The following is a 57,671-nucleotide window of genomic DNA, read 5'->3' as shown; positions in this document are numbered from 1 at the left end:
GGTGTGGTACAAAGGCGATGAAATTTATTGCGGAATTACCCCTCCAACCGGTGGTGACTGGCTTCAAGATGAAGATGTTTTAGATACTTGGTTTTCATCGGCTTTATGGACGTTTTCGACTTTAGGTTGGCCAAACCAAACTCCCGACTTAAAGACCTTTCACCCTACTTCTTTTATGTCACCAGCTTACGAGATTCTTAATCTATGGGTCTCACGAATGATCTTGATGAGTGGTTTTCATTTAGGCCAAGTACCGTTCAAGAAGGTCCTTATTCACGGCTTACTCCGTGACAGTAAAGGTCAGAAATTTAGTAAATCGCTTAATAATGGGATTGATCCTTTGGATATTATCGCCAAATATGGAGCTGACGCTTTACGTATGGGTCTAATCACCGGTTCTAGTATTGGTCTAGACGTCCGCTTTGATGAAAATAAGATTAAAGCTTATAAACACTTTGCCAATAAAATCTGGAATGCTAGTCGCTTTGTGTTAGAAAATACCAATCCGATTGATTTAAATAATAAACCAACCTTAACTGACACCGACTTAGCTTATTTGACTCAACTAGAAACTACTATCACCGAGATAACCGACGATCTTAATAACTATCGTCTTCATTTAGCTTCCGAAAAATTGTATCACTATTTCTGGCACACTTTTGCTGACGAAATTATTGAAGATTGTAAAAATAAATTAAAAACTGGAACTGAAGTAGAAAAAATGTCCGCTCAATATACTTTACGCTATATTTTAATCACCAACCTTAAGCTTTTACACCCATTTATGCCATTTATAACCGAAGAAATTTGGGGTATGATAGAAGAAGCTCAGGGTCAACTACTAATCATAGAACCTTGGCCAAGTTCTAATGCTTAATATTCTCGATCCTAAATTTATTCTCTTTGCCATTGTTGGTGGTTTTTTTCCAGCTCTGGTCTGGTTATTTTTTTGGTTACGAGAAGACAATCGCCGCCCCGAACCCATTGGTTTAATATTGAGAACCTTTTTACTCGGTGGTTTATTTGTTTTTTTAGCTTTCATTTTACAACGTTCAACCGTACCGCTGATGGAAAATGCCTATAACCTCTCTTTTGACCTATCTAATCCAGGTTGGTCTTGGGGTTTCTTTTTTGCATCTGTCCCCTTCTTACTGGTTTGGGCTTTTATCGAAGAAATAGTTAAATTTTTAGCGACCGTAATCGCCGCTTTCAGTAGCAAATCCTTTGACGAACCTATCGACGCTATGGTTTACATTATTACCGCCGCCATTGGTTTTGCGGCTATTGAAAATACTTTCTTTTTAATCAACACTCTAACCTCTGGAGAAAACAACCTCTATTTTATTCTCACTGGTAATCTTCGGTTTCTAGGTGCCACCGTAGTTCATATTGTTTCTTCAGCGGTCGTTGGCGGAGCTATCGCTTTAACTTTTTGTTCCAGTGTTAAAAAAAGAATTTTAACTTTTGTTTTTGGACTTATCATTGCTACGCTCTTGCATACGATCTTTAACTTTTTTATAATTGTATCAAGCACTGCACAGATGTTTAAAATTTTTCTCGTCCTCTGGGTGGCCGCCATTTTAGTAATTTATTTTTTCGAACGAGTAAAAAGAATTGTGTGCATGCCAAACTTTAAAGTAACTAAGTCTATTCTTAACAACTAACCTATTACCTATGCCTAAAGACAAAAGATCATTTTTCGAACGTATCACTGGAACTATTTCTGTTGCGGACGATCGAGACATAGAAACTGAATACCAAGAAGAACCAACACCAAAAACTCGTCCCCAAACCCCTACCTGGCAGGAAGAAGAGGAAGAGGAGGAAGGTGAGTTAGCTGTCGATGTATACCAAACCGGAAGTGAAATAATTATTCAGAGCATGGTGGCTGGAGTTAAGCCAGAAGATTTACAAATATCCATTACTAGAGAAATGGTAACTATCAAAGGCCGCCGAGAGCGATCAGGCAACGTGTCCCCTGAAGACTATTTCCAAAAGGAATTATACTGGGGTAGTTTTACTAGAACCATCCTTCTACCAGCTGAAATAGAAACGGAAGAATCAGAGGCAATTGAAAAACATGGTCTTCTTACTCTAAGACTACCTAAAATAGATAAAGAAAAAAGCGCCAAATTGAAAGTAAGGTCTGTTCAATAATAAAACCAAAAATCCGCCAAATGGCGGATTTTTGGTTAATGTGTTTTACATTGAGCTTGTCGAAGTGTGCTTGGGGCCGGTCTCGAACCGGCGACCCTTCCCTCTTCAGGGGAATGCTCTACCAACTGAGCTACCCAAGCTTATCTTTATTTATTAACCTCCTCACCGAGTCCAAACATCACTCTAAAGGGTTCAACATTAATACCTAAATCTTGATAAGTCTTTAAAGCTCCCTCTAAGTATGGCTGAATAGCATAATAGGTCCCTAAAGCGGTTCCAATGATCAAGGCCCATTTTAAAACACTAATTATCGTAGAATATCTCTGGTGGGCCAGAAGCTTGTGTAGGATACGGTTATTATCTCGAGCCAATTGCTCTACTTCTTGTAAATCAGCCATACCAGAATACTATACCAAAACAACCCCCTAAAATCAAAGACTTTTTGTGCCCTCGGTAGGAATCGAACCTACAACTATCCCTTAGGACGGGACTGTTATATCCATTTAACTACGAGGGCAAAATAGGCGGTCTAACCCGCCTATTGTGACATAATCAACCCTAAAATTAAACTATAGACCAAGTAATTCAGATAGCTTCTCTTGATCAAAACCAACTACCAACTCATCATCAACAGTAATCACCGGCACACCCATTTGACCACTTTTGGTCACCATTTCTTCTCGTTTGGCCATATCAGCCAAAACATCATATTCCTTATATTCAATCCCTTTCTCCTGGAAGAAGGCTTTGGCCATCTTACAATAATGGCAAGTTGGAGTCGTATAAATTGCTACGTTTTGCATAAATATAGATAATTTTCTTGGTAAAACGACGTCTCCTTATTATATCAAATCTGTCAAAAATGCTCCAATATCATCCTCTGGGCGAGCCTTGGTTTTCCTAATCTCCTTACAATCTAAACATTTATGAATAATGTCATATTTACCACCAGCCACCTCAACCCCAATCGGCTCCATAAGGCCCTGACAGGCCTCAGCGCGGTCACCAGGGTTAATATCGACATGTTTACTCCACAAGCAAGCTGAACAGTGGTTAGTATACCCATCACCGATAATAACTCGCCCACAATGCCCGCAGGTAAAGTCTTCTTTATGGCGAATAAAATTGAGTGACATGTTTTTTATAATTAAGCTTGTCGAAGTGTGCGGGTAGGGGTAATCGAAACCCCGTCTCAACCTTGGGAAGGTCGCATCATACCACTAGACCATACCCGCAATTATTTAAAAATATTAATAAACCAAGACCAAGCAGAATTATTATCATCACCGGTCGTAGTAGCTGCTGTCTGATTATTATCAACAATAGTAATCACCCTTTCCCCTTCTTTTGCTACCGAAAAATTTTTTCTTATTTCTGTTTCAATCCCCCGCTCGGTCTTCAAGATGGCCACATTAGCCATTAACTGTTTCTTCTCTTTTTCCAATTCCACCAACCTATTTTCAGCTTCGTTATAATTATCTCGGGCCATCTGATTTTTTTGAACCAACCCCCAAACTCCCTTACCCATAGCCACCAACAAAATAAATAGAAAAACCATACCTAGCCAATAAGGCCACCGATTGGTTTTTCTTTTCACTTGAAAATCTCTCATATTGTTTTATACTAACGCATAATGCTTATAGAACGCAAACACCGAAAAGCTCTAGATATAGCCTCCAAAATATTTGCTATTGTAATCATAGCCGGTATGTTGTTGCTTTACGGCTTCTCATTCCTACTCTGATGATTTCATCATTTTTAAGAAAACATCTTGGGGAATATTAACTTTCCCTAATTTTTGCATCTTCTTTTTACCTTTTTTCTGTTTTTCCCGTAGTTTCATTTTACGAGTAATATCACCCCCATAGAGATAGTCAGTCACATCTTTACGCATAGCAGAGATAGTTCGAGAGGCCAATATTCGGCCCATGGCCTTACCTTGAATTTTTACAATAATCAACTGACTAGGTAGAAGTTTTTTTAATTTTTCAACTGCCTCATCAGCTTCTTTTTGCACCCGTCTAGTCGAGACCACTCGAGAAAAAGCCGCCATTGGTTCTTCAGCCACCAAAATATCAAGGCGAACAACATCAGCTTTTCTTTTATCTAACATCTGATATGAAAAACTAGCAAAACCAGAGGAAGCGCTTTTAACCTCATCAAAAAAATTACGCATCAACTCTCTCAAGGGCATCTCAATTTCTAAAACCGTCCGATTGTCACCAAAATTTTCCATATGCACCACTTCCGCTTCATGATCATATAGTAACTGCATCAAAGTGTTTAAGTAAATTATCGGCGTAATGATTTTAACCTTAATCCAAGTTTCATTGACCTCAATCTCTTTTAAATCTTCTGGGAATAGATGAGGTGAATAAATATTTTCAATTACTCCTGTTCTCTTATTTGTAACCTCATAACTAATAGTTGGGGTAGCTATTACCAAAGACAAATCAAATTCCCGTTTCAGACGTTCAGTTATAATTTCCAAGTGAAGCATACCTAAGAAACCACAACGAAAACCACGGCCTAAGGCACCGGAAGATTCTTCTTCAAAAGAAAGGGATGAATCAGACAAACGCAGGCGCTCTAAAGCCTGACGTAAACTAGTAAAGTCATCCTGGCTTTCTGGATAAACTGAAGCCCACACCACCGGCCGGGCAGTTTGATAACCAGCCACCGCCGGTAATGGGTGACTAGCTGATGTTAAGGTATCGCCCACTTTAGCATTACCAGATTCTTTTATCCCTGTGACCACATACCCAATCTCTCCTGACTCGAGACAATCCACCGGTGTTTTACTTGGTGCCAAAGCCCCTACCTCCAAAACTGTAAATTTTTCACCTGAAGCCACGAATTTTAATTCATCACCCTTTTTGATTGAACCATCTAATACTCTAATGTAAACAATCACTCCACGGTGGGTCGAGTATTCAAAATCAAATACCAACCCCCTAGAACCAACAGCTGTCGAACCACTTACACCTGCTGGTGGAATACGATCAATGATTTCTTTAAGCAACACATCAACCCCTTGACCAGTCTTACCAGAGACAGCAATCACATCCTCCGCTCGACAATCCAACAACTTCATCATTTCTTCAGTAATTTCAACCGTCCGAGCACTTGGTAAATCAATCTTATTTAAAACCGGAATAATAACCAAATTCAGGGCCCGGGCCATATCAAGTACTGATAAAGTCTGCGCTTGAACACCCTGAGTGGCATCTACGAGAAGTAACACCCCTTCTACCGCTTGAAGGGCCCGTGACACTTCATAGGAAAAGTCGATATGGCCAGGTGTATCGATCAGGTTAAGCTCATAATCCACCCCCTGGTAACCATAGCTCATTCTCACTGGTTGCATTTTAATCGTGATCCCTCTCTCACGCTCCAGCTCCATCGAATCAAGCACCTGAGCCATCATTTTTCGCTTCTCAATCGTCCCTGTCACCTCCAAGAGCCGGTCAGCTAGAGTCGACTTACCGTGGTCAATGTGGGCAATAATACTAAAATTTCTAATCTTCTTTGACATATATGTTTAACTAAGTAGCATTAGACTACCATCAAAACAAACCTCTGGCTAGATATTTTAGAGCTCTTCTTGTTCAGTAACTATAGCTGGTTTAGGCATAAACTTAACCCTAACTGCAGTTAAACTATCTAAAAATTCCTCATTTTTAAGAACTATTAGAACAACAACCCATATCACTATCCCCGCCAGCCCTGTTATTAAAGCTTGTAGAAAAACCCCTACTAAAGTTTTGAGCTCAAAAATGGGTGAGCCAAAAAATAATAATCCATAAGTCACCAGCCCTCCAAGAACCGAGGCTGTCGTAGCTTCTAAAATAGTTCTGGTTAGGGGTTTAATTAAGCCACCAAAATCTTTTTCAAACACCATAATAAACAATAAAGCATTAATGATTGTTCCGATTGAAAAAGCTAATGGTAAAGCCAAGACAATTGAACCAGGCACATCAGCCACTCGGAAAACTTGCTCAATAAATAACAAGGTGACTGGCCACAATTTAAAAACCGCCACTAAACCCCAAGCTCCAGCCACAATTAAAATCGAACAGAAGATATTGATGACTAGCGGTTTAAGAGTGTTACTAGTTGCGTAATAACCTCGAACAAATAGTTGCACCAACCCTTGAGCCGCCGCTGATAAAACAAAGATCGCCAACGCTGCTGCTGTCAGACGAGTGTCAGTCCAATCAAAGGCCCCACCACCAAGCACCACCCGGACAATATGAGCCCTGAGAACTATAATAAAAACAATCGCCGGCATAGACCAAAAAGCAATGTGACGAGCAGTGATAATCATTTTATTTCTAAAGGCCTCTGTCTCACCCGCCGAAAAATGTCTAGTTAAAGTAGGAAAAGCTGCCACCGCATAACTTAGACCGATAATCATCATTGGTACCGTCTGTAGGTTTTGAGCTAAATTGAATATAGAAATAGCCCCCGAAATGAGTAATGAACCTAGAGCTACCAAGGCAGCCATTGATAGTTGGTAAGTCGCCAAGGTAATAGTCCTAGGCAAAGAGGTCATCACCATCAACCTGATTTCTCGCCACGGGATAATTACTGTGGGCCTAGGTAATAACCCCACCCCAATAATTGTTGGTATTTGGATTATTAAATGGAAAATGGCTCCCAATACAACCCCCCAAGCAATCCCCGACAAACCTAGGTATGGTTGAAAAAAAATAATCCCAATTACGATTCCCAGATTATAAGCAATCGGACTGACCGTATAAGCAAAGAATTTATGAAAAGACTGGGTTACTCCACCCAACAAATTTGAAATACCTAAAAATAAAGGTGACAATAATAAGATCCGGGAAATAAAAACCAATTCTTTAGCTGAATTCATATCAAATCCCGGCGCCAAAATAAAAACCAAATGAGGCATTAGTAACCACAAGATAGCAACAGTCACTATCATGACAACGGTAAAAACCGTAAAAATACCATTCAAAAATTGCCTAACCGTTTCTCGATTGTGGTTATGATTAGCTTTAACTACAAATGGAATCAAAACTGTAATCGACACAAATGAAGCAATGGTCACATAAATTAAATCTGGCACTCGAAAAGCGGTGTAGTAAATGTCTAACTGTGTCCCCGCTCCAAACGTAGAAGCCAACAGTCGATCACGAACTAAACCTAAGAGTTGAGAAATTAGAGAAGCCCCAGCCAAGAGAAAAGCGGCCTGATGTAGACCGCTCCACTCTTTATGTAACAGTTGTAACATTTTTTGAACCATATATACCCACCTCTATAATCTAATTAATTTTTCTTTTTTGGGACCTCAACAACCGCCGCTTCTAAGGCATTCCGCCCGGCTTTTAAATTAGATATGATGTTTTTAACTTCTTGATTGTCCGGATTATACTGGGCAATCTGTTCAAATTGTTTTAGAGCGTTAGTTTTGTCACCTAGACGATCATAAGCCAAACCTAAGAAGTATTGAGCGTTCGCATTAACATTATTCGGACTAAGTAAAACGACTCGATTCAAAGCAGGGACCGCTTTAGCGTAATCTCCATTTTGATATAAATAGAAACCTAACTGGAAGAAAGCGCTTGGATCATTGGGGTAAGCCACAGCCGCTTCCTCGGTGTTTTTTATTGCTGCTGGCAAGTCACCTCCCTGAGCCTCTATCTGAGCCAAGACTAAAAGAGCTGAGGCAAAATTAGGTTTTTGAGTTAACGATTGACTTAAGTAATTACGAGCACCAGTATTATTACCTCCTGTCATCTCTAATCGAGCAAAGTTAAAAGAAATACTAGGATTACTAGGGTTTAGTTTTTTAGCTTTAGTATACTCCGCCAAAGCTTGCTCATAAGCCCCTTCCACCTTCAAAGGAACCAGTGACTCATAAATCTGTCCTAAAGACACATGGTTGAGATAACTGGTCTGGTCAAGTTCAATCGCTTTATTAGAATTAGCGATTGTGGTTTGTAAAATAATTCTAAACTGATCCTGAAGTTGTTCCTTGTCTTGATTAGGGTCACGCAATAATTGAGCTAATCTAACAAACTGAACGTTTGATAGAGTTCTGTAGTATAAATCTGATTTGCCGTTATATTTTATCGCTCGAGCCAAAAGATCCTCCGCTTTAGTGATGTTACCAACCACATTAGCTTCGCTTACCGCTCTATAGAAAGAAATAGTACCTACAGAACGAACAAAAACTAAATAAAAACAACTAACACTAATAACCAGAATAACAATCATTACTCCCACTACAGCCATCTGGTGTTTCTTGTTTTTTACAGCCTGTAAGTCAAAAACTTGAGTAAGACCAGTTTGTACAGATAGGGCCACCACCAAACCAGAAAAAACAAAAGCAAGAACCATGGGCACAGTTTCTGTAACGTAAACAAAAGAGAAAATCCAGAAATACAAGGCTCCCACTACCGAACTAATAGCCATAATATGACCCAACTTATCAGCCGATCGATAACTAGCCACCAACAACCTTCCACTGGCTACTAATAAGACACCAAAAAAGATAATCCAAGCCAACAGACCAATTAGACCAGAGTTAACCACCAAGGTCGGTAAAGTGCCCACCCCTGAATTAAAATCAATGTTCCAAAATTGAGTTAGATTTATTTCAGCTGGTTTGTGATTAATCCAAGCAGTATAGAAGCGATTAGGACCAACTCCAAAAATAACATCTTCTTTAGCCACTTCTTTGGCTATTGATAATGTAGCTTGCCAACCTGGTCTAACCTCTACAAACGGCACTTTAAAGAAAGTATAAGTTTTAGCAATCTTTTCGGTCAATAAACCAGTTGGAGTGGCTAATGTTAGAAACAAAATAGACAATAACAAAACAATGAAAGATGGTCTAAAAATACTTAAACCGCCCAACTTTACCGGTGAACTCAAGTCAGATTCAGCACTCTTAATATTATTCTTACCCGACCATAAATTAGCATAAACAAACACCCCTAAAGACAAAATTGCTAAAGCAATCCAGACAGCATAGAAGTTAACCAACCCAACCAAAATTAAAGACAAAACCAAACTAGTGGTCAAAAATATCTTAAACAACTTAATCTCTTTCAAAGATAAAAATTCCAACAACATTAGAGATAGAAAAGTAATAAAACCAAAAAAGATAGCTGATTCATACCATTTACCTATAAGAGTTGGAACGAAAGTAAACCACCAGAAACGATCAGGGGTACCCAAAACAAACTGGATTAATTGGTACAAACCAGCCAATAAACCAGCTGACAATAAAGCCAGGTAAATATTCAAAGCTTTTTCTTTAGTGGTTAGAAAAATACTAGTAAGAAAAAAGACTCCAGCTAAACTTAAAATTGAAATGAACGTACCAAAGTCATAACTAACACCTGAAAGAGAGCTGTGAACATTTCCCGACAGAAGAGATGCCCCCAAGGTCGCCAAGACCGGCAAAGCCACCGCAACTAACGATGAGCTTTTTGCTAATTTAAAATCTCGAGCCTCAATTCGACCAACCAACCAAAAAACAAAAGCCCCCAGAACCAACATGGGCAGAAACAACTGTTTAGCCACTGAAGCCGGAATCCCTGCAAAAGGAATAACAAATATAGGCAATAAAGTTAGTCCCACTAAAAACCAAACAAAAGCGATTGAGTCAGTTGATAAAACCAGCCGGGAAACAATTTTATTTTTAATTTGTTCTTTCATACTCTCAATTAATAAGATTTTTACTTAATAAAATATATAGTTGCTAATCAGTAGTATACTAAAAATAAGCATTAAAAACCAACCACTAATAAACAGGTTCAATTTGAAAGCTTTCCTTAAATTAGTTTATGTGCTATAATAAAGATTGTTGTCAGATAGTTGCCGAGCACTATTTATAGTGCTCGGAGGAAAGTCCGAACACATACCTGTGTAAACAGGAAGCGTAGCGGGTAACACCCGTCGTCCGCAAGGATCGAGGTGCGAACAGAAACGCCAACGCCGAAAGGCTAGGGCTCCAGTCTGACTGGAGTTGTCAGGTGGCAACACTTGGCTGAAACGGCTAAATCCTTACGTGTGTGCAAGGCCGTACTCCATTGGTTTACCAATGGTTTGTGCCGCTCGAGGTGAATAGTAATATTCATCCCAGATAAATAACTATCGCCAATTTTGTTCACCGCAGGTAATTACAAAATTGAGCACCTTGAGCTAGTCGAAAGGCCACTCTTCGATAAACTCAGAGTACTCGATTTTGCGTCCCCTGTGGTGGGCAAAATCGGTACAGAATTCGGCTTATCGACAACAATCCAAACATCAAAAAACCCGGCTTTACGCCGGGTTTTTTGTATTTCCAGATCTAAGTGAGCCTAATTGTTTTTCAAACCCCTGCGTAACTGTCGGCTAGCCGGTTTTTGCCTCATGGTTTTAGGCTGGTACTCCAGTAAGGCAAAATAGCCGACGTGAAGCAGAAGAAAACCACCCGCTGGGGTGGTTTTCTGTGGTTTGAAAAACAATTAGGCGATCGCCTTTTAAACAATCTCACACACTCCCCCAGCACAAGCCAACTCTTTCTTCTGTTCGGTCTCATCGTGTTTTTCGTAAGAGATAATCTTAGAGTAATCAATGTCGCCAAAGTTTTTAAGCATTTCCTTATATCTCTTCTCATCAATCTTTTCGTAAGGCGCTAATTGGTACACATGGTTATCACTAGGCAAGAAAGATAGACCACCGACTATTTCCCAATTGGAAAACACCCAGTGAGCCACTTCGATCCACTCATCCTCCCTGACTGAAACAGTTACTGACGGATTATGCTCAGTATAGTTTTCTTTAACCAACTTCCAATATTTTAATTGCTCGACTGCTCCCATATCATCCTTATAGAGAGATTTTTCAGGCGCCTTAACTGGAAATTCAAACACATATGTAGTTGCAGAATCTAACGCCTGACCAACCTCTGGGTGATATGGCACTCCTTGGTCACGCAACATTTTAAAGAGTGAATCAGTCGCGGAAATTCTCACCCGACGGATATAATATTGAGCATGACGAGGGTGCATCCCAGATGCACAATCTACCATTTGAGACAAAGTACCTGAAGGCTTCACACAAGTGATAGCTGTTGATTCATTAACACCAAATCTTTTCGCGTAAACCTTATTAACCTTGATTGCCTCTTCTTTTAGTTTTCTCAACACCTTAGGGTCACGTGCCACATGACTATCCCACATACCGGTTACCGACACACCCAAAAGTCTTTCTGTCTCACAGTTTTCTCTCCATTCTTTAGACAGATACGGGAAGTTGGTAAGGGTTGATTGGAAGGTTCCCAAAATAGCCGCTACCTTCATTTTTTTCATTAGCGAAGCCTCTGTGTCTTCATGACGAGCCACTATTTCTGATAGATTACAAAACTGCTTAGATTGTAAAATAATTTCCCCACAAGGATTAGTTCCCAACTCTCCAATCTGACCTTTCAGAGTATCTAGTCGACGTTTAGGTAACGAAGTTGCTAGACCACCGCGGTTAAAGATACCTCTTTCACCAGAACCACTTTTCATTAAAGCAATCCACTCTTCTAAAAAGTCAGTGTTCGATGGCTTGTTGTTGTAAACAGCTGAGTTGTTAGCCAGACTGCGTTGCGGTTCAGTTAAATAAAATTGACCATGTTTAGCGTGGCGAATTTGCTCATCGTCCAGGTCAGACAATGAGATCATAGCACTGCGGCGAACGCCTCCTGACACGACAATCTCACCTATTTTACACAAAATATCGTGGGCATCGATGTTAGTTAAACGTTTACCCTGACGTCGTAAAATCTTCTCTCGAGAAAAACTAAGTAGCTGGCGTAATGGTTCTGGACCAGATGATTTGCCTCCCATTATCTTAAGACGAGCTCCCGCTGGACGCAAAAGAGAGAAATCAAACTCAACATCTTCACCTGTAAACCAAGTTTCCAAACCATAAACTAAAGCATCACACCACCCTTCTTTACTGTCAGCCACCACAAAGGTTGGTCGATGTTTGCCAGTCTGTTCTTTAATAATCGGTAAAAGTTGAATATTTTTACTTTCCACTGAAAAACCAACACCTGTACCACACATCGAGATATACATTACCTCCGCAAAATCTTTTAGAGTCTTAGGGGCAATAAAAGAACAGTTGTAAGCACAGACATTGGTATTCCGGGACGCCTTGCCAGCAAATTGCAGTAAACGCATCGACGGCATAGCTTGATGATTAAGAATCGCCTCTCGCACCTCTTCATACTCTTTATCAGTCAACTTATTGCCGATATTCTCTTTCATAAAACTCAAATAGCGATCAACTGTTTCAATCCAAGTTTCGCGACGACCCTCCTCTTCAATCCAACGAGAATAGGTTCGATAATAAACAAACTCTCCTAACGGATTACGAAAATATTGTTTACTCTTTTCAGCCAAATCTTTAACATGTTGAGGCACCTCACCCAACTCTTGACGTAATTCGGTTCGTCTCTGACGATAAAGAATATAAGCCTTAGCTGTAACCGCAAACTGCTCCATAATCAAACTCTTTTCTACCAAATCCTGGATCTGTTCTACAGAAGGAACGAAATTTTTTCCGGCTGTTTTATTGATTTCTTTAAGTTCTTTTAAAGTCTGATTTGCTACCTTAAGCGCCTCTTTCTCTCCACCTTCACCCGTAGCCTTCATCGCCTTCAAAACAGCGCTAGCTACCTTGTTTATATCAAATTTTGCCACCGTACCATCTCGTTTAGTAATTTTCTGTACAAAACTGACTGTTTTGGGAGTTGTGATTGCTTTCTTGATTACTTTTTTTGCTTTAGCCATAAACTTTGTAGAAAATTGATAATATTTTAATAAAAGGTTCACCTATTTTACTCCCAAACACCCCTAGGTAGAAGGGTGGATAACTCTAAATTTCTGGCTAGAAAATAAAAATAACACTAACGCAAGACTGACTGAAAAAAGGTCTTACACAGTAAGACCTTTTGACCTACTTTTTTGAAAAAGAAAAAGTTAAGACAAGACTAGAGAAAAAATAAACCGACAATCTTAAGCTTTACGGAACAAAACCAAATAAGACATCCCTAAAATAAAAATAATGGTAGAAGTAAGAGCAGAAATCAAACAGTACAGACAAAAAGCTTTCAGTACGAAAGCTTGTAGCCCAACAAAAACCACCGACGCTAATACAGCTGGCACAGACAGATAAGCAACTGCCGACAATGCCCAAGGTTGACGACTGTCCAAGTACCACAAAGACAAGAGTAGGACTATTAAGTAAAAGATGGCACCAAATAAAGCGACCGGAACACCGAAAATCGTTGAATAAACACTGGAAGTGACTATCTCACACCCTTCTAAAAGAGTACAAGGGGTTGAGCCAAAAACTATATGATTAATGGTCAAATAAGTAGCATCTAAAAAACCAATTACCGCCACTAGAGACAGTGTCAAAGTAAACCAAATTGGAACAGGTTGATTAGATTGATCCATTTTTATTCAACCGTGGAAGTAGCTTGATTACTATTAATGTCGGCTAAAGCTTTATCTATTAACGCTTTAAATTTTTGATCAGTACTGATTTCTTCATGGTCTAACATTCTACCGTTAAGAAAAAAGGTTGGGGTCCCACCCACTTGGGCTTTCATTCCACTAGCCAAATCAGCTGCCACCCGATCTTTCGCGGCTACTGAATTCAAATCAGCTTTAAATTTCTCAACATCTAAACCAATCTGGCCTGCATATTGAGCTAAAACTACTTCAATATTACTAGGACTCTTGCTGGACCACTCAGCCTGGTTAGCAAACAAAATATCATGCATCTCCCAAAATTTACCTTGATTATTAGCCGCTTCAGTGGCTTGAGCTGTTATCCTAGCGTTTAGGTGAATCTGATACAAAGGGAAGTGACGATAAACAAACAACATATCGTCTTTGTAAGTAGCTACCAATTCTTTCACTATCGGCGAATAAGCCTTACAAGCTGGACACTGAAAATCAGAGTATTCCACTAACACTAAAGAGGAACTGGCGTTGCCAATAGTATGATCAGTCGGTCCAACCTGAGAAACGGTTCCTCCAGCCACTTCTGAATTCTTACTCATCTTGGCTAATTTAGCCGTCGCAAACACAGACCCACCAATAGCTAAAATAACCAGAATCCAGAAAATAACCCTAACTACTGCCCGATTATTAGCTTTTTGTTCATCTCGCTCTTTTTTTGATTGTTGTTTTAGTATTTCCATATAAAACCACTATAGCAAAAAGGGTCAAAAAGGGAAATCTGGACGACTTTTTGATTTTATCCTAAAGGATCTCCTGCTCAATTAGAAACTCATTTTGGTCAGGGTCAGCGATAATCGCCTCTTTCCAGCCCCACGGCTTTATTTCTGGCTGTACGACAATAGTGGCACCAGCCTGCTCGGCGTGTTTTAAAAATACTTCTAGATCATCAACCTGAAAAGAAAATTGTTTTCTCGTCCCAATATGAGTTTCTGCCCAATTCGCCGAACGAGTAGGAGTATTCTCTTCTACATTAAACTCCACCCCACCCAGGTGAAAACTAGCAAAGGGTGGTCGAAACTCATCAAACTTTATCCCAAACACCTGTTCATAAAAAGGTCGAGCTTTGTGGAGATCGGACACCCCAATCAACAGCGAAGATAATTTAATCATAATTACTGTTAATAATAACCCATTTTAAAAATTAACAAACTTCCCCATCGCTGCATAAAAGCCACACCAGCTAAAGTTTATTTTGTTGCGGAAGCACCTCGGAGTACCTCGGTACTCGCGCAAATTATAGTCGCCCGCCTAGAGCGGGCTCCTTAATTTGCGGAGGGTGAGAGATTCGAACTCTCGGAGGCTTTGACACCTCACACGCTTTCCAAGCGTGCGCACTAGACCGCTATGCGAACCCTCCTATTCAACTCTACTGATATAGCAAATTACAGACCTGGACTCAAGAAGCTAGTTGACCTCCACTTCTGGTTTTGACTCGTCATTACCTACCTTAAAAGTCACCAAGGCTAACAAAACCAGAGTGGCAGTGAACAGAATAAGAGCACTACCTCCAGGTAAAACGAGGATACTAATTAAGGCTACCACAAAACCCAAAGTGGCAAAGTGAAGACTCATTTGATAAGCCTTCAGATAACTAATATCCCACTTGTTTAAAGCGGCCAAAATCCAAACCAGTAAGGCTACCAAAAGTAAGTACAACATAGTACCCACCATAATCAACACCACCAACATAAATAAACCAAGCACTAAAATTGGAGTTAGAAACTTATAATACGGTTCAATCTCATTGAAAAAACGACCAATTCCCTCTTTATCTAATTTAAAACTCAAATCTGAATCAAAAGACTGAACATCAGATTGACCATCAACTCCGCTTTCGTAAATAATAGAATCTTTGGCTAAAAGGGCGACCGTCTCGTATGATTTCAGTTTTTCTGGACTGGTTGTGGTTGAAGTATCGATGACTAGTAAATTTTTCTTGCCACCAGCTTCTGCTCGATACTTTTCTGGGATCGCAATCACAAATGGCTCTTGAACATTGGTCTTAACCAAACCACTTTCTACTGAAATTTTCAGATCATCAGGATAAACAGACAAGACCACCTCTTTCACTCCCCAGACCACCACATTAAAAGCTGGAACAATTAAAACTGACCCAATCATTGTCACAATAATTCCTAATACCAAAGTTAAAGCACAATAATATTTAACCGAATGAGAAAAAGGCTTCTCAATTAAGTCTTGATAATAGCCAGGATTGTATAAACTATTTTTTATTTCTTGAAAAATGGACATGATTACATCCAGATTTCTGGAGTTTTGTTGATTATGATATTAGCCAAAACTCGTTTGACTACCAAGTTTGGATTTGGACCATCGACTAATGTTTTTTCAGAAATATCCCTCGCTTTTATATAAAAATCAATATCCTCTTTGGTTAGAGCTTGTTTATTACCATCAAACCAAGCTATAAACTTTTCGAGAACAACCACATCGTCGTCACCAAAATCTTCAATCTTAAAGTTTTGAACACCAGGCTTATCAACTTCAACTACAATATCAACCAATCGAGCCAATAATTCAGCCACATGTTCATGACTAAAGTTATCTTCTGATTCTGGCACGTCTAGTTGTGGTTCGTTTTCAATCATGGTCAATATTATACACTAAGCTCTCGTAAAGCCTTAACCCTCTCTTCAGCTGGTGGATGAGTCATAAATAACTTATGCAAACCGCCTACACTTTTACCTCCAAATGGGTTAGCGATGAACATGTGAGCGGTCGCATCACTAGCTCGCTGCATTGGAGCTCCATAGGCAGATATTTTTTCCAAAGCTGATGCTAAACCTTCTGGATAACGAGTTAGTAAAGCCCCGGTCGCGTCCGCCAAAAATTCTCGTTTACGAGAGATCGCTAACTGAATAAGGGTAGCTATAATCGGTGACAGGATGGCTAGAGCAAAACCAATGATAGTAATTATCATTCCCAAACGACAATCTCTTTCATCACTCCCGCGACCGAACACCATCGATCGCAAAAAGAAGTCTGACAATAAAGCCACGAAACCAACCAAAATCACCACCACCGTTTGCAATAAAATATCGCGATTACCAACATGAGCCAATTCGTGAGCAATCACTCCTTCCAGCTCAGTTCGATCAAGTCTTTCTAGTAAACCGGTTGTGACAGCGACAGCGGAGTGATCTTTGTTACGGCCAGTCGCAAAAGCGTTGGGAGCTGGATCAGTGATGACATACAGTTTGGGAGTTGGGAGACCAGCGGTGATGGCTAAGTTTTCGGTCACGGTGTACAAGTCGAAATATTCTTCCCGAGTGGCCGGCTTCGCTCCAGACATCGACAAAACAATTTTGTCGGAATACCAAAAACTAACAATGTTCATTAAAACACTACCTATTACCGCTCCATATAGAATTATCGGATTATTGTAGAAGTAACTAAATCCCCAACCAAGACCAATAATTACCACCAAAAAAATCGAGACCAGGAGCCAAGTTTTTCTGACATTAGATGCTTGTTGGGTGTATAGGGTAGCCATAATCAGTGTATTGTAACAATTAAAAAAATGGTTTCAAGGTCTAACTAGCCCCACCTCCACCTCCTCCTCCACCGCCACCAGCAGAACCACCCCCACCCGAACCACCACTAGCTCCAGAACTAGAAAAAGCCGATGAGAAACTAGAAGAAAAAGAAGACGAGAAGGCCCCAGCGGAAAATCCGGAACTACTTATTGAAGAAGATCCCATTGTAGCCCCTCCATAGGCACCACTATACCAAGATGGAGGTGGAACACTGAGTGAAGCAAAGGCTTTACCCCACTCTTTCTCAACTCCAAACACCATGGCGTATGGTAAAAACTTTTCAAACAAATCTGGCGTCAGATTTTGCAACCGATAACGTTCAGCTGTTTTTAGATACAACTTAAACCCAAGTAAATCTTCTTTGGCTTTATTACCTTTATCCGACAAACGTGCTTCGTATTTAATTAAAAAATACCAAATGTTTACCAATGTTAACAACAAAAATACAACAACTAGTATTGGTAAAGTTAAGAACTCTACACCGAAATATTTCAAAATAAAATCAGACACCGGACTGAAAAAACTCCCTAACCAGATGACGAAAAAACTACCCATGACCATAAACAAAAAGACGACTTGACCCTTTTTTTCTTTAGCTAAATTGTTACTATATAGATTGTTATCTTTATCAAGAATACTATATAAGTCTACTTCATTTTTTTTCATTCTCTCATAAATCTTCTTAGCCATAGATTCATTAGTCCTAAGTTCTCTGGTTGAAAAAACGTAACTAGTAGAACCACACAAAATGTTAATAAATTCTCTCTCGTAAGATAGTAGGGTGGAGTTATCTTTATTAGTTTTTTCAACCAAATAATCTTTTTTTGAAAACTTACTTAGGCCAACTATAAAAGAACCTATTATAAAAAAGGAAAACACTGCCATAAATCCAATATTCGTTGTTTGATGACTTGAAAGAGCTCCCACAAAACCAGAGCCTAAGAAAATAAAAATACCTATAAAAAACAAGCTGTAAGCCCATTTAATAAATTTTGGAATTCTGGTTTTATCTTCTTTAATCAAAAGAAATCCCCTCACCGCTAAATCCACAACGGTCGCTGACCAACCAACTGCGGTAACACTTTCTTTCATCACCACCTCCACCTCAGCTGGTCTTAAATTTAAAGCCGGTTCATATTGCGGAATAATGGTTCCAGTCCCTTTGCGAAAACGTTCAGTAAAATACCAATACCCAAACCAACCTATCATATTCAAAATTATTAATACCCCCATAACAATTGCCAAAATATTATCACCTAGCCACCACCTCCAAAAAGCCCCTTGGTCAACAATCTCTTTGGGCCAACCGACAGCAACAGTCACCTTTTCATAAGGGGGAGCATCATGGAGCTGCATAGTTAACCCAGCCAACTTTATGCCAGAGGTAGAATCTTTATAAACTTCTGGCCAAGACTGGTATGGAACAGAGGATGTATAAACCGTTGACTGTATTTGATTAGCTGCCAGCGCTTCGTCTGGAGGAAAAACATGAACTTCCAGGGAGTCGACTGGTACAGAATAATCACTAAAAATATTCCAATATAGTTCGTCTTTGTCTTTTAGAAAACTAATCGCTCCATGCACTTTATAGGAGAGTGTCCACTCAGGAACATCATTGGGACCAAAATACCATTCGATATTAAAACCGTTTTCATCTTTGAAGTAAGTGTAGTGACCCCAACTAGCCGGATCAAGCTTATTGAGTCGCCGAGAAGAATATTTAAGCGGGGCATCAGAATTGCTAACCACAACATCAGTAATACTACTAAATCCTTTTAAAGGAATGGATCTCCAACCTTGGTGATATTCTCCGTTAAAATGATATGTCTGTCGTTCGGTTATATCGACCGTAGAATCTTTATTGGTTTGAATGTCGACCACAATCTGATCATAGAAATATGATCGATTACTCTGGCCAAAAACCAAAACCGGCACTAGAAAAAAAACTAGGGCCGGAATTGTTATGTATTTTACTAGCCTAACCAACATTTAGAACTTTACTTCCACTGGTTGTTTCGCTGCTTGTTCAGATTCATCTAATTCGAAGAATTCTCGAGCGGTAAACTTAAAGATGTTAGCAATAAAGTTAGATGGGAAAGATTCAATTTTAGTGTTTAGATCACGAACATTGCCGTTGTAGAAACGACGAGCAGCTTGGATTTTGTTTTCGGTGTCAGACAATTCTCGCTGTAGTTCTAGGAAGTTAGCATTCGCTTTCAAATCTGGATAAGCTTCCGATACAGCAAAGAGTGACTTAAGCGCCCCGGTTAACATATTTTCCGCTTGAGCGTGTTCAGCGACTGTTCCCGCTTGCATTGCTTGAGAACGAGCTTGGGTAATCTTTTCAAAAGTGGCACTTTCGTGTGAAGCATAACCCTTAACGGTATTGATCAAGTTAGGGATCAAATCATAACGACGCTTCATTTGAACCTCAATGTCAGACCAAGCTTCTTTGGTTCGGTTGACCAGACTAATAAAACCGTTGTAAGACAAGGCAAACCACAGACCAATCACTACCACTACTCCAATTAACACGTATAAAATAATCATAATAAAGTTAATTAAACGAATAATTTCTAGCTCCAATTTTAGCATATCCCTCTAACCAAAACCACCACCTTGGCCCTAGGGCCAAGGTGGTGGTTTAAAAGCGTTAAATAACTACTAATTGGCTACATTTATTTTAAAAGTCCCACTTCCATAAATGATCCCTCTATCGTATTGACCAGCAAAGTCTTCTGATATAAAAGCAATCCTGTATTCACCTGAGGTCTTCAAAGGATCACCTCCGTCATTGTTTGGGAAACAATTATAACCATTAGACTTAATAGTAAATTCTTTAGCCGATATTCTTATACCCTCAACTGGGGTAACTCGACAGAGGGTAACACCGTCATCAGTATTTGATCCAAAAACCAGTGATATATTAATTGTTGTTTCATCTTTAATACCACTGTAATTCCAGGAAATTGTCATCGGATCTTCAGTGGCATTAAAAGATGACCCTGAAGTAGGAGATGTTAAATTAATTTTTTTAGCAAACGGTTTAACAGATACAACTGATTCAACTTTAGGAATAACCACCTCTGTTTTAATCTGACCAGAACCCACCACTTGATTAGTAACATTTGTTTTAAAAGAAACAGTACTTGGCCGGCCGTTAGGACTCATATTGCCATCTGTCTTTACAACAACCTTATTCGCAGTTTTTGTATCCTGGCCAGAAGGATCTTTAACCACATCCCCAGAATTCTCTGTCTGTTTTTCTTCCACTACCGGCTGAGTATTTTTAAATAAACCAAAACCGGTAACAAAACTTTTTAAACGATCAAATAATCCTCCCCAAAAACCTACATCCACCCCCTGTTCATTTACCGAGGAATCACTAACTATTGTATCAACTGTAACCGTCGCCGAAGTGACAGCAAATATCTGACCAGGAACAAGAACTGTAACCATCAACAAAACAACTAGATATTTTTTCATAAATTAATTAAAAAACTGTTAAGCAAACTTTAATATTAATAATAACATAGAGGGTAAAAACCACACTAGACAAAAAAATCACCCAGTTGGGTGATTTTTTTGACCTTAATTTAATAATCCATTCCTCCCGGACCAGCAGTTTTTTCTTCTTTAGGAATGTCAGTAATAGCCACCCCAATAGTTAGATAATTAGTCGCCACCGAAATAGCATTAGTGAAAGCAGTCTTAGTCACTTTCAACGGATCAACAATCCCAACCTTCTTCAGATCTTCAATTGTATTAGTACGAGCATTGAAACCCAACCACAACTTGTCAGTCTTACCTTTCACTTCGTCTTTTTTGGTTTTTAATTCTTCCAAAATTACCGAGCTAGTCTCCCCACTATTTTCAATAATAGCCGTGATTGGCGCGTAAACTACTTTACGTAATATTTCGAGTGCATATTGTCCAGCTTCATCTTTGGTTTTAATACTATCGAGGGCTGAGTAGGAATTAAACAAGGCAATACCACCACCCGGCACCACTCCTTCTTCCATCGCCGCTCGAGTAGCCGCGACCGCATCTTCAACACGTTGCTTCAATTCTTTTTGCGCTGACTCGGTTGGGGCACCGACTTTGATCACCGCCACTCCACCAGAGAGTTTACCTAATCGTTCTTTCAATTTATCTTTATCATATTTTGACTCTGTTCGATCAATCGCCTGTTTTAATTGAGCCACTCGAGATTCAATATCAGCTTTCTTGCCTTTACCACCAACAATAATAGTATTGTCTTTACTAGAAATAATCCGTCGAGCACGGCCCAACATCGATACTTCGATCGCTTCCAACTTCAAGCCCACCGTTTCTGAAATCACTTGACCGCCAGTGACAACCGCAATATCTTCCAACATTTCTTTGCGACGGTCACCAAACCCAGGCGCCTTAATCGCCAAGCCATTGAAAATACCTCTCACTTTGTTGACAATCAAAGTAGTCAAAGCTTCACCATCAACATCTTCAGCAATAATGACTAATTCTTTTTTACCACTTTGAGCTAATTTTTCCAGCAAAGGCAAAATTTCTTTAATCGAAGAAATTTTCTTATCGGTAATCAAGATGTACGGATCAGTATATTCCGCTTCCATTTTCTCCATGTTAGTCACCATGTAGGGTGCAATATAACCCTTATCAAATTGCATCCCCTCCACCACCTCAGAAGAGTTAGATACTGTGTTGGAATCTTCGATCGTAATCACCGCTTCTTCACCGACAGTTTTGAAAACATCGGCAATCAACTCCCCAATTTCCGCATCCTTGGCTGACAAAGTAGCTACTTCTTTTATTTTATTATCTTTCACTTCTTCAGCTTGATCTTCTAAGGCGGCAATGATCGCTTCACCACCACGCTTAATCTCATCAGCTAAATGAATCACATTCATTCCCCTTTCACTAACCGCTTTTTCTCCTTCTTCAATTAAAGCTTGAGCTAAGATAATGGAAGTGGTAGTACCATCACCCACATTATCGTTAGTTTTATCAGCTGCCTGTTTGATCAAACTAGCCCCTAGATTTTCAAATCGATCTTCAAATTCAATTTCCTTAGCCACTGTCACACCATCAAGAGTGACTTGTGGTGCGCCATAAGCTTTTTCAATCACTACTGCTCGACCTCGAGGACCGAGGGTCATTTTGACCGCTAGTGACAACTTATCAATTCCCGCTTTCAGCGAGCGACGAGCTTCTTCATTAAAAATTACATTTTTAGCCATAGGTATTTACGGATATTTAAGAATTAAGCGAGCTTAGTTTTAAATTAGAGACTTCGCAGGCGGGTAGCCGAGACTGAGGAAAACTTTAGCAAAAGTTTATCCGTGCTCTAATTTAAAATCTAAGCGAGCGCCCTACTCGATTATTGCTAATATATTCGACTCTTTAATAATAAAATATTCTTTACCTTCAAATTTAATTTCGTCAGGCCCATATTTAGAGAATAAAACAGTTTGACCTTTCTTGATCCGCAATGGCACCAAGTCACCATCTTCGGTAAACCAGCCATCACCGACAGCTATAACCGTTCCCTGTTCCGGACGTTCTTTATCAATAGTATCTGGGATAATAATCCCTGATTTAGTTGTATTCTTTTCTTCCCGTTCAGGTAAGACCAACACTCGGTCACCTAACGGCTTAATGTTGATTCCTTTCATACAATCTTGTTTAAAAAGTTACAATTTTTAAAAGCGACCAACTTAACTCCTTTATATTGCCAGAAGGGAGACCTACGTCAAGACAGATATTGTCACCGACTGAAATCCGTGCTAACATCCAACCCATGGAACTTATAGGTTCAATATTACCCTATGTTCAAGTTGGACTATCTATTGTCTTAATAGGTCTGGTCTTACTTCAACAAAATGACGCCAGTCTAGGTACCGCCTTTGGTGGTGGAGAAAGTGCTGGTTCATTTCACAAAAAAAGAGGTCTAGAAAAAACCTTTTTTACCGCTACTATTATTGTTGCTATTCTGTTTGTTGGATCAGCTGTCCTTGCATTGTTCATCTAACCTGAGTTACAATAATACTATTCGGTTTTTGCTTATATCTTTAAATTTACCAAATTTTAGACTCTCTTAAATATATTCCGTGAACGATCTTTTTGTGGCGTTTAAAGCCAAGATTAGCTCTTGGTTAACCAACTCCCGAGCTATCCCTAATAAGTTAGAATTAAAAGCTGCTTATGTTTCTTTTCCTAAAAAAGTACAGCTACTTTTACTCTGTCTCGCTATTATAGGCACCATTACCTTGGTTTCTAGTTTAATCTTAGCTAACAAAAATTCCATGACTCAAATTGCTACCAGTGGTGGCAGTATGACAGAGGGCATGGTCGGACCACTTAGATTTATTAACCCGATTCTAGCCACCTACGACACCGACCGAGACATGACCAACTTAGTCTACTCTGGTTTACTAAGAAGGGAGGCTGATGGATCACTAACCACTGATTTAGCAGAAAAATACGAAGTTTCAACTGATGGTAAACGTTACACCTTTACTTTAAAGCCAGATTTGACCTGGCATGACGATCAACCTCTAACTAGTGACGACATTGAATTTACTATCAGCAAAGCTCAAGATCCTCTAATCAAAAGCCCTCGGCGGGCCAACTGGCAGGGAGTTTCTGTAGAAAAACCCGATGCTCAAACAATTGTTTTTGTCCTAGAGCAACCATATATTGGTTTTCTGGAAAATTTAACTATCGGTATTTTACCAAAACATTTATGGTCAGATGTCACCCCAGACAATTTCCCTTTTAGTGATTTAAATACTAATCCGATTGGTTCCGGACCTTACTTAATCAGTAAGATGAAAAAAGATTCTACTGGTATTCCTCAATATTATAACTTAGAGCCTTTTTCTAATTTTGCCCTAGGTAAACCACGAATCTCCATTGTCATAAATATTTATCCCAACGAAACTGAACGTTTGTTAGCCTACGAAACTGGTGCTATAAATTCGATGGCAGCGATCAGTCCAGAAGTGGCTAATAATTTAAAATTAAAAAACGCTCGCGTTGAGGAATCACCCCTACCTCGTATTTTTGCTATTTTCTTTAACCAAAACCAAGCTCCCGTTTTAGCCAACAAAGAAGTTCGCTTGGCTTTAGACACGGCTATCAATAAAGACACTCTAGTCACAAAAGTTCTACTGGGTCACGGCTTACCTTTAAACGGCCCCACCCAAACGAATCAAGCCCCTAAAGACAATTACAACGAGAACCAAAAAATTGAACAAGCTCGGGCAATTTTAGAACAAGCTGGTTGGAAAAAAAATACCTCCACTGGTATCTACGAGAAAACCGACCCAAAAAAGAAAACTACAACTACTTTGAGTTTGTCCTTATCAACTTCTGATACACCAGAGTTAAAAAAAGCGGGCGAAATAATCCAAAATACTTGGAAAAAAGTTGGAGTTGATGTTGAGTTAAAAGTTTTTGAAACTGGAACCTTACAACAAACAGCTATTAGACCTCGTAAATATGATGCTCTTCTATTTGGTCAGGTGGTCAGTCAAAATCAAGGCTTATTTGCTTTTTGGCACTCATCTCAACGTTTAGATCCTGGTTTAAATATTGCCCAATATACAAACCTTAAAGTAGACAAATGGTTGGATAATTCTCGCACCACCTTAGATCCTGATCAAAGTAAAATTGATCAAAATAAAGCTATCCAAGAAATTCAAAATGATATTCCCGCCATCTTCTTATATGCTCCTTATTTTATTTATGCGATACCCGATGAACTAAAAAACCTAAAACTAAATACTCTCCAAACTACCAGCGATCGATTTAATGAGATACACAAAACATTCATTAACACCGAGAGTATTTGGAAAATATTTGCTAGCAACAACAACATTATTAAACAATAGAAAATTATTAAATTAGAACAACATTTATGGAAACAACAGATAGCAACCAAACAGCAGTTCCGGCCACCGTCCCAAGTCCTGACACCAATAAACCAAAACCAGCCGGCAATCGTCGACCAACCAGACGCCCACCTAACTCTCGACCAGGTGGCCCACGTCGTCGACCTTTCGGTAATAGCCAACCCCACAACAGTGGTGATGGTGGTGAGAAAAGCGATAATCGTCAAAAACAAATTATTCCACCAATTGACCCGGGTGTTATCCGGGTTATTCCTCTTGGAGGGGTAGAAGAAATCGGTAAGAATATGACCGCAATCGAATTTGATAACACCATTTTAGTGATCGACATCGGTCTAGCTTTCCCTGGCGAAGAAACTCCTGGTATTGATTACATTATTCCTGACTCTACTTACGTTGAAGATAATAAACACAAAATCAAAGCGGTTATTATTACTCACGGCCACCTTGACCACATCGGGGGTATCCCTTATGTCATGCCAAAACTCGGCAATCCGCCACTTTATACTTCTCTATTGACCTCAGTTATGATTAAGAAGCGTCAAGAAGAATTTCCTTATCTACCCAAACTAGATATTCGTTTGGTGGAAAAACATGAGAGTTTGCAACTAGGAGACCTTAAGATTCGTTTCTTCGGGGCCACTCACACTATTCCTGACTGTTTTGGTGTCATCGTCGAAACCCCTTATGGTAATGTCATTTTCACTGGCGATTTAAAAATCGAAAATAAGGATGGTGTTCCAGCTCAATTTGAGATTGATACCTACACTAAACTCGGAGCGGAAAATAATCTACTCCTTATCGCTGATTCCACAAACGTCACCAAGGAAGGATTCTCTTATCCAGAAAAAGAAGTCCACGCCAACCTAAAAGAAATCATCCGCAACGTGCCCGGCCGAATAGTTATTGGGACTTTTGCTTCTTTATTTGATCGCATCATCTCAGTTGTTCAGTCCGCTGAAGAATTGGGCAAAAAAGTCGCCGTCGAAGGACGTTCGATGAAAAATAATATCGAGATCGCTAAAGAACTCGGTATTCTTAAAGTAAACAAAGATACTATTATCCCCTCAGAAAGTATTGGGGATTATCCCGACGATCGTCTAGTAGTCTTGGCTACCGGCGCTCAAGGTGACGAGTTTGCTGCTTTAATGCGTATCTCCAATAAAGAACACCGTACTTTCAAATTGAAAAAGGGAGACACTGTCTTACTATCTTCATCTGTTATTCCTGGTAATGAAAAAAGTGTTGATCGATTGAAAGACAACTTAGCTCGCCTTGGAGCTAAGATCATTCACTATGGTATCGCCAACGTCCACTCATCTGGCCACTCTTACAGTGGTGAAATGGCCTGGATTCACAAAATGATTAAGCCGAAGTTCTTCATGCCAGTACACGGCAGTCATTACATGTTGCGCGTTCACGAAGATTTAGCCATTTCACTAGGTATGCCTGAGAAAAATATTGTTGTACCAGACAACGGCATGATTGTAGAAATCATTGAAGGTGGAACCAAAATGATCCCTCGCAAGGAAACAGCTTCTAGTCGCTTAGTAATGGTTGACGGTTTAGGCAACGACAATGTTCAAGAAGTAGTCATTCGTGATCGACAGGTCTTGTCACAAGACGGTATGTTTGTGGTCATCGCCATTATTGATGTAAAAACTGGTAAGGTTCGCAAATCACCAGACATTATTTCTCGTGGCTTTGTTTATCTAAAAGAATCTCAAGATCTCCTTCACCAAGTTCGTGGCTTAACTAAAAAAACAATTGAAGACGCCACCAGTAAAATGCACCCAATTAATTTTGATTATCTCAAAAATTCCGTTCGAGAAGACTTGGGTAGATACCTCTTCCAAAAAACTCACAAACGACCAATCATTCTTCCTGTCTTAATTGAAGTTTAATTTAAAAACCCGCCGATCGGCGGGTTTTTAAATTACCACTCTTCCAGTATAATTAACCCATGCTCGTAAACGCTTCAGCCAAACAACTTCGCATTATCACCTATGTAGCGGTCTTTTTTTTAACTCTGACCGCTTCTCTGACTTCCTACATCAACTCCTCCTATTTAGCTACTTTAGTACCCGAAAATAAAGTTGGGTTAATTTATAGTTTAGGCTCTATTACTACGATTATTTTAACCCTACTAATACCTAAGATCCTGTGTCGACTAGGAATCAAATTATCAACCGTTATTATTTCCAGCCTCAGTATTGGTGGACTACTCCTCATTGTCTGGCAATCCCCTCTGGTTTTATTTTCGATCTTGGGTTTTATCTCCTACTACGCCCTCACTCAAGTCGCCCGTTATAACACCGATCTTTATCTAGAAACAATCTCTGACAACAAAGACACTGGTGGTATCCGTGGCGTCTTTATGACTATCATCAACCTAGCTTGGCTCGCTTCTCCTATCATTGCTAGCACCATCTTGGGTCCAACCGAAAGATTTTATTTATTGTATTTTATTTCCGCGATTTTAATGGTGCCTTTCATGATCATTATTGGTAAGGTTTTACCCGAACGAACAGTGTGTGACCCAACCAGCACCATCCAAGACCTATTGGCCCGATTGGGCAAATTAAACACCGCCAAAGATCGAGCTCTTCGCAAAATTCTCACAACCGATTTTTTACTAAACTTCTTCTACGCAGTCATGGTGATTTATTTACCACTACTCCTTCATGAACAAATTGGTTTTTCTTGGACAGAAATCGGTTTTATTTTCACCATCATGTTAATTCCATTTGTTATCATTGAATACCCACTCGGTAAAATAGCCGACAAGTGGTTGGGTGAACGAGAACTCTTGGCGACTGGCTTTATGATTGCCGGTGTCGCCACTATTTTAATATCAACTTTGCAGACGAAATATATGTGGCTCTGGGCAGGGCTACTTTTTCTAACTCGAGTGGGTGCCGCCACCATCGAGATTATGAAAGAAACAGCTCTTTTCAAACGAATTGACGGGAACGACGCCCCCATCCTTAGCTTCTCGAGAAACCTTTCACCTTTAGCTTATATAGCCGCCCCAGCTTTTGCTTTAATTTTCCTTAACACCGACAACTACCAAACCATATTCTTCGCTCTAGGTGTTGTGACACTTTTAGGTCTCTATCCAAGTCTTACTCTCAAAGATACTCGATAGAACTTGCATTTTATATAAATATATGTCATAATAATGATTAGATAGATTGGCTATGTGGCCAATTTTATAATTATAAACCTGAACAAAAAGAGAGGTCTCATATGAGCACTCCGGAAGTGATTATCACCATCTGCCTCGGCGTTATGGTCACCTGTATGCTGTTATTGTGTCTGATTCTCAAGGAAGCGAAGAACGAACAAGTCGCCAAACGGGCGAAACGTTTGGAGAAGCTAGAAAGAGAAAAAGCTGACCTGGCCCGAGATGCACGCATCTTAAAAGCCGAACTGGATCACTTTCCGCAAGAAAATGTGAATCAGCTAAGGGCCCTTGAGAGGCTTGAGCACGGCGTTCAGCACACAAATGATCTGTACACCTGGGAAGTGATACTCGATATGGTGAAGCAGACAGGGAAAAGAAGAATCCCTAAACCAATCACCTAACCCCGCCCGCAACCAAGACGATTCCCGCCTTGCGTTCGTGGGGCGGGTTTTGTTTTTTTATTTTTTAAGTTAAGCAAACTAAAGCAATTTTGGAGACTTCGGAAGATCGACGGATCGAGACTTGAGGAATTTTCTAGCAAGAAAATATCCGTGCTCCAAAATTGCTTTAGTTAGCGTCTGTCATTAGCCGTCGCAAGGCACAGTATTCACAATCCTTATCATCACAAGTTTTATCCCAAAACTTTAGATTAATAATTTCATCCGCCACTTTTTTAATCGTATCAGTCAATTCAATCACATCATTATCTGGAATCTCAAACTTTTCTTTTTTATACTTCCCCGTATCATTTGGCTCCACGAAATCTATTTCCCCAGACATCATCTTATACTTTCCATCCTCAAATAAATCTAACAGGATTTTATAAAACACCAACTGGCGGTAATAATTTCCATCCGCATCACGAGTCGCGCCCATCAAATCATTCCGGCTTTTTGGCTTGCCAGTTTTATAATCTGCTACATTTACATCAGCACCATCCCCTGTAAACTCTATTTTATCGAGCATTCCCACCAATTTAATATCTGAAGTTAACTCCACTCCTTTAATATTAAACTCGGTCAACACATTAATATTCCAACTTTGGTGATAAGTATCAAACCACCCACTAAGTGATTCCAAACCTTTTGCCAAGGTCTCCACCAAATCCTTTTCCGTTAACGGCTCCTGACGAAGATACTTCTCAAAACTAGCCAAGAGTGACTCTTTGGTAATATCTCGCTCCTTGGCATGCTTGAAGGCGTCTCTGAGGGCCGCGTGAACCGCAATACCATAAGCCTGATGCTTGGTCGGCACCGCTGGCAAACGAATGAGATTACGATAAAAGTATTGCCATGGACAAGCCAGGTAGTTATTTAAAGCTGTGACCGACAAACCCTGATCACGAAACAAACCAGCAATATATTCCCGATCCTTTAGGTCACTCTCCTTGGCTGGAGTCGGGCTAAGCAAAGTTTCTCGAACTTCAGCTAACTTGTCAGTCAAACCACTTGTATCAACATATTCTATTAACTCAGGCTTCAGTTCGGCAATAAACTGACTTGGCACCTGTTCACGACCACTATCACTAATCGCCGACAAACTAATGGTGACCAATTGCTTAGCTCTAGTTAAGGCTACATAAAACAAGCGTCGTTCATCACCAGTATCTTTGTCGTCCTCTTCACCCCCTTCTTTGTCTCTATCAACCAACTGATATATTTCGGACAATAACTTCAATTTGTCGCGACTACTCCGACCACCAAAGTGACCGTCATAAGCGCCAATAATAAAGACCGATTGAAACTCCAAACCTTTGGACCGATGGACAGTCATCAGGCGTACCTTGCCAACCACACTTGCTCGACTTTTATTTTTCAATAACACTTGATGTTTGTTGACCGTTTCGATAAATTCGAGGAAATCTTCTAGCCCCGCTTCCGGATGGCTCGCCACCAAATCAGACATAGTATTAAATAAAGCACCAATGGTCTCTAGCCGTTTTCGAGCCGTACTGCTGGTGACTAGCCTGTCTAGCAACTTTGATTCTTTCAAAACTTTCTCCACGAGTGGTAGTAATTCCAAATTATGGCTCGCCACATTCCAATCGGACAGTTGTTTGGCTAAGGTTGGAAACTTTCCGCCTACCAAAGAAATCAAAGATTGTTTTGATTGACTAGCTTGTCTGATCAAACCATAAGCGTCAATTGGTTCTACTCCCAAGAAGTCTAAATGTAGAGCTTGAGCCAAAGCTTCATCATTATCAAAATAATAAATAGCTTTAAATAAAATCAGCAACTTCCGAATATCAATATCGGCGAGTAAATTGTCATCAGATTCAATCACACAAGACACCCCCAATTTATCAAGTACGTTAGCAATAGGAAAAGCGTCTCGATTGTCTCGATACAAAACAGCTATCTCTGACGGCTCAACCCCGGACGCAATCTGATATTTGACGGACGAAGCCACAAAATACAACTCCGATAAGGGCGACGAACAGACAGCTACTTTGATAGATTCGGCTAAGTGACCCGTGTTAGCCTTCAACTCCGCCTGACCAGGTAGCAGTGAATGAGCCTGGTCAAGAATCGCCTGTGTCGAACGGTAATTATCTTCCAAGACTATTAATTTAGCTTCTGGAAAACGGTGTTTGAAATAATAAAAATTTTCTAGCGATGCTCCCTGAAAACGAAAGACAGCTTGCTTTTCGTCCCCCACCACAAACAAGTTGGGATAGTCATGAAAGCTAGCGATTAATTCCAAGACTTTATTTTGGGCATTGTTGGTATCTTGATGTTCATCCACCAAAATGTATTGATGTTCTTCTTGGAGACTAGAGAGCAAAGTCTGATTGGTTCGCAATTCCCGCAACACTTCCATGATCATGTCACTGTAATCATAAAATTTACGTTTAGTCAGTTCCGCTTCGTAACCAGCATAAACGTCGGCCAATTCCAAATTTTTATCAATCTGCCGACGCAACTTTTCGTACATTGATTTCACTTTACCTTTATGAGCTCCTTTCTCGTGGCGCAAGTCAGGAATTTGATCAAACGATTTATCTTTTTTAACCACAATCTGAGTAAACTCAGCTGGACTCAAACCTTCTCGTTTTAATTCATTAATCGATGACAAGATTGGCTTCACATACAACAGCGGATCACCAAATGGTCGCAAAATTTTCAACGGCAACTTGTTCAGTAACTCTTCGATGATTTTTATTTGATCAATCTCCGTAATATTAGTCGAACCAATAATTCGCGGGAATTCTTCTGGATAATTTTTGATCACGTCATTACAAAAACCATGAAAAGTACTAATCACCACCTGGTAGGCTCGACTACCAACAATAGTCGCTAAACGTTTCCGCATATTGGCCGCCGCGCTTTCAGTAAAGGTTAAGGCTAAAATATTAGCCGGGGCGGTATCGGTTTGTTTGAGAATATTGGCAATGCGTAAGGTTAAAATTTGAGTTTTACCTGTCCCTGGACCAGCCACCACCATCACCGGACCTTCAATAGTGTCCACCGCCTCCTTTTGGTGAGTATTTAAACGCTTATATTCTTCAGTGAATTTATAGTCTAGATCTGACATATGGAAAGTATATATGATTTTCTAATTTTTGCTTACCCATTGTCTTTATAGCTTAAATAGGTCTATGATTAATAACAGAGCCAGAAAGGAGCACTAGCCATGGACATTGAAGTGGTGATGATGCAACTCCGTCAAAGCTGGAAAGGTCTGCGCCTAGGTATTAAATCTCTGGTTTTCGGTTCCTGCCCGAATTGCGGGAACTCCGACAAAACAAAGATTAAACCGATCGGTACCGACCACAATCGAAGTGTCTTGAAATATTGCAAAAAATGTCACCACCAATGGTGACCTGTCCCGGAGCGCGCCATCTGCGTCGCTCCGGGACTTCCCTTTTCTAAAGACCCTTTTTATGCCACAATATCTTTATAATCGTTAACTTTAAATACCATGTCCCTACACGAGCAAATCAAAAATGAAATTAAAGAAGCCATGAAAGCTAAAGACCAGGTCAAATTGACAGTGGTTCGTGGCTTAGTCAGCGCTTTTACTAACGAAGCTGTCGCTAAAGGTAAAACCCCGACCGACCTACTAACCGATGAGGAGGTCTTAGCAGTTATCAAGCGTACCTCTAAACAACGAAAAGATTCCATTGACCAATTTATCGCTGGTGGCCGACCAGAATTAGCTGATGATGAGAAAGTAGAATTAGCTATTCTTGAGACTTACTTACCAGCCATGATGAGTTTGGAAGAAATTAAAAAAGTAGTCGAGGCAAAAAAAGCCGAGCTAGGTATGACCGATAAATCTAAAGCTGGTCAATTTGTTGGCGTAATTATGAAAGAATTATCAGGCCGTGCCGACGGAGTTGATGTCAAACAGGCAGTAGACGAATCATTCGCCTAAATTTAAAACTTCTCAACCAAAAAATCCGGCTTAAGCCGGATTTTTTGGTTGAGATTATTTATTTTTATTCCTTCCCTCTTTCAAAACTTGACCATACCACTTCATCTCATCTAAAACAGTTCCTAATTTCTTTCGCCAGTTATCCGGATCCTTAACTCGTCCATCTTCACCTATAATATCTTGGACCAAAGAAAAATAAACCGCATTCCTAATCGGCACCATCTGCAGCTCGACAGCTACCAAGCGTAACTGCTCTACCATTCTTGATCCACCTAGTGGTCCAGTCGAGACTCCGCAAATACCCAGCGGTTTACGATTATATTCTTGATAAGCCAAATCAAGTAACATTTTTAGTTCTCCAGAATAACCATGATTATATTCTGGAGCCACAATAATTAAACCATCAGCTTTGGTCATTATTTCTCGCCATCTATTAGTAGTCTCCGTCAGCTCAATTGTATTACCAATTGAAAAATCTTTAATATCAAGCAAGTCAGTCTCAAACCCATAAGCCTCAGTTTCTTCAACTACAAACTTAGCCACCGCTTCACTACGACGACCAGGCCGACTAGTTCCCAACAAAACAGGTATAAATAGTTTCTCGTTCATAACTTGTAGTATAACAAAAAATAGATACAATTAGATGATGATTAAAAACCGTATCCAAACTGTATCATTTTTTACCGCTTTAGCTTTAGCCCTAGCCTCTGTCCTCTTTATTTTTAAACCATTTTTCCCTGGACTGTTTCTGGCCCTAACTTTTGCTATTGTCTCGCGACCTTTATACCGCTGGGTTGACCGTCGATTTAGCTCAAAACCTATCCTATCCACCACGACCACTTTTTTGATTATTGTCGCCCTCATCCTGGTTCCAACAGGTATTATTGGTACTCAAATTTTCAATCAAGCTCAAGATGTCTACCAAAATTATCTAGGCCCAGACGGTGGTCAATCTGTTAAAAACACTACTAGTGAAATAACCAAACAAATCACTGGGTACATCCCCGGTCTAGAGAACAAGGCTTTTGATTTAGAACCCATTCGCCAGAAATTTACCACCTGGATTACTGATAATCTTAATCAACTTTTTTCTAGCGCTATTAGTTTAGCTGTAAATTTACTAGTCTTTTTATTTGCGCTATTTTATTTAATTAAAGACGGTAGTAAATTTAAAAAAGCTTTATACAAACTTAGTCCTCTAAGTAAGGACGACAGTGAGTCTATTATTAAACGATTTGAAGCGACCGTTCATTCTGTCGTCTTAGGATCTCTGTTAGTGGCCCTCATCCAAGGTATCATCACCACCATTGGTCTGTTTATCTTCCGAGTACCAGAAGCTTTTCTATTAGGTAGCGCTTCGGTTATCGCCGCTTTAATACCAGGTGTTGGCCCTTCAATCATTATGCTTCCCGCTGCTGTTTTTCTATATTTTGCTGGCCACACCTGGGCTGCTATTGGCCTAGCTATTTGGTCTATCTTAATAGTGGGAACTATTGATAACTTTATTCGACCATTTTTGATTGAGCGGGGTATGAAAGTGCATCCTTTCTTGATTTTAATTTCTGTTTTAGGTGGTTTGTCAGTCTTTGGTCCGATCGGTTTTCTTCTAGGGCCAGTTGTCTTGAGCTTCTTTTTCAGTTTGGTCGAGATTTACACACGCCTAGCTGACGAGGCCATTTAGTTAATATGACCAACAATCTAACCAATGAGCACTGTCTACCCTGTGAAGGTGGTATGTTACCTTTAACGGAAACGCTGTATAAACCTCTTCTTAGCCAACTGGAAAATGGGTGGAATATTGTCGATGGAAAAAATATAACTAAAGAATTTGTTTTTACTAACTTCAAAGAAGCTCTGGCTTTCGTTAATCAAGTTGGGATCTTAGCTGAGACCGAAAACCATCACCCAGATATTAACTTGCACGACTACAAAAAAGTAACCATTAATCTCACCACCCACGCTATTGGTGGACTATCTAAAAACGATTTTATTGTGGCCTCAAAGATAGAGACCTTGTAAAACTAGTTACGGTAATGAGGATGTAGTCTTGAAGCTAAGGCTAAGGCGGTCGCAATAATGGCCAAATTTTTAATGATGTACTGACCTTCCATGGTTGGCACTAAGGGTCTAGTCCAAGTCACTGTTGGTAATAAAAACAAAGGTAAGCAAGTTGTGACCAAATGCGGTATTAATAAGAAAATAGCGATTCGTTCATAACGAGGCAACAGAAAGAAAATGCCAATAACCATCTCATAAACACCAAAAGCAATAATAAATTGCTCAAATGAGATGAAAGGTAGAGTTTTAGTTAAGAGTTGGGCTACTAACGGATTAGCTGGACTCATGCCAAATACCTTCAAAGCCCCAAACCAGAAGAACACCACAAACAAAGAAAAACGAGCTAGAGGTACACTGATCTTTTTGACAGTGCCTAGGATGAGCCGATCTAGAAAATAGAAAACTTTGCTAAACATCACTTACTATTGTAGCATGAAGAACACCTATGCGTATCAACAAATATCTAGCAGAGCAGAAAATGGCCACTCGTCGAGGGGCAGATGAACTAATCAAACAAGGTTTAGTTAAACTTAATGGTCGCTTAGCCCAGCTTGGCGATGAAGTCAACGAAGGAGACAAGGTTGTATTACATAAAAAAGTCACGGAAAAAACCTATACTTACCTCGCCTATCACAAACCTGTCGGCATCGCCACCAACAGTTCTGACGAAAAAGAGGTAGATATCCGTAAAAGCCTAGCCCTTCCCCGAGACATCTTTCCAATCGGCCGACTAGATAAAAATTCTTCTGGTTTGATTATTTTAACCAACGATGGCCGGATTACTGACGCCCTCCTTAATCCCGACAAGAATCACGAAAAGGAATATGTTGTAACTATTAACAAAACCGTTGATCCAGAAGCCATCAAGAAACTTTCAGGTGGAATCAGGATTGAAAATTATAAAACTAAACCAGCTCAGGCCACTAAAACCAGCGATAAAGAAATAACCATCATTTTAACTGAAGGCAAAAAACACCAAGTTCGTCGCATGGTGGTCGCTTGTGGTTATGAAGTTATTCGTCTGATTCGCACTCGAATTATGAACATTGAACTAAACGACTTAGAAGTTGGTCGTTATCGTAAACTCGAAGGCGACGAATTATCGGTTTTTCTTAAGAAATTAAGTTTATAAAAAACTTAATCTTTTCTCTTTCCTTTTGATCGTTCTGATTCTGTTAGAAATTGCTTACGCAAGCGGACACTTTTTGGAGTAATTTCAAGATATTCATCACCGGTCATAATTTCTAGACCACGTTCAATAGTAACTTCAAATGGGGGCACCAACATCACGTTTTCATCAGTTCCTGAAGCCCGCATGTTTGTTAATTGTTTACCTTTAATTGGGTTCACAGCCATCTCATCACCCTTAGCAGTATTTCCGATCACCATACCTTCATATACTTCAGTTCCTGGGATGATATAGAGTACCCCCCGGTCTTGTAAGTTCCACAGAGCATAGCCCAGAGCTTTTCCAGACATCATCGAGGTCATCGAGCCGGTCGCCTTTTTCCTAATCTCTCCGTAATAAGGGCGGAACTCTAAGAAACGACTAGAGAAAATTCCCTCACCTTTAGTATCAACGATAAACTGGTTACGAAAGCCAAGCAAACCTCGAGTCGGAGCTTCAAAAGTTAGACGGACAACCCCGTGATGAGCTTTCAGATCCATCATAACCCCACCTCGTTGACCTAGACGCTCGATTACTGCACCCTGCATTTCAGCTGGTACGTCGATAGTTACCTCTTCAAATGGTTCATGTTTATGACCATCAACCTCTTTGATAATTACTTGTGGTTGGGAAACCTGCATTTCATAACCTTCTCGACGCATGTTTTCTAACAAAATAGCAATGTGTAATTCACCGCGACCAAAAACCCTAAAGACCTCAGCATCAGTAAAATCAACTCGCAAACCGACGTTTACTTCTAACTCTCTTTCTAATCGTTCACGGATCTGACGAGTGGTCACGTACTTACCTTCTCGGCCAGCAAAAGGTGAGTTGTTAATCAAAAAGTTGAGAGCAATGGTTGGTTCATCAATATTAATAGCTGGTAGAGCTTCAACGTCAGGACCACCACAAACCGTGTCACCAATATAAATTTCAGGTAGACCAGAAATCATCACAATATCTCCAGCTTCCGCTTGAGTTGCTTCTTCCCGAGCTAGACCTTTAAAAGTAAAGAGTTTGGTTAACTTACCACTATAACTCTTACCATTAATTTCCTTAACATAGACTGTATCGCCGTTTTTAATAACTCCATCATAAACTCGTCCCACCGCTAGACGACCCAAAAAATTATCATAAGCCAAGTTAAAAGGTTGGAAACGTAAAGGTGCTTCAGCTGATCCAGCTGCCACAGGCACATTCTCTAAAATAGAATCTAGTAAAGGTGTTAAATCTTTTGATTCGTCATCTAAAGATTTTTTAGCTACACCGTCACGACCAATCGCGTAAATAGTTTTGAAATCAAGTTGGTCATCAGAAGCTCCTAGGTCTAGAAATAATTCATATACCAATTCCTCCACATGTTTTGGATCAGCAGCCGGCTTATCTATCTTATTGATCACCACCAATGGTTTAAGACCTAATTCTAGAGATTTTTTAAGCACAAATCGAGTTTGGGGCATTGGACCTTCTTGCGCATCTACCACCAAAATAACTGAGTCGATGGACCGAAGGACCCGTTCTACCTCTGAACCGAAGTCGGCGTGACCTGGTGTGTCAACAATATTGATTTTGGTTCCTTTGTATAAAACAGCGGCGTTTTTAGCATAAATAGTAATACCCCGCTCTAGTTCCAGAGCGTTTGAATCCATACTTACTCCCTCAACGGCCGCTCCTGTCTGACGCATAATAGCATCAGTTAAGGTCGTCTTACCGTGGTCCACGTGAGCAATAATAGCAATGTTACGAATTTCCATATTTTGAAAAAGAAAAGGCGCCTCTCCGAAGCACGCCTCGCTTTTGTATAGTAACTTAAAAATTTGTTTTAGTCAATTCTTTCCCTGCCACCAAATAATTGGTTGCCCCTTTCAACTCACCTTTAAAAATTTACTTGGTTTTTAAGGCTAAATTGAAATCCAAACTAAAGGTATCACCAACCACATTATCACCTAGATCGGCAAAGAATTTAGTGGAACCAAACTTAACACCATAAACAGTTCTGTCCACTGTTGCTTTACCAGTCACCATCAAAGCTGAACCTTCTTGTTTAATATTCACTGGAATATCAATCGGCTTAGTCACATCTCTAATAGTTAGTCGGCCCTTAATTACAAAAGTACCATCTGTTTCCCCTTTATCCAATCGATCAAGATCAAAAACAGCTTTAGGATACTTTTCGACATTAAAAAAATCATCTGATTTAAGATGGCCGTTTAAGCGATCGGTACCACTACCTGACCCTGTTTGACTAGCTGAGATTGAGTTCATATCAACCTCAATTCGTCCTTTACTGATCTCTCCTCCAACCACTGACACCTCGGCTGATGAGATTTTAATAGTTCCTCGATCAATCCAATTAGCCAAAATCACCTTTTTCCCCTCCCAAGTAGCTGAGGTTTTACTAGCGTCTAAAACATAACTACCATCCACTAGTTTTTTACCTTCCACCTCACCAGAACTCGAAGTAGTCGCCACCGCTTGGGTCGTAGTGGCAATATTTTGAATCGGATCGGGAATAGATTTAGGAGAAGTAAAATAAACAACACCCGCGCCACCAATTATTAACAACACCAAAACTGTCCAAAATAAATTATTCATAAAATTCAATCTTAAATATTAATATCCGGCTATTGTACCAAGAAGTCGATCTATAAGGAATACCTGACCACTATCAGTTTGATTCCACCCAATTTAGCCCAAAAGCTATCTTAGCGAACCTAAAAACAATCACTTCTAAGTGATTGTTTTTAGGTTCGCTATATAAATTAGCTTTTTTAGATATGTTTAATCAACAAAAGTAAGAGCTTGGCCTTTCATATTACCACGACCAGTTCGGCCGATACGGTGAATGTAATCTTCGTAGGTAGCCGGTAATTCATAGTTGATCACGTGACTGACCCCCACAATATCCAAACCACGAGCGGCCACATCAGTAGCCACTAGAATTTGAACTTTATCATCCTTGAAAGCATTCAAGGCTCGTTGTCGCTGAACATGATTCTTGTTGCCGTGGATTGATTCCACTTTAAAACCAAATCTAGATAGACTAGAAGTTAATTTTTCTACCCCATGTTTAGTTCGACCGAAAATCAAAACTTTATTAAAACCAGTCTGGATTAGTAAATCTCTTAAAGCTTCTACTTTATCCTGACCAGCTTTCATCTTTACAATATCTTGATCAACGTTCTTTGAAGTATCTTGAGTCTTCACTGAAATAGAGACCGGCTCACGTAAAAACTCGTGAACCAATCGTTCAATTTCTTTAGACATAGTAGCTGAAAAGAAAAGTGTGTGACGATCTGCTGACATCTTGGTCATCAAGAAACGCATATCACCAATAAAACCCATGTCCAACATTCGATCAGCTTCATCTAAAACCACTGTTTTAACATTGGACAGATCGAGGGCTCGGCGATCAATCAAATCTTTGATTCGGCCAGGAGTCCCAATAATAAATTGGTTATGGTGACGTAAATCACGAATTTGCGGTTGAATGTTCATTCCACCAACACACACGACTGAGAAAATACTCATCATCGGAGTTAGACCTTTCAACTCTTGGTTGATCTGAATAGCTAATTCACGAGTCGGCACCACCACCAAAACCTTCTCCTCTTTATTTTTTAATACTTTGTTAATCAAAGGAATTAGAAAAGCTCCTGTTTTACCAGTCCCGGTATTAGCAATACCAACTACGTCTTGACCCTTTAAAATATGAGGAATGATCCGATCTTGAATCGGGGTGGGAGCAATATAGCCCTTAGTAGTAATACTCTGCTTTAATTTGTCTTCAATTAAGAAATCAGTAAAATTGTGTTCCGGTAAGAAATGTTCTACTTCTTCCACAATGACCGCCTTGTTAACAAAAACTCGTAAATCTAGGTACTGACCTTGGCCCTTACCGCGACCCCGACTACTTCCACCACTACGACTACTAGGGCGACCACGAAAACCACCACCAGTTGAAGGTGGTCGACTAGAACGAAAACTAGAGTTAGAACTATAACCAGATCGCGCTGGGCGCGAAAAATTGCGTTTGTTTTCCATAAATTTTTAGAAGCGGTCTCTTCGTATATTCGACAGACTAACAGCCACTTAGAGCTCAGTCTGGAGCCGTTTCCGAAAATCTAGTAAAAGGATTAATTTCAAAAACGAAACGTTAAGATGTGCTTATGTCTATTACTATATATCAAAACTAGGCACTTGTCAAATTAGTCAATTAACTGCAGAATTTCGGAAAAGTGGTCAATCACTCGCCAGGCTTTATCTTCAATTTTCATCCCCCTGAAAGTCACTCCATGGCCAGTAGAGGCAAAAACCCCCAGGTCGTTGTGCCCATCACCAACATATAAACACTGGGTTAAATCAAGACTTAAAGAACTGCACAACTGTTTTAATAATTCATTTTTAGCCTCAGTGTCTAGACCAACAGTCACAGTTTCAACTAAAATATCATCCTCATTAAAAACCAGAGTGTTATTGGATAACCCAAAATCCAAACCTAGATCTGCTTTAATTAAATTTACCATCACATCACTCGAACCAGAAATAACAGCTGTATAATACCCTCTAGCTTTAAGCTCAATAATCAACTCGCGTACACCTTCTCTCAAGGAATATTGTTTTAGAATATCAATAATATTTTTTCGACTAGCTAGCCCGTTTTTGATATACAAAGCAGTCAATTTATCTAACCAGTCTTTATAAGGTAATTCACCCGACACATGGGCTCGGTATAATTCTTCATCCTCTGCAATTGTAATTCCCATCCCCCGATTCAAATCAACCCAACTATTATTAGTAGTCAAAGTTTCATCTAAGTCAAAACCGACAAGTTTAATGTCAGACATATTATTTTAAAACAGATTGATGTTGGTTGCTCCAAGCGTACAAAGTCACTGCGGTGGAAGCGGCCACATTCAACGACTCACATTGTGGATTGAGTTCAATCGCTAATCTAATGTCACACAGTTCCTTGGTTTTTTCCCTAATCCCCTTAGCTTCATTACCCAAAATAAAAACAGTTGGAGCATCGAAAACTTCTTGATGGAGAGGATGATCAGCATCTTCGTCTAAACCATAAATCCAAAAACCTTTCTCCTTCAAATCACGAACAGTATTATTTACATTTCCAATAGTCACCAGCGGCACCCGAAAGGCCATCCCAGCTGATACTTTAATAACTGAACCACTGATCTGGGCTTGATTATGTTCTGGCACCAAGACTCCCGCAATTCCAAAACCAGCCGACGATCTAATAATCGCACCCACATTATGTGGGTCTTGAATCTCATCCAATAACACCAAGGCAGTATCTGGTGTCACTTTAAGCGAACTAATAAAGTCACTATAATCAACAACCAAACTCTTTAAGTTAATCTCGGCAATATAACCTTGATGAACAGCTTCTGGATCAACCCCTCTAGGTAAAGCATTTATTTTAACTTTAGTTAGGGTAATATTGTTTTTCTTGATCAGGTCAACCAATTTATTATCTTCACTCCCTTCCACCACAAACACCCTCAACACCGCCACTGGGTTGTTTTTTAGAGCTTCACTGAGAGCGTGTCGTCCGTATAAGTAAACAGTTTCGTAAATCATAAGTATTTCGAGTATACCAAAAAAGTTGATTAAAGCGAGTAGTCTACGCTTGTCTAATAATAAAACCTCCCCGACTTAAGCCGGGGAGGTTTTATTATTTAACATACTTACAGAATAATTATTTTTTAATTATTTTCTTAGCCACCTTCTTTTTAGGACTACTGTGTTTTAAAATCGGACCCCACTGCTTACGAATATCGTTAACTGTTGCCATTAATTCAGCTTGATCAACATTTTTTAGAGCGGTGTATTTTTTAGACACCTGATCAACCACTTGCTGGTAAACTGGCTCAGTTACTTCTTTAGCATTTTCTAATTTCTCAATAATTTCACCTTTCATCTTCACTGCCCAGCCACGGACAATCTTGCGATTCTTTTTAGCGTCTGGTCCAAACATTAAATAAGCCCCCACACTCAGAGCGGCTACTCCCGCCCCCACTACACCAGCAGCTGCCACTTTTTTCACCCCTGAATTGTTTGTCTGTTTTTTAGTCATAAATATTCTACTTTAGTAATTCTGATAATTCCGCCCACTTAATAATATCATGCCCCCAGAACGAGGCTAGTGTTTAGAATTTTTTCTTTTGGGCTTAAAAATTACCCGCAATGGCCAGCGACTCATCAAATCGGCATAAATATCTTCAAACTCATCTTCCACCTTACCGCCAATTCCTTTGAGATGTTCAACAATAGCCCGCACGTCTCGCAAGATACGAATCACATATATACCAATTACCAAGATAACCGAGGTAATAATAATCACAGCTAAACTAGTAATTAAAAAGAAAATGTCTGCTTTAGCAATAGTCTCCATACCACAAATTATAACACCCTCTTAGCTTAAAGTTAAACTAAACTTGTCTAAGCTGACTTTTTATGCTATAATTAAATAAATGAAAAGAAATTTCATCAACTATCGCAAGAATGGGAAAAAGGGTGGCAACTTCTGGGACAACGAATACAAGAAGGAGGGCTTTTTAGCTATTTCTGACGACCCTAGTGAAGACATGATCAAATTCACCAATTGGTTGAAGCGCGAATACGGCTACAGCCACCTCAACGCCACCATGTCGGTCTTAGACCTTGGTTGTGGCAACGGTCGCAATCTTTTGTATTTGGCAAAGACTTTTGGCTCCCGCGGTGTTGGTTATGATATTTCCGGGGAAGCTATCAAACAAGCTCGCAAAAAAAGTGAAGCTTGGCAACTAACCTACGAAGCTCGATCTATTGCTCCACCCCTCTCTGCCGGCGACCAATCTCAAATGATTGTTATGGATATGATGACCTCTCACTTCCTAAAAGCTGATGAGCGAAAAAGTTTAGTTGAAGAAATAAACCGAGTCTTACGCCCAGATGGTTTTTTCTTTTTCAAAACCTTCTTATTAGATGAGGACGAAAACGCCAAACGTTTACTTAAAGAAAGTCCAGCTGAAGAAAAAGGTTCTTATATTCATCCTCGCATCGGCGTAGCAGAACACGTCTCAACCGAAGATGAAATTATTGATTTATTATCGCCCTACTTCTTCATTCACAAAATCCTCAAATCTCACCGCCATAAAAGTAAAGGTCAAGCTTTCAAACGCCGCAGTGTCTGTATCTACGCTCAGAAAAAAGCTTAGTTTATCTCTTTTACGGCAACATCACCTCCGTCAGGCCTGGCAAACTAAATGAAAGAATTATCTCTTTAATTTTGTTTTGTAGGGCCATTAGATCAGTAGTGGTAAATTCCTTAATTGTGCCGGCTGGGTAATTCATAAACTGAGTCCGACCAATTCTGGTCTCCAATTCATAACAACTAGAATTTTGGCGATAAAAGAAACGGTAAGCCAAACCGCTGGCATAGTGTCCAGCTCCAGCATCACCAGTTGGTGCAAACAATGAAGCAGAGTAAATATCTTTAGACACCGTGCTAACAGGTGGTGTCTCGCGCCCTTGGCCGGTGGCCGGTGTCTCCAAGCATAATTTTTCAGTGTTCAAATCAGTTCTATTCTTAACCCGTAAACCAGCGCTTTCTAGATTGGTCCCTTTATATTCTAACCCAGTAAAATATAAACAATAATCAAAATCAGATTCACAAGCTGGAATATAAGACTGTAACGGGATCGACTGACCAAACGTGACTACCCCAAAATCAACAGATGGGTATTTTAAACTGAACACCTTATCAGTAATAGTTTTATCAAAAGTAGTACTTGAATTAGTACTAATTAACGAACTACTAGTTAATAGACCAGACTTACTCAAAAACAGTGGTACTGCCAAAATTAAAATTACCAAAAAAACTAACCCTATCAAGCCTACAATTAGAGTCTTGTTTTTCATTTTTCTAAATTAAATTTATAATCACCCATACAACTAAAGACGGGCCAATAAGTTTTATCTTACTTAGAAAACTCTGTAAAAGCTCTCATCAATGGTACCCCTAGGGAGATCGCAATCAAAGCTAAACTAGCCGCCCAACCGTAAGCCATAATTCCAGAGCCATTAAAAACAAGGACACCTGTGGCCACAACCGATATAAACCAGACTACTAATAGTATTTTACGACGAGATAGGGACATAAGATTAAAAATTATTATTTAAATATACTTAAATGATACACCAATTTAAGACATACAAAAACACCCCTAACGCTTACGCGTTAGGGGTGTTTTGGTTTTGCTTTTGCTTACGCGCGAGCAACGTTTACAGCGGCTGGACCCTTTTCACCTTGAACGATTTCAAAAGTGACAACGTCACCTTCTCGTAATTCGTCAAAAGTTACGCCTCGCAATTCCTTTGAGTGGAAGAACAAGTCTTTACTTTCACCTTCACGAGAGATAAAGCCGAAGCCTTTGTCTGTAAGTGTTTTGATAGTACCTTGCATAGTGATTTTTATATCTTTATGTAGTGTAAATTTAGAGAATTCGACTTTTTTGTGTGCTTTGTCCTCAACTCTAGAAGACGCTTTATTCTAACCTTTATCAGCTGAAAATACAACAAAACCAGCTAGTAATTAAAAACTAGCCAATATCTCCTGTCTTTCATATTTTCCCCTACCCGCGCTTCTTGGTTGCTTTAGCCGCCTTAGTTGCGTGTTTGACCGCCAAGCGTTTCTTGGTTTTCTTCGATCGAGAAGTTTTATTTTTGGTATTGACCGCTAATCTTTTTGCCATACTCTGATTATATACTAAATTAATCCCCTCGCCTACCAGTTATTAACACCATCTAAACTACAGTGGTGATATAATTAACTGGTGTTCGAGATATTAGTTTAATTTTAATATCATATGGCCAAAGGCATGGGCGCAAGGAAAGAAAAGAAAAAACCAAAGAAAAAGTAATCTTAAGAAAAACCGTCTAGCTATTTGTAGCTAGACGGTTTTTCTTAAGATTGTTTAAACCCACCTCCAGATCACCCCTATATTATCGACCAGAAGATTTCTTAAAAAACCCAAGCTCTGAATTATCAAATACTCTCCATAAAGTCTAATATGAAAAACTAATCAACAATACTTCCTGTTATACCTACTCACCCGCTTCTAGCCACGCATTATTTCTTTACTTTTGGGTTCCCCCATTGCCAGCGAGGTTTTTCTCCAGTTCGATAACAAATAAGAATTAATGTGAAAGTAAGAAAGGTGATTGGGAGTAAAAAAGTAAACCAGACTTCGTTGACCGGAGAACTTTCGTCGACAGTAAGAGAAAATAAAAAGACTAGACCAATATAACCAAGTAGCACCACCCACCCTTGCCAGGTAGCCGGAGTCCAGCCCCACCCATAGAGCTTACGTTTAAACCACAAGTGGTCTGGATTATCTTTCAAATATTCTATGTATTCTTTAATCATGGTCTTATATGAACCATCATCTAACTTTATTCAAAGTTGGTCAAGTCTATAAATCAACCCAATCTTCCGAATATGAAGTAGACAGAAAATTTTATACGTTTAGTTGTTACCCAAATTATCATTTCCTTCTAAAGAAAATTAAATCTCGAGCAATAAAGCCGCATGATCTGACACTTCTTCCGGCAACACTTTAAAGTCTAATACCTTAATCGTCGGGGTAACAAAAATATAATCAGCAAATTTAGCTTCTTTGGTATACAAACTAGTTCTAGTTGAAGTAACATTGTTTGTCTTAATCAGATTAACCATTCCCTCATCTAAAATAGCCACACTCTCAATATTAGGATTTAGATTAAAATCGCCACATAAAATTTTCTCTCCACTTACTGAGTCCACAAATTTTTTAATTCTTGTCGACTGCTCAAGTCTAGCTGGATTATCATTTTTATCGACACCAGTCCAATGTCCGTGAACATTCATGATGTAATATTCTTTATTGTCTAAATTTATTTTAATCCATTGCAGTTTCCGATTATGATCGGCATCCGCATGCTCCGGGTCTGGGAAATTAGGATTTTCATAGACCAACACTTCCCCATGGTCAATAACTGCTAAATCTTTTTTCACAAAGATCGCTAGCCCATAAAGATTATCAAACAAATCTACAAAAAATCCCCGATGGTTGGGCAGCCACCTTTCAATATCCTGAAAAAAATCTTTGGATATATTGGTTAGGTTCACCAAAGATAAAGCCGAGCCAGGATCAATATTCACCTTACTGGCATTATTAAAAACCTCCTGAAAACAAAAGATACCAGTATCGGACTGATTTTTTATAAAAGCTTCTAACTCCTTAGCCAACTGACCACCCCAAGTATTCAAGGTAATTAATTTCATGATTTATTTTAATTCAAGCTTTGAATAATTTTATCTATCGACTCGTTGAAATTATTGTCGTCAATTTCATAGTAGTTAAACCCATATTTTTCAGCTTCTGTTTTAAAATATACACTCATTTTATTTACAAACTTAGCCATTATCTCAATTCTTTCTTTACTATACCCCATAGCCGCCATCCAATCTTGTTCCGGAAACTTCTGACCAAATTCAATCATCGACTGGATATGGTTTGGGTTAGTATTACCCAAGTAAATAACATGTGAGGGTTTATTTTTCATCCCCGCCACCAGATGAGGCAACAAAGCAACTCCTTCGACAATATGATTAGCACTATCTTCACTGAATGTATTACAAAAAGAAACGATCGAACTCCAGAAAGCTTCAGACTCCTTATTCTGATCATCTAGTATTAGATCTGGGTTGCCAAGGTGTTTATCTAGCCACTCCTGTTCTGTTAGATCGTTATCTTTATTAGTTCTAAATAAAGCTCCGGTTTTATCTAGACAAGCCTTTTTGGCGGCACTCCTGATTGCGTCAGTCGAAACCACATGACCTTTTATTTTTTCCGCTAAAGCATATGACAATGTTGTTTTTCCCACACGAGGTGGTCCACCGATGAAATAGGTTCTATTCAGTGCGTTGTTGGAGGGGTTCATATTTAACAATCAATTTTTATAATCACTTTGTTCGTTAAAAATTGGCGGTTGCCGGACTTGGATTCGAACCAAGATACTCGCCTTCAGAGGGCGATGTCCTACCATTAGACGATCCGGCAATATATAATAAACACTCTAACAATATAGATCTCACTTGCCAAGAAAACCCCTAGATTTAAAATACCCCATCGAAACGATAGTTATCACTAAAATAACTAATCCGTAAAAGATCATAATCTGACTATAAGAATACGGAACAGCTGATAAACTACCCAAAACTAAAGCAAAAGACCATGACGTGATCGAGACTATTCCACTCACCATCAACCAAGGACTATTAGCAATAAACTTTTCCAAAGAGTGAAGGTGTTTACTAGCGTGAAAACGCAAGTGCCCAAAATGAATAAATTCGAATAATAATCCATTGAGAAAAATTATTAAAACGATACTCATCTTGGTCAAAAACTTGGTTGAGGCTAGATATTTTTCGATATCCAGAAGAAACAAACCCAAACCAGAAAAAAACAGGATAAACAATCCAATCCAAACCATTTTACTACCCACAGACAAAAATCTTAACTCCGTCTGAGAGATATGTCTATTCTTGATGGATTGGAAAAATAAGATATCACTCAAATAAGCTCCACCAGCCCCTAGAGCCACACCAAACAAATGAAAAATTACAAACAAACTGGCCATAAAAGTAATATTATTTTTTAGACTCGCGTCGACGCCCGACAGATGCTTTAATAAAAGCCGTAAAAAGAGGATGTGGATTTAAGGGACTAGATTTTAGTTCTGGGTGAAATTGAACCCCCACAAAAAACGGATGAACTTCTTTTGGTAATTCCGCTATTTCCATCAAGCGTCGATCAGGTGATGTCCCAGAAAAAATCAGACCAGCTTCTTCTATTTTAGCAATATACTCTGGGTTCACTTCAAAACGATGACGGTGTCTTTCACTTATCTCGGTTTTTTTATAAGCCTCCCGAGCCACCGTCCCACCCTTCAAGTGAGCTGGATAAGATCCCAAACGCATACTCGCTCCAAAATTACCATCTTTCACTTTCTGTTTTTGATCTTCCATAATGTCGATCACTTTGTGTTTAGCTTCTTTATCTATCTCAGTGGTATTGGCTCCAGCCAGACCGGCTTTGTGACGCGCATATTCGATGACAGCCAACTGCATACCGTAGCAAAGGCCAAAGTATGGAATCTTGTTTTCTCGGACAAACTGGATAACGTTAATCTTCCCTTCAATCCCCCGTGAACCAAAACCACCCGGCACCAAAACTCCGTCATAGGCTTTTAATTCCGCTAATTTTTTCTTGCCAGCCACCCCTTCGTAATCTTCCGAATCTAACCAATCGATATTCACCTTTTTACCCAAAGCTCCACCAGCATGCTTGAGCGATTCTATGACGGAAATATAAACATCCTTCAAAACGAAGTCTCCGGTTTTAAAATATTTACCAACAATCGCAATATTAACCACTTCTTTAGCGGTCTGCATTTTCTCAAACATCGCCCGCCATTCTTTCAAATCTTTGTGACGCGCTTTAAGTTTTAACAATTTCAAAATCGTGTCTGATAAACTATCTTTTTCAAAGTTCAGTGGTATTTCGTAAATACTACTAATATCGGGAGCGGAGATAATTCTTTCGACTGGAATATTACTAGAAAAAGCCAGTTTTTCTTTGCGCGATTTATCGATCGGATGTTCGGCTCGGGCCACAATAATATCTGGGTGCACACCATAAGAGTTCATACTGCGAACTGCATATTGAGTCGGCTTAGTTTTCATTTCACCCAACTTACCAGGCACTGGCAGATAACTAACCAACACAAACACCACATCTTCCGGATGTTTCAATTTCAAAATACGAGCCGCTTCAATAAAAATCGCATTTTGATACTCACCGACAGTTCCTCCGATTTCGACAATCGTTATTTCCGAACCAGTTTTATCAACCGACTTTTGGATTCGTCTTAAAATTTCAGCTGACACATACGGTAACGGATCAACACACTTACCGGCATAACCAAGAGCTCGCTCTTTATCAATCACGTATTTATAAACCATTCCTGAAGTCATATAACTTTCAGCTGGCAATGTTTGATCCAAAAAGCGCTCATAGTTTCCCATGTCTTGGTCAGTTTCCAGACCAGAATCCAGTACAAAAACCTCACCGTGTTCAATTGGATTCATTGTGCCAGCGTCCACATTCAAATAAGGATCAATCTTAATCGGATTGACCTTGAAACCACGTGACTTGAGAATAGCAGCAATAGATGAAGTGGTAGCGCCCTTGCCAACCCCGGAGATCACTCCACCAAGTACAAAAATATATTTCTGTCTGGGTTTAGCCATAAATAGAAACTAAATAGAAGATTAACTTCTACTTTATACCACAGTCAAAAGGGTGAGGAGAGTGGATAACCAACTAGACTACACTTTCAAATATTTTCTAGTTGCCAAGAAGCTAGAAATTAGACCTAAAACCACCCCAGAGCCAAGTAGCATCAAAAAGAGTTGAGCAAAACTACTGACATAGAAAGAAACCATGTCCAAACCACCATAAACACCTAAAGTAGCATTACGTACCCAGACGGACATTGGATAGAGCAAAACGATAGCTAGAAGCGAAGCAATCAAGCCAGCTAGTATTCCCTCTACTAAAAATGGACCGCGCACGTAGAACGAACTAGCCCCTACTAGACGCATCACGGATATTTCATCCTTGGAGGTGTAGATGGCCAATGAAATAGTGTTAAAGGTGACCAAAATAGACATCACTATCAATAAAATACTGACAATAAAACCGACTTTTTGACTAGTAGCAATGACCGATAACAATTTATCAATAATATCTTTTTTGAAACTAACCTGATCAATAATACCCGAACCATCACCCCCATTTTGACTTTGGAGATACTTAGACACGCTTTCGTATTGTGATGGATCTCGTGCCAAGATCGCCACTCGGGCTCCAAAAGGATTCCCCACCTCATCAAGTGATTGAATCAAGAGAGCGTTGTCTTGGTGACGAGTCCGGAAGTCTTCTAGTTCCTTCTCGCGAGAAGTGTAAGTAACTGATTTGACCTCTGGCAACAGCTCGACTGATTTTTTCAGTGATAAAATAGCTTCTTCACTGGCGTCAGATTTAAATGTCACACTAATATCAACTCTATTTTTTATATCATCCAGCGTCGAGTTGAGAAACTTACCACCTAAAATCAATGAACCAATCACAAACAAAGTTACACACATAACAAACAAGGAAGCGATAGTCACAGACTTATTCCGCCAGAAATTAACGAAGCCAGATTTAATAATGCGTTTTAAAGTAGTTAGCAACATATTAAAAAATTAGATTGAATATTTACCATGCTTATCATCACGGATCACCTTACCTCGATCTAAAGTGATCACTCTTTTACTCAAACTATCGATCACATCCTTGTTGTGAGTAGTTAAGATAACTGTCGTTCCAATATCATTAATCTTGCGGAAAATTTCCACAATCTCTTGAGCATTAATAGGGTCGAGATTACCGGTCGGTTCATCAGCAATCAATAAATCAGGTTGATTCACGATCGCTCGAGCGATCGCTATTCTTTGACGTTCACCTCCAGATAATTCGTAGGGAAAATGCCAAATCTTATTACCCAGACCAACCAATTCCAAGACGTGAGGGACATCAGACTGAACTTCTTCATCAGACCGACCAGCAGCTTCCATAGTGAAAGCGATATTCTCAAAAGCTGTTTTGTGGGGTAAAAGACGAAAATCTTGAAAGACACTTCCAATCCGACGACGCAAGTGTGGAATCGCCCGTTTAGATAGAGAATGAATATCGGTTGATTCAAAAAACACACTCCCAGCACTAGGCTTCTCTTCAGCTAAAATCATTTTTAGGAGAGTACTTTTACCAGCTCCAGAGTGGCCAACTACTGACACAAACTCCCCCGGCTCCACCGTGAATGACACTTCATCCAAAGCTGGTTGGCCGTCAAAATATATTTTACTAACTTTATCAAAGTAGATCATAAATAATTTAAAGATTTTTGGCTGCGTCTAAAAAAAGGTCTATTTCTCCATCAAACACTCCCTCCACATCACTAGTTTCCACTTCTGTTCGATGATCTTTGACCATCTTGTAGGGATGAAGCACGTAAGATCGAATCTGATTACCCCACTCAATCTCTGTCGTTTTACTAATGTACATGTTCTGTTCCTGAGCTACCCTCTCTTCCTCCATTCGTTTGTATAACTTACCCTCGAGGATAGTAAGAGCTTGATCACGATTCGCCTGCTGACTTCGCTCTGATTCACAGTGAACAGTTAGACCGGTCGGTACATGAGTCAGGCGGACCGACGTCTCACGTTTGTTAACGTTCTGACCACCAGGGCCACTCGAACGCGCAAACTCCACTTTCAAATCTTGTTCTGGAATATCTATTTCTTTAGTCGATTCAAATTTTGGAATAACCTCCACTAAAGAAAAAGAAGTGTGGCGTTGCGATTTAGAATTAAATGGCGACACCCGCACCAACCGATGCACTCCAGACTCATGCTTTAGTATACCATACACATTTTTGCCTTCAATTTGCATAGTGATATTACGATAGCCTCCATGATCGTTTTTATTTTCATGAATTAAAATAAATCCAAAACCACGACTCTTAGCAAAAGCTTGATACATCTCTACCAACATCCGAGAAAAATCTTCAGCATCATCTCCTCCCGCTCCAGAAAAAATAGTCATCACTGCATCCCCTTTATCGTATTTACCCACTCCCGCTAATTTATCTTTTAGATCTTGATACTCTTTAATCACAATTTGAGCCTGATCTTTATCAGTCCAAAAATCTGGTTCTTGCATTGCCAATTCGTAGGCTTCAATTTTTTGCGTTAAATCAAGTTTTTCTTGAGACATATCAAGTAAGATACACCACTGTCGTACTCTAGTCGAGATCGACTAAGAGATAATCACCATGTCATTATTATAAGCACCCCACCAAGTCAAAAAAACTGCTTCGGGTAAATAAATCCGTCCAAATTGAGGATCATTAATCAAATAAATAGTTAAACCTGGTTTCTCAACATAACCGACAATCAAAGCCACATGGTCTTGAACCATGGTGACGGATTTACCAGCAAGTGTACTGTATTTAAAATCCACTCCCGGCTGACCACCTCGAACATGCCAGAAAATTACCGGCTTATTCTGATCAAGGGCTTTTTTAATATCTTCCACCTCAGCTTGTTTTTTAGCTACACTACCAGGCCGATAGACTGCAGCCAATTTACCAACTGGACCATTATTGACACCCCAACCTGTGGCTCCAATAAAATCTCCATTTAGTTTACGCATATAACCTTTGATATCTCCCACAAAAGCTTCATCGGGATCACCCCAGACCAATTTGCCACCCACCACAGATTGTCCAAACGGCGCTGAAATTCCTATTTCTTCAGCTAAAATTTCTTGCGATACAGCCAAACCTTTGTAGGCAAGAGCCATTTGTAAGCTAGCCACCTCGCAAGATAGTGGGTAGCTTTGTTCAAACAACGGCACGTTTAAGACAACAGCTTTGGTCGATGACGCTAAAATTCCTACCGGCACTGAAGGTGACAAATGATACTCAACCGAACTTTCTCCAACATTGCGACAAATTTTATAATTCATAGCTTGCCTGGTGAGTGACCCCACTACTCCAGTCGGATTTAAACCATTATTGACTTGCCAGTTATAGACAGCTGTTTTTGTTAAGTCAAAAAAATTTCCGGTTGGTGTGGTTGTTAAATATTTTTCTTTAACCAAAAACTTCTGCGCCGACATAACATCTTTGTTGTTTTTTATACCAGCCCAGACGTTATATTTAATTCCAGTAGAACAAAAATATTCCTGAGCTAAAATCTGATCAGTGGGCAAAAATATGGCCAATAAAATAACCAAGTAAACAGTTGAGGTAAGTTTCAAAAACATAATGGTCATAAAATTATAGCACAGGACCAACTAAAACTGGTTTGAGCCACCTCGCGGGATCGAACCGCGGACCTTCTCGTTACGAGTGAGATGCTCTACCAACTGAGCTAAGGTGGCTTTTATTCACCTTCAGGGATAAGAAAACCATTTTCCATAAATCTATCTCTAATTCCGTCAGCCAATTCTTGATCACCTTCACCAGAAGCTATCCGCCAAGCATCACGAAGAGCTTCCTCAGCATAATCCATGAGGCCAGATTCTTTAAATAAATTAAACCTCTCTAATTCAAAATCAACCGGAGTTAGCAATCCCTCAATCACCCTTGCCTCTTGTTTGGCCGACCATTCGCCGACCAGGCCAATCGCCTCGTTATTTTCAGGTCCACCATTTAAAAAAGCTTCAACTATTTCAATCTTCAAATCTTCTGGGCTTTTCTCAAGCTGTTCAAAACCACCATTTTCTATTCCTATAGTCTTAAGTAGATTAGTTTATAACGGAGCCATTGCCCGGGATTGAACCGGGGACCTCTCCCTTACCATGGGAGTGCTCTACCAGCTGAGCTACAATGGCAAACAAAAAGATTGTAGTACAAAAAAAGTGGTTTTTCAATCCCAACAAAAAAACACCACAGCGTACCACTAAATTTAAACTAAGCTAAAAACTGTTTAAGAATATTATCAGCTACCTGTTTTTGTAGGTTATCAAAGTCATTTAACTTAGATCGAATAAATGACAAAATGGTCGGATCATCCGCTGAACTAATCAAGCCCTCTAATTCTTCTCGGTCTCCTGTTGGTAATTTTTCCAAAACCTCCAAAGTTACTTCTCGTAAAATAACATCTTCCACTCGTGCCAAAAACAAGTCCTGTTCAGCAGGAGAAATAGCAGTCAGATTCAACTGTTCAGCAATCAAGTCTCGTAAGTTCATATCGATTTAGGCAGACCCCAAAACTTGTCTCACTCTTTTTAGAGTATTTGGATTATGAGAAGCTTCTCTATCAGCTAGAGATCCTTCTAACATACGCATACGTTCTTCTAAAGGAGAGTAAACCTGTTCTGGTGATTGTTCCATATACTGAATATAATATCACAATCTTTATTTAATAAAGAACTAGACAAAAGTTTTTTAATGAGGCGCGGTCGATAGTCTTGGTCACGAATCTTTTAGTCGCCGTCGCTCCTAAAATTTCTCGACCCCACCTCAGTTGTTTTTCTAGCTAGAAAAACATACTTCCGACTTTCAAGTCCCACCGCAAGTAAAGCAGTTTACTTGCTTCGACCGCGCAAAATTAAAACCCCCAAAAGGGGGTCTAATTTTGCGCGGTCGATGGGACTTGAACCCACAACCTCCCGCGTGACAGGCGGGTGCTCTAACCAGTTGAGCTACGACCGCAAACAATTTAACTTTGACATCCTAACAGATTTTTCTGTTTATGTCTTGTGCCCAATCACTGACCACGACTCGAACTTTTTTGACCAGGTTGTTGGAGGCGTTGGTGCAGGGGCCACGGTCATGGAGACAGTTTAGGCGAGGTGGAGAGGAAAGTAAAGAGGGGTAAAGTTGTCTTCGAAGGCAATAAATGCTTATTCAACATCGCTTATGAATTCTGGAATCACTACATTCTTCCTGCCATCGTAGATGAAGGCGACGCTACTTTTCGCTCGTGTTATAGCTACATACAGCTTCGCCCGAGAAATATCCTTCAAGGCTTGAGCATCACCTCCTTCTAGAAAAGCTCTTATAGGACCCGTCGGACAGATCACCACACGCTCATATGTCATACCTTTTGCTTGCCCAAAATTAAGTGCTGAATGTCCATAAGTTTCTGCGTTTTTGTCGTAGCAAAGAATGGTCGGCGCAAAACGCATCATGTAGTTACCCAAGTCCGAACTACGAAGAGTAAAAACGCCGTCATGACCAGTTAAGTCTGTATACTTTGACACCGTCGGAACAAATGACGGATAGAGGGCATCTGCAAAATCGCAAATCACTTGATTGCACCGGTAACATTCATTGTGGTGAATGAGCTCGCACAGCCCCGAGCTTTTCATGTGGTCAAACCACTTTGATATTTCCGAGCCTCGATATTTCTTGTGACGCGAAGAATTATTGGTAGAGTAAATCCATTGCCTTGGATCGCCTACTCCAACCAACGTTATCCTGGACTCAAATAGGAGTTGCAGAAGATCTAGGTCGTAACCACTCATATCTTGCACTTCATCAACAAAGATATACTCGAATATCCCTTCAAGCCTTTTGATCACACTGCCGCTAGTGGCGCTATTACATCGGAGCACGAAATCGCTCAAATGCCGATTGTATATATTGTCTCCCCTGTCCAAGTAGTAGCGCTCGGGGTTGGCTCTGGAATTATACCTATTCGGCTCATTATAATCTATTGATCTTATTCTCCTGCCCAGGATCACATTTTGAAATGGCCTGGCTCCATGTATCAGCAAGAATGACAACCAAGATTGTATTGTAATGTTGGATGGTATACATCCTCTTGCCTCAAGAATTCTTTTTCTGATTTGCTCCAGGTTCTCGGTTGTGTAGGTTGTTATGAGTACACGCCCGGACGTGACGGCCAATGCCTGCTCGACAATGCGCGTCGTCTTACGCGATCCCGCCGCAGCTATGTACAGAGTGTTATTCGACGACATCTTGAATATACTTGGGAAACTTAAGTTGATGATCAGTCTCGAACAATTTGAGTGCAGAATCTGTTTTGTTTTCACTCTTTGTCATGTAGATAATTAGATCGTCCTCGGATGCGAAATCTGTTCCAATAATTGTGTTCATGGTGGCCAATCCAATACTACGAACAAGCTGCGGTTCAAGCGTTGGAAGGGAGTTGTCTTCAGAAGCAAATATGGACACGTTGGGATTATTGCTATAATCCTTATATTTTCTGGTTATATTGGCGTCATAATTGCCGTCGTTGTCGGTAACCACTGAGATTGTTTTACCTAACGCAATTGCGATATCAAGAAATCTTTTGAAAGACAATCCTCGAACATTTATTACATCAACCCCTTTATCAATAGGCATAGCCCCATGTTTTAAAAAGAAGGCCTTTTGGACAATTAATTCATCAGACGGACCTTCGACCAAGATAGCTCTTTCGGCCAAGATAAGCCGTAGCGTGTCGTATCCGGACAACTTCATGAAATACTCTTTTGTCGCCTCGGATAAGCTCGTTAGGCGGATAACACGTTGATTCGCGAGTAGCAGCAGACTGCTTAGTCCAAGCTTATTCAATACATAAGCACTGTGGGTGGCGAGAATCATTTGTTTGCCCACACAGCGCTCACTCATACGGTTGATCAGGGTGCGCATGGTTCCGTGAGAAAGATGGTTCTCCGGTTCCTCAATCAATATAATATTGGACTTATGGGCATTCATTTCGAGAGCGAGCATGATCTTGAGCATACTCTGTTCGCCCTTACCGACGAACTGAAATGGCAACTCATCGAGGTGTGGTGTTAGGTGGGTTTCCCAATTTGCCTTCTGCGAGATATCAATTGATATGGAAAGAGGTTTTTGTGATAACGGGGCACCTCCTCCCTTTTTGTTTAACACCTCATTAATAGAGACTATAGAGTCTTCTTTGCTAAATTGCTCCTTGAGCCTGCGATACGCTAAGGAGAGCGCCGCTCGGTCTTTCGCATGGAGGTGTTCATCCAAAATATCTCGAATATATGAATCAGTACCCGTCTGGAGGCGAATGGTTGTGGTGTCAATAAAGGATACTCCGACACCCAGCCCTTTGTAGGAGACAGGGGCATCCGCGAACGAGCGCCACGTCACGGTATAGAATTCTGTGGGCAGTACATTATTCCAATCGTTATCCGCCAGAAGTTGCTCATACTCTGCAGCAAAATCTTGGTTCAGAGTAATCTCCAGACGCACACCAATTGCATTTTGCTTCAACGAATTATTACTACCGCGCAGTATCTCCAATTCACAAGCGTCAGACAAATAGGCCTCAAGGAACGCTAATGGCGGAGGCGGCTTTTTGCCGTTCTTCAATGCTGCCACATATTCCTCAACAACTTCGCGATTGAAAAGATACGGCGATAGGTCTCTGTCATTTAGCGTTCGCCCGTAAATGCGCCTTGTGAGAACCAGATTGATTGCCTCAAGTATTGTCGACTTTCCCGATTCATTATTTCCTACAATAATGTTTATATCGTCATTAAAATCGGCAACAAATGTGCCATGAAAGACGCGGTAGTTGTGGATGACGAGCTTGTTTAGCATATGGGTGTAACCTCAATATTATCTAGCGTTGTCTGTCTAGGTAACCAGATTGTAGCACTTTTTGGGTACTCCAGAAACTGTGTTGAACTAACCTGGTTAGGACAGAAATCACTAGATGTATTATCGGTTAACCAAAACAAATCATGAACAGATTGCCGCCAAATGGTAGGCTCCAGACCTACCTCGCCCTAGTTCTCCAGATTTACCAGCGTTCCCTCGCCATTCCGGACAGTGGCGGGTTCATTCCGGATCAGCATAGGCGGAACGTCACTTAGCCAAAAGACGCGAAAGGTTGCTTCGCAGGACAACCGCTGCCTTCTAGACCCACACCAGAGAATCGGTGGATTCCGTGGTCAAACTTCTCTAAAAGTGGTCCAACCGCGAAGCCATTACTCTATGCAGGGCTTTTTGATAATATCAAAAGCTGGGCTGATCCTTCGAGACTCAGGAATTAAGGCTGGTTGAGACCGG

The 57,671-nt window shown here is 40.0% G+C and carries 59 protein-coding genes, 8 tRNA genes and 1 other RNA gene (1 of these 68 running past the window's edge); 14 read left to right on the top strand and 54 right to left on the bottom strand.

Annotated features, from left to right (window positions below):
* The 3 genes in view from K8Q91_00930 to K8Q91_00920 are tightly spaced (at most 10 nt apart) and all read left to right on the top strand, a layout consistent with a single transcriptional unit that may run on beyond the window.
* On the top strand, positions 1-877 hold the 3' end of the coding sequence (locus tag K8Q91_00930) for a valine--tRNA ligase (GenBank protein ID MCE9628546.1). Its footprint begins 1,310 nt before the window's first position; 877 of the gene's 2,187 nt are visible here — the last part of the coding sequence; its start codon lies beyond the left edge, outside the window; it ends in the stop codon at positions 875-877.
* Entirely contained in the window at positions 870-1,664 is a 795-nt protein-coding gene (locus K8Q91_00925) for a PrsW family intramembrane metalloprotease (GenBank protein ID MCE9628545.1), read from the top strand. The genes K8Q91_00930 and K8Q91_00925 overlap by 8 nt, the downstream gene beginning before the upstream one ends.
* 10 nt (positions 1,665-1,674) lie before the next feature.
* Positions 1,675-2,157 carry an Hsp20/alpha crystallin family protein gene (locus K8Q91_00920; protein ID MCE9628544.1) on the top strand — a complete coding sequence of 161 codons (483 nt, stop codon included), beginning with the start codon at positions 1,675-1,677 and terminating at the stop codon, positions 2,155-2,157.
* 67 nt (positions 2,158-2,224) lie between these two features.
* Here the strand turns inward: K8Q91_00920 and K8Q91_00915 are convergent.
* The 10 genes from K8Q91_00915 to K8Q91_00870 all read right to left on the bottom strand — a co-directional run bounded on the left by K8Q91_00915 (position 2,225) and on the right by K8Q91_00870 (position 9,852).
* A tRNA-Phe gene (locus K8Q91_00915) sits at positions 2,225-2,297 on the bottom strand.
* Positions 2,298-2,303: 6 nt separating this feature from the next.
* Positions 2,304-2,555, bottom strand: coding sequence for a hypothetical protein (locus tag K8Q91_00910; GenBank protein ID MCE9628543.1), 252 nt, complete (start codon positions 2,553-2,555; stop codon positions 2,304-2,306).
* A 47-nt stretch (positions 2,556-2,602) separates the two neighbouring features.
* Positions 2,603-2,674, bottom strand: a tRNA-Arg gene (locus K8Q91_00905).
* A 52-nt stretch (positions 2,675-2,726) separates the two neighbouring features.
* On the bottom strand, positions 2,727-2,960 hold the full coding sequence (locus K8Q91_00900) for a glutathione S-transferase N-terminal domain-containing protein (protein ID MCE9628542.1): 234 nt from the start codon (positions 2,958-2,960) through the stop codon (positions 2,727-2,729).
* Positions 2,961-2,999: 39 nt separating this feature from the next.
* Positions 3,000-3,293, bottom strand: coding sequence for an RNHCP domain-containing protein (locus K8Q91_00895; GenBank protein MCE9628541.1), 294 nt, complete (start codon positions 3,291-3,293; stop codon positions 3,000-3,002).
* A gap of 28 nt (positions 3,294-3,321) precedes the next feature.
* Positions 3,322-3,392: transfer RNA gene (locus K8Q91_00890), tRNA-Gly, on the bottom strand.
* 2 nt (positions 3,393-3,394) lie between these two features.
* The gene (locus tag K8Q91_00885) at positions 3,395-3,769 is read right to left on the bottom strand and encodes a septum formation initiator family protein (GenBank protein MCE9628540.1); all 375 of its coding nucleotides are present in this window, start codon (positions 3,767-3,769) and stop codon (positions 3,395-3,397) included.
* A 123-nt stretch (positions 3,770-3,892) separates the two neighbouring features.
* Positions 3,893-5,692: a translation elongation factor 4 gene (lepA, locus tag K8Q91_00880; GenBank protein ID MCE9628539.1), complete on the bottom strand. Its 1,800-nt coding sequence runs from the start codon at positions 5,690-5,692 to the stop codon at positions 3,893-3,895.
* A gap of 57 nt (positions 5,693-5,749) precedes the next feature.
* Entirely contained in the window at positions 5,750-7,417 is a 1,668-nt protein-coding gene (locus K8Q91_00875; GenBank protein MCE9628538.1) for a hypothetical protein, read from the bottom strand.
* Positions 7,418-7,452: 35 nt separating this feature from the next.
* On the bottom strand, positions 7,453-9,852 hold the full coding sequence (locus tag K8Q91_00870; GenBank protein MCE9628537.1) for a tetratricopeptide repeat protein: 2,400 nt from the start codon (positions 9,850-9,852) through the stop codon (positions 7,453-7,455).
* Between the two features lie 143 nt (positions 9,853-9,995).
* On the opposite strand from K8Q91_00870, the gene rnpB reads away from it, so the two are divergent.
* Positions 9,996-10,441, top strand: an RNA gene (rnpB, locus tag K8Q91_00865) — RNase P RNA component class A.
* A gap of 217 nt (positions 10,442-10,658) precedes the next feature.
* Here rnpB and K8Q91_00860 read toward each other — a convergent pair.
* The 13 genes from K8Q91_00860 to K8Q91_00800 all read right to left on the bottom strand — a co-directional run bounded on the left by K8Q91_00860 (position 10,659) and on the right by K8Q91_00800 (position 22,932).
* Positions 10,659-12,962, bottom strand: coding sequence for a ribonucleoside-triphosphate reductase (locus tag K8Q91_00860; GenBank protein ID MCE9628536.1), 2,304 nt, complete (start codon positions 12,960-12,962; stop codon positions 10,659-10,661).
* Between the two features lie 225 nt (positions 12,963-13,187).
* Positions 13,188-13,631: a vitamin K epoxide reductase family protein gene (locus K8Q91_00855; GenBank protein MCE9628535.1), complete on the bottom strand. Its 444-nt coding sequence runs from the start codon at positions 13,629-13,631 to the stop codon at positions 13,188-13,190.
* A gap of 2 nt (positions 13,632-13,633) precedes the next feature.
* Positions 13,634-14,383, bottom strand: a complete 750-nt coding sequence (locus K8Q91_00850; GenBank protein MCE9628534.1) for a DsbA family protein — start codon at positions 14,381-14,383, stop codon at positions 13,634-13,636.
* Between the two features lie 61 nt (positions 14,384-14,444).
* A complete protein-coding gene (locus K8Q91_00845; GenBank protein MCE9628533.1) occupies positions 14,445-14,813 on the bottom strand; it encodes a VOC family protein in 369 nt (122 codons plus the stop codon).
* Between the two features lie 160 nt (positions 14,814-14,973).
* A tRNA-Ser gene (locus tag K8Q91_00840) sits at positions 14,974-15,060 on the bottom strand.
* Between the two features lie 47 nt (positions 15,061-15,107).
* Positions 15,108-15,956, bottom strand: a complete 849-nt coding sequence (locus K8Q91_00835; GenBank protein ID MCE9628532.1) for a DUF1189 domain-containing protein — start codon at positions 15,954-15,956, stop codon at positions 15,108-15,110.
* Between the two features lie 2 nt (positions 15,957-15,958).
* Positions 15,959-16,312 (bottom strand): hypothetical protein, encoded by a 354-nt coding sequence (locus K8Q91_00830; GenBank protein MCE9628531.1) that lies wholly within the window; start codon positions 16,310-16,312, stop codon positions 15,959-15,961.
* Between the two features lie 8 nt (positions 16,313-16,320).
* Entirely contained in the window at positions 16,321-17,217 is an 897-nt protein-coding gene (locus tag K8Q91_00825; protein ID MCE9628530.1) for a M48 family metallopeptidase, read from the bottom strand.
* A 40-nt stretch (positions 17,218-17,257) separates the two neighbouring features.
* Positions 17,258-19,249 carry a DUF2207 domain-containing protein gene (locus K8Q91_00820; protein ID MCE9628529.1) on the bottom strand — a complete coding sequence of 664 codons (1,992 nt, stop codon included), beginning with the start codon at positions 19,247-19,249 and terminating at the stop codon, positions 17,258-17,260.
* On the bottom strand, positions 19,250-19,810 hold the full coding sequence (locus tag K8Q91_00815; protein ID MCE9628528.1) for a LemA family protein: 561 nt from the start codon (positions 19,808-19,810) through the stop codon (positions 19,250-19,252).
* 114 nt (positions 19,811-19,924) lie between these two features.
* Entirely contained in the window at positions 19,925-20,746 is an 822-nt protein-coding gene (locus tag K8Q91_00810) for a hypothetical protein (protein MCE9628527.1), read from the bottom strand.
* 110 nt (positions 20,747-20,856) lie between these two features.
* Positions 20,857-22,497, bottom strand: coding sequence for a chaperonin GroEL (gene groL, locus K8Q91_00805; protein MCE9628526.1), 1,641 nt, complete (start codon positions 22,495-22,497; stop codon positions 20,857-20,859).
* A gap of 132 nt (positions 22,498-22,629) precedes the next feature.
* Positions 22,630-22,932, bottom strand: a complete 303-nt coding sequence (locus tag K8Q91_00800) for a co-chaperone GroES (protein MCE9628525.1) — start codon at positions 22,930-22,932, stop codon at positions 22,630-22,632.
* Between the two features lie 125 nt (positions 22,933-23,057).
* Here K8Q91_00800 and secG point away from each other — a divergent pair, with 125 nt between their 5' ends.
* The 5 genes from secG (at position 23,058) to K8Q91_00775 (ending at position 28,758) form a co-directional block, all read left to right on the top strand.
* The gene (gene secG, locus K8Q91_00795) at positions 23,058-23,288 is read left to right on the top strand and encodes a preprotein translocase subunit SecG (protein ID MCE9628524.1); all 231 of its coding nucleotides are present in this window, start codon (positions 23,058-23,060) and stop codon (positions 23,286-23,288) included.
* A gap of 79 nt (positions 23,289-23,367) precedes the next feature.
* Positions 23,368-25,152, top strand: a complete 1,785-nt coding sequence (locus K8Q91_00790; GenBank protein MCE9628523.1) for a hypothetical protein — start codon at positions 23,368-23,370, stop codon at positions 25,150-25,152.
* A 26-nt stretch (positions 25,153-25,178) separates the two neighbouring features.
* Positions 25,179-27,074 carry a ribonuclease J gene (locus K8Q91_00785; GenBank protein MCE9628522.1) on the top strand — a complete coding sequence of 632 codons (1,896 nt, stop codon included), beginning with the start codon at positions 25,179-25,181 and terminating at the stop codon, positions 27,072-27,074.
* 59 nt (positions 27,075-27,133) lie between these two features.
* Positions 27,134-28,318 carry an MFS transporter gene (locus tag K8Q91_00780; GenBank protein MCE9628521.1) on the top strand — a complete coding sequence of 395 codons (1,185 nt, stop codon included), beginning with the start codon at positions 27,134-27,136 and terminating at the stop codon, positions 28,316-28,318.
* A 101-nt stretch (positions 28,319-28,419) separates the two neighbouring features.
* Positions 28,420-28,758 (top strand): hypothetical protein, encoded by a 339-nt coding sequence (locus tag K8Q91_00775; GenBank protein MCE9628520.1) that lies wholly within the window; start codon positions 28,420-28,422, stop codon positions 28,756-28,758.
* Positions 28,759-28,924: 166 nt separating this feature from the next.
* Here K8Q91_00775 and K8Q91_00770 read toward each other — a convergent pair whose 3' ends face one another.
* Positions 28,925-31,891, bottom strand: a complete 2,967-nt coding sequence (locus tag K8Q91_00770; GenBank protein ID MCE9628519.1) for an ATP-dependent helicase — start codon at positions 31,889-31,891, stop codon at positions 28,925-28,927.
* 387 nt (positions 31,892-32,278) lie between these two features.
* Here K8Q91_00770 and K8Q91_00765 point away from each other — a divergent pair, with 387 nt between their 5' ends.
* A complete protein-coding gene (locus tag K8Q91_00765; GenBank protein ID MCE9628518.1) occupies positions 32,279-32,734 on the top strand; it encodes a GatB/YqeY domain-containing protein in 456 nt (151 codons plus the stop codon).
* A gap of 54 nt (positions 32,735-32,788) precedes the next feature.
* Here K8Q91_00765 and K8Q91_00760 read toward each other — a convergent pair whose 3' ends face one another.
* A complete protein-coding gene (locus K8Q91_00760; protein MCE9628517.1) occupies positions 32,789-33,343 on the bottom strand; it encodes an NAD(P)H-dependent oxidoreductase in 555 nt (184 codons plus the stop codon).
* A 34-nt stretch (positions 33,344-33,377) separates the two neighbouring features.
* On the opposite strand from K8Q91_00760, the gene K8Q91_00755 reads away from it, so the two are divergent.
* Positions 33,378-34,415: an AI-2E family transporter gene (locus tag K8Q91_00755; protein MCE9628516.1), complete on the top strand. Its 1,038-nt coding sequence runs from the start codon at positions 33,378-33,380 to the stop codon at positions 34,413-34,415.
* Between the two features lie 5 nt (positions 34,416-34,420).
* Positions 34,421-34,753, top strand: a complete 333-nt coding sequence (locus K8Q91_00750; protein MCE9628515.1) for a 4a-hydroxytetrahydrobiopterin dehydratase — start codon at positions 34,421-34,423, stop codon at positions 34,751-34,753.
* 2 nt (positions 34,754-34,755) lie between these two features.
* Here the strand turns inward: K8Q91_00750 and K8Q91_00745 are convergent, their stop codons facing one another.
* Positions 34,756-35,208 (bottom strand): hypothetical protein, encoded by a 453-nt coding sequence (locus tag K8Q91_00745; protein MCE9628514.1) that lies wholly within the window; start codon positions 35,206-35,208, stop codon positions 34,756-34,758.
* Between the two features lie 29 nt (positions 35,209-35,237).
* Between K8Q91_00745 and K8Q91_00740 the strand changes: the two genes are divergently transcribed.
* The gene (locus tag K8Q91_00740; protein MCE9628513.1) at positions 35,238-35,924 is read left to right on the top strand and encodes an rRNA pseudouridine synthase; all 687 of its coding nucleotides are present in this window, start codon (positions 35,238-35,240) and stop codon (positions 35,922-35,924) included.
* A 5-nt stretch (positions 35,925-35,929) separates the two neighbouring features.
* Here K8Q91_00740 and typA read toward each other — a convergent pair whose 3' ends face one another.
* The 7 genes from typA to K8Q91_00705 form a co-directional block, all read right to left on the bottom strand.
* On the bottom strand, positions 35,930-37,714 hold the full coding sequence (gene typA / locus K8Q91_00735) for a translational GTPase TypA (protein MCE9628512.1): 1,785 nt from the start codon (positions 37,712-37,714) through the stop codon (positions 35,930-35,932).
* Between the two features lie 130 nt (positions 37,715-37,844).
* Positions 37,845-38,555 carry a YceI family protein gene (locus K8Q91_00730; GenBank protein ID MCE9628511.1) on the bottom strand — a complete coding sequence of 237 codons (711 nt, stop codon included), beginning with the start codon at positions 38,553-38,555 and terminating at the stop codon, positions 37,845-37,847.
* Positions 38,556-38,741: 186 nt separating this feature from the next.
* Positions 38,742-40,004: a DEAD/DEAH box helicase gene (locus K8Q91_00725; GenBank protein MCE9628510.1), complete on the bottom strand. Its 1,263-nt coding sequence runs from the start codon at positions 40,002-40,004 to the stop codon at positions 38,742-38,744.
* Between the two features lie 164 nt (positions 40,005-40,168).
* The gene (locus K8Q91_00720; protein MCE9628509.1) at positions 40,169-40,807 is read right to left on the bottom strand and encodes an HAD-IB family phosphatase; all 639 of its coding nucleotides are present in this window, start codon (positions 40,805-40,807) and stop codon (positions 40,169-40,171) included.
* Position 40,808: 1 nt separating this feature from the next.
* Positions 40,809-41,558 carry a 23S rRNA (guanosine(2251)-2'-O)-methyltransferase RlmB gene (rlmB, locus tag K8Q91_00715; protein ID MCE9628508.1) on the bottom strand — a complete coding sequence of 250 codons (750 nt, stop codon included), beginning with the start codon at positions 41,556-41,558 and terminating at the stop codon, positions 40,809-40,811.
* Between the two features lie 118 nt (positions 41,559-41,676).
* A complete protein-coding gene (locus tag K8Q91_00710) occupies positions 41,677-42,054 on the bottom strand; it encodes a hypothetical protein (protein MCE9628507.1) in 378 nt (125 codons plus the stop codon).
* 66 nt (positions 42,055-42,120) lie between these two features.
* Positions 42,121-42,372, bottom strand: coding sequence for a hypothetical protein (locus K8Q91_00705; GenBank protein ID MCE9628506.1), 252 nt, complete (start codon positions 42,370-42,372; stop codon positions 42,121-42,123).
* 79 nt (positions 42,373-42,451) lie between these two features.
* Here K8Q91_00705 and K8Q91_00700 point away from each other — a divergent pair, with 79 nt between their 5' ends.
* Entirely contained in the window at positions 42,452-43,177 is a 726-nt protein-coding gene (locus tag K8Q91_00700) for a class I SAM-dependent methyltransferase (protein MCE9628505.1), read from the top strand.
* 10 nt (positions 43,178-43,187) lie between these two features.
* On the opposite strand, the gene K8Q91_00695 is transcribed toward K8Q91_00700, so the two are convergent.
* From K8Q91_00695 to K8Q91_00595, 21 genes are all read right to left on the bottom strand, one after another.
* Positions 43,188-43,880, bottom strand: coding sequence for a hypothetical protein (locus K8Q91_00695; GenBank protein MCE9628504.1), 693 nt, complete (start codon positions 43,878-43,880; stop codon positions 43,188-43,190).
* A gap of 59 nt (positions 43,881-43,939) precedes the next feature.
* Positions 43,940-44,119 carry a hypothetical protein gene (locus K8Q91_00690; protein MCE9628503.1) on the bottom strand — a complete coding sequence of 60 codons (180 nt, stop codon included), beginning with the start codon at positions 44,117-44,119 and terminating at the stop codon, positions 43,940-43,942.
* A gap of 107 nt (positions 44,120-44,226) precedes the next feature.
* Positions 44,227-44,424, bottom strand: coding sequence for a cold shock domain-containing protein (locus K8Q91_00685; GenBank protein ID MCE9628502.1), 198 nt, complete (start codon positions 44,422-44,424; stop codon positions 44,227-44,229).
* A 666-nt stretch (positions 44,425-45,090) separates the two neighbouring features.
* A complete protein-coding gene (locus tag K8Q91_00680) occupies positions 45,091-45,387 on the bottom strand; it encodes a hypothetical protein (protein MCE9628501.1) in 297 nt (98 codons plus the stop codon).
* Positions 45,388-45,525: 138 nt separating this feature from the next.
* Entirely contained in the window at positions 45,526-46,284 is a 759-nt protein-coding gene (locus K8Q91_00675; protein ID MCE9628500.1) for an endonuclease/exonuclease/phosphatase family protein, read from the bottom strand.
* Between the two features lie 8 nt (positions 46,285-46,292).
* Entirely contained in the window at positions 46,293-46,943 is a 651-nt protein-coding gene (locus tag K8Q91_00670; protein ID MCE9628499.1) for a hypothetical protein, read from the bottom strand.
* A 48-nt stretch (positions 46,944-46,991) separates the two neighbouring features.
* Positions 46,992-47,062, bottom strand: a tRNA-Gln gene (locus K8Q91_00665).
* A gap of 31 nt (positions 47,063-47,093) precedes the next feature.
* Entirely contained in the window at positions 47,094-47,642 is a 549-nt protein-coding gene (locus K8Q91_00660) for a hypothetical protein (protein ID MCE9628498.1), read from the bottom strand.
* A gap of 10 nt (positions 47,643-47,652) precedes the next feature.
* A complete protein-coding gene (locus K8Q91_00655; protein ID MCE9628497.1) occupies positions 47,653-49,314 on the bottom strand; it encodes a CTP synthase in 1,662 nt (553 codons plus the stop codon).
* Positions 49,315-49,392: 78 nt separating this feature from the next.
* Positions 49,393-50,304, bottom strand: a complete 912-nt coding sequence (locus K8Q91_00650) for an ABC transporter permease (GenBank protein ID MCE9628496.1) — start codon at positions 50,302-50,304, stop codon at positions 49,393-49,395.
* A 9-nt stretch (positions 50,305-50,313) separates the two neighbouring features.
* Entirely contained in the window at positions 50,314-50,994 is a 681-nt protein-coding gene (ftsE, locus tag K8Q91_00645; protein ID MCE9628495.1) for a cell division ATP-binding protein FtsE, read from the bottom strand.
* 7 nt (positions 50,995-51,001) lie between these two features.
* On the bottom strand, positions 51,002-51,883 hold the full coding sequence (locus tag K8Q91_00640) for a PCRF domain-containing protein (GenBank protein MCE9628494.1): 882 nt from the start codon (positions 51,881-51,883) through the stop codon (positions 51,002-51,004).
* A 42-nt stretch (positions 51,884-51,925) separates the two neighbouring features.
* Positions 51,926-52,945: a C39 family peptidase gene (locus tag K8Q91_00635; protein ID MCE9628493.1), complete on the bottom strand. Its 1,020-nt coding sequence runs from the start codon at positions 52,943-52,945 to the stop codon at positions 51,926-51,928.
* A 35-nt stretch (positions 52,946-52,980) separates the two neighbouring features.
* Positions 52,981-53,053 (bottom strand) — tRNA-Thr (locus K8Q91_00630).
* Positions 53,054-53,055: 2 nt separating this feature from the next.
* Positions 53,056-53,355 (bottom strand): hypothetical protein, encoded by a 300-nt coding sequence (locus K8Q91_00625; protein MCE9628492.1) that lies wholly within the window; start codon positions 53,353-53,355, stop codon positions 53,056-53,058.
* A gap of 78 nt (positions 53,356-53,433) precedes the next feature.
* Positions 53,434-53,506: transfer RNA gene (locus tag K8Q91_00620), tRNA-Thr, on the bottom strand.
* Between the two features lie 79 nt (positions 53,507-53,585).
* Entirely contained in the window at positions 53,586-53,864 is a 279-nt protein-coding gene (locus K8Q91_00615; GenBank protein MCE9628491.1) for a hypothetical protein, read from the bottom strand.
* Positions 53,865-53,870: 6 nt separating this feature from the next.
* Complete coding sequence (locus K8Q91_00610; protein ID MCE9628490.1) at positions 53,871-54,008, bottom strand: hypothetical protein; 138 nt, start codon at positions 54,006-54,008, stop codon at positions 53,871-53,873.
* Positions 54,009-54,255: 247 nt separating this feature from the next.
* A tRNA-Asp gene (locus tag K8Q91_00605) sits at positions 54,256-54,329 on the bottom strand.
* Between the two features lie 191 nt (positions 54,330-54,520).
* Positions 54,521-55,234 carry a UvrD-helicase domain-containing protein gene (locus K8Q91_00600; protein ID MCE9628489.1) on the bottom strand — a complete coding sequence of 238 codons (714 nt, stop codon included), beginning with the start codon at positions 55,232-55,234 and terminating at the stop codon, positions 54,521-54,523.
* Between the two features lie 352 nt (positions 55,235-55,586).
* Complete coding sequence (locus K8Q91_00595; protein ID MCE9628488.1) at positions 55,587-57,200, bottom strand: AAA family ATPase; 1,614 nt, start codon at positions 57,198-57,200, stop codon at positions 55,587-55,589.
* Between the last annotated feature and the right edge of the window lie 471 nt (positions 57,201-57,671).

This window comes from Candidatus Vogelbacteria bacterium (genome assembly GCA_021414225.1).
Classification (GTDB): domain Bacteria; phylum Patescibacteriota; class Minisyncoccia; order Phycocordibacterales; family XYD1-FULL-46-19; genus JAIOOX01.
This window is presented reverse-complemented; position numbering and strand designations above follow the sequence as displayed.

Coding starts and splice junctions, on each gene's coding strand:
- K8Q91_00925 (MCE9628545.1), top strand. CDS start 870: ATGCTTAATATTCTCGATCCTAAATTTATTCTCTTTGCCATTGTTGGT.
- K8Q91_00920 (MCE9628544.1), top strand. CDS start 1,675: ATGCCTAAAGACAAAAGATCATTTTTCGAACGTATCACTGGAACTATT.
- K8Q91_00910 (MCE9628543.1), bottom strand. CDS start 2,555: ATGGCTGATTTACAAGAAGTAGAGCAATTGGCTCGAGATAATAACCGT.
- K8Q91_00900 (MCE9628542.1), bottom strand. CDS start 2,960: ATGCAAAACGTAGCAATTTATACGACTCCAACTTGCCATTATTGTAAG.
- K8Q91_00895 (MCE9628541.1), bottom strand. CDS start 3,293: ATGTCACTCAATTTTATTCGCCATAAAGAAGACTTTACCTGCGGGCAT.
- K8Q91_00885 (MCE9628540.1), bottom strand. CDS start 3,769: ATGAGAGATTTTCAAGTGAAAAGAAAAACCAATCGGTGGCCTTATTGG.
- lepA (MCE9628539.1), bottom strand. CDS start 5,692: ATGTCAAAGAAGATTAGAAATTTTAGTATTATTGCCCACATTGACCAC.
- K8Q91_00875 (MCE9628538.1), bottom strand. CDS start 7,417: ATGTTACAACTGTTACATAAAGAGTGGAGCGGTCTACATCAGGCCGCT.
- K8Q91_00870 (MCE9628537.1), bottom strand. CDS start 9,852: ATGAAAGAACAAATTAAAAATAAAATTGTTTCCCGGCTGGTTTTATCA.
- K8Q91_00860 (MCE9628536.1), bottom strand. CDS start 12,962: ATGGCTAAAGCAAAAAAAGTAATCAAGAAAGCAATCACAACTCCCAAA.
- K8Q91_00855 (MCE9628535.1), bottom strand. CDS start 13,631: ATGGATCAATCTAATCAACCTGTTCCAATTTGGTTTACTTTGACACTG.
- K8Q91_00850 (MCE9628534.1), bottom strand. CDS start 14,383: ATGGAAATACTAAAACAACAATCAAAAAAAGAGCGAGATGAACAAAAA.
- K8Q91_00845 (MCE9628533.1), bottom strand. CDS start 14,813: ATGATTAAATTATCTTCGCTGTTGATTGGGGTGTCCGATCTCCACAAA.
- K8Q91_00835 (MCE9628532.1), bottom strand. CDS start 15,956: ATGTCCATTTTTCAAGAAATAAAAAATAGTTTATACAATCCTGGCTAT.
- K8Q91_00830 (MCE9628531.1), bottom strand. CDS start 16,312: ATGATTGAAAACGAACCACAACTAGACGTGCCAGAATCAGAAGATAAC.
- K8Q91_00825 (MCE9628530.1), bottom strand. CDS start 17,217: ATGGCTACCCTATACACCCAACAAGCATCTAATGTCAGAAAAACTTGG.
- K8Q91_00820 (MCE9628529.1), bottom strand. CDS start 19,249: ATGTTGGTTAGGCTAGTAAAATACATAACAATTCCGGCCCTAGTTTTT.
- K8Q91_00815 (MCE9628528.1), bottom strand. CDS start 19,810: ATGATTATTTTATACGTGTTAATTGGAGTAGTGGTAGTGATTGGTCTG.
- K8Q91_00810 (MCE9628527.1), bottom strand. CDS start 20,746: ATGAAAAAATATCTAGTTGTTTTGTTGATGGTTACAGTTCTTGTTCCT.
- groL (MCE9628526.1), bottom strand. CDS start 22,497: ATGGCTAAAAATGTAATTTTTAATGAAGAAGCTCGTCGCTCGCTGAAA.
- K8Q91_00800 (MCE9628525.1), bottom strand. CDS start 22,932: ATGAAAGGAATCAACATTAAGCCGTTAGGTGACCGAGTGTTGGTCTTA.
- secG (MCE9628524.1), top strand. CDS start 23,058: ATGGAACTTATAGGTTCAATATTACCCTATGTTCAAGTTGGACTATCT.
- K8Q91_00785 (MCE9628522.1), top strand. CDS start 25,179: ATGGAAACAACAGATAGCAACCAAACAGCAGTTCCGGCCACCGTCCCA.
- K8Q91_00780 (MCE9628521.1), top strand. CDS start 27,134: ATGCTCGTAAACGCTTCAGCCAAACAACTTCGCATTATCACCTATGTA.
- K8Q91_00775 (MCE9628520.1), top strand. CDS start 28,420: ATGAGCACTCCGGAAGTGATTATCACCATCTGCCTCGGCGTTATGGTC.
- K8Q91_00770 (MCE9628519.1), bottom strand. CDS start 31,891: ATGTCAGATCTAGACTATAAATTCACTGAAGAATATAAGCGTTTAAAT.
- K8Q91_00765 (MCE9628518.1), top strand. CDS start 32,279: ATGTCCCTACACGAGCAAATCAAAAATGAAATTAAAGAAGCCATGAAA.
- K8Q91_00760 (MCE9628517.1), bottom strand. CDS start 33,343: ATGAACGAGAAACTATTTATACCTGTTTTGTTGGGAACTAGTCGGCCT.
- K8Q91_00755 (MCE9628516.1), top strand. CDS start 33,378: ATGATGATTAAAAACCGTATCCAAACTGTATCATTTTTTACCGCTTTA.
- K8Q91_00750 (MCE9628515.1), top strand. CDS start 34,421: ATGACCAACAATCTAACCAATGAGCACTGTCTACCCTGTGAAGGTGGT.
- K8Q91_00745 (MCE9628514.1), bottom strand. CDS start 35,208: ATGTTTAGCAAAGTTTTCTATTTTCTAGATCGGCTCATCCTAGGCACT.
- K8Q91_00740 (MCE9628513.1), top strand. CDS start 35,238: ATGCGTATCAACAAATATCTAGCAGAGCAGAAAATGGCCACTCGTCGA.
- typA (MCE9628512.1), bottom strand. CDS start 37,714: ATGGAAATTCGTAACATTGCTATTATTGCTCACGTGGACCACGGTAAG.
- K8Q91_00730 (MCE9628511.1), bottom strand. CDS start 38,555: ATGAATAATTTATTTTGGACAGTTTTGGTGTTGTTAATAATTGGTGGC.
- K8Q91_00725 (MCE9628510.1), bottom strand. CDS start 40,004: ATGGAAAACAAACGCAATTTTTCGCGCCCAGCGCGATCTGGTTATAGT.
- K8Q91_00720 (MCE9628509.1), bottom strand. CDS start 40,807: ATGTCTGACATTAAACTTGTCGGTTTTGACTTAGATGAAACTTTGACT.
- rlmB (MCE9628508.1), bottom strand. CDS start 41,558: ATGATTTACGAAACTGTTTACTTATACGGACGACACGCTCTCAGTGAA.
- K8Q91_00710 (MCE9628507.1), bottom strand. CDS start 42,054: ATGACTAAAAAACAGACAAACAATTCAGGGGTGAAAAAAGTGGCAGCT.
- K8Q91_00705 (MCE9628506.1), bottom strand. CDS start 42,372: ATGGAGACTATTGCTAAAGCAGACATTTTCTTTTTAATTACTAGTTTA.
- K8Q91_00700 (MCE9628505.1), top strand. CDS start 42,452: ATGAAAAGAAATTTCATCAACTATCGCAAGAATGGGAAAAAGGGTGGC.
- K8Q91_00695 (MCE9628504.1), bottom strand. CDS start 43,880: ATGAAAAACAAGACTCTAATTGTAGGCTTGATAGGGTTAGTTTTTTTG.
- K8Q91_00690 (MCE9628503.1), bottom strand. CDS start 44,119: ATGTCCCTATCTCGTCGTAAAATACTATTAGTAGTCTGGTTTATATCG.
- K8Q91_00685 (MCE9628502.1), bottom strand. CDS start 44,424: ATGCAAGGTACTATCAAAACACTTACAGACAAAGGCTTCGGCTTTATC.
- K8Q91_00680 (MCE9628501.1), bottom strand. CDS start 45,387: ATGATTAAAGAATACATAGAATATTTGAAAGATAATCCAGACCACTTG.
- K8Q91_00675 (MCE9628500.1), bottom strand. CDS start 46,284: ATGAAATTAATTACCTTGAATACTTGGGGTGGTCAGTTGGCTAAGGAG.
- K8Q91_00670 (MCE9628499.1), bottom strand. CDS start 46,943: ATGAACCCCTCCAACAACGCACTGAATAGAACCTATTTCATCGGTGGA.
- K8Q91_00660 (MCE9628498.1), bottom strand. CDS start 47,642: ATGGCCAGTTTGTTTGTAATTTTTCATTTGTTTGGTGTGGCTCTAGGG.
- K8Q91_00655 (MCE9628497.1), bottom strand. CDS start 49,314: ATGGCTAAACCCAGACAGAAATATATTTTTGTACTTGGTGGAGTGATC.
- K8Q91_00650 (MCE9628496.1), bottom strand. CDS start 50,304: ATGTTGCTAACTACTTTAAAACGCATTATTAAATCTGGCTTCGTTAAT.
- ftsE (MCE9628495.1), bottom strand. CDS start 50,994: ATGATCTACTTTGATAAAGTTAGTAAAATATATTTTGACGGCCAACCA.
- K8Q91_00640 (MCE9628494.1), bottom strand. CDS start 51,883: ATGTCTCAAGAAAAACTTGATTTAACGCAAAAAATTGAAGCCTACGAA.
- K8Q91_00635 (MCE9628493.1), bottom strand. CDS start 52,945: ATGACCATTATGTTTTTGAAACTTACCTCAACTGTTTACTTGGTTATT.
- K8Q91_00615 (MCE9628491.1), bottom strand. CDS start 53,864: ATGAACTTACGAGACTTGATTGCTGAACAGTTGAATCTGACTGCTATT.
- K8Q91_00610 (MCE9628490.1), bottom strand. CDS start 54,008: ATGGAACAATCACCAGAACAGGTTTACTCTCCTTTAGAAGAACGTATG.
- K8Q91_00595 (MCE9628488.1), bottom strand. CDS start 57,200: ATGCTAAACAAGCTCGTCATCCACAACTACCGCGTCTTTCATGGCACA.